Here is a 57,671-nt window from a genome sequence, read left to right on the forward strand (position 1 = left end):
TACATACAAAAGGGCATCCTTTCTGCCCTTTATTCTTAGCGTTGGATTTGGGTATAGATTACTTCTGCAAGACAAGCCAAATTTTGTCATAATAGACACTATTCCAGAGTTAAAAACAGAATCCTGAAGTTAAGAACTGAAAATCAGATGTCTAATAAAAACGATCAAAACATGTTAAGCGGACGCTTTCGTGGCTACTATCCTGTTGTCATTGATGTCGAAACCGGTGGCTTTAATGCGCGTACGGATGCTTTACTTGAAATTGCTGCAATCACGTTAAAAATGGATGAAGAAGGCTGGCTGACACCCGCTGATGCACTGCACTTCCATATCGACCCTTTTGAAGGTGCTAACCTTGATCCTGCTGCTCTGGCATTCACAGGCATAGACCCCCAAAATCCCTTGCGAGGCGCCGTCAGTGAATACACTGCATTACATGCCATTTTCAAAATGGTCCGCAAAGGAATGAAAGACACTAATTGTAACCGCGCAATCATGGTCGCCCACAATGCCAGTTTTGATCATAATTTTGTTATGGCTGCTGCGGAACGTTCTGGTTTGAAGCGTAACCCATTCCATCCTTTCGCTACGTTTGATACTGCCGCACTCAGTGGATTGGTTCTTGGTCAGACAATCCTCGCCAAAGCCTGTATCACTGCCGAAATACCCTTTGACAGTCATCAAGCCCACAGCGCACTTTATGATACCGACCGAACTGCCCTGCTTTTCTGCGAACTCGTTAATCGCTGGAAACGGCTCGGTGGCTGGCCGTTACCTTCCGCTGATCGCGAATCCTAATACATTAAGCCCCATATCCATCATAGATATGGGGCTACACAGTGACCATCCATCATGCCGATGGATTATTCACCGGCTTCTTGCTCACGGTACTTGTCAGCCGTTTCTTTGATCAATGTTTGTAATTCACCACGTTGGTACATTTCAACCAAAATATCACATCCGCCCACCAGCTCACCATCGATCCATAGCTGAGGAAATGTTGGCCAATGCGCATATTTAGGCAACTCAGCACGAATATCCGGATTTTGCAGAATATCCACATAGGCAAAACGCTCACCACAGGCAGATAAAACCTGAACTGCCTGGGCAGAGAAACCACAGCTCGGCAACTTAGGAGAACCTTTCATGTACAGCAGAATTGGGTTCTCACTAATCTGGCGTTTGATTTTTTCAATGATGTCTTCAGTTGTTGTATTCGTATTAATAGTCGTCATTTTTGCTTCCTTAAACTGCAAGCGCTATTTATCAGCATCAGAAAAGATTGATTCAGAATACCACTTTCCACGCTGATTTTTCTACCGAGAACTTTCTGTAGCAAATTTTTACCATGATTTACAGCAAGTTTTTATCAGGTATTTTTATCCCAACTGACTTTATTCACCCATGTTATAGTTCAGTTCTGCATCTGTTCGCAACTCAATAGTCTCTTTTCCTCTGTTATTTAGCGGAAAAGTTGTTAAGATAATTATCAAAACAGCAACATGATAATAAGTTCAAATTTGCTCTGCCCATGATAAGTCCCTTATAAATCATGGTTTACAGAGCCAAAAACCCGATATTAAAAAGGAGCATGCAATGTCTTTTGAATTACCAGCATTACCTTATGCCAAAGATGCCTTGGAACCACACATTTCTGCAGAAACTCTAGAATATCATTACGGCAAACATCACAACGCTTATGTTGTAAACCTGAACAATCTGATTAAAGATTCTGAGCTTGCCGAAAAATCACTGGAAGACATCATCAAAACGTCTGAAGGCGGTATTTTCAATAACGCAGCACAAGTCTGGAACCACACTTTCTACTGGCACAGTCTGTCACCAAATGGTGGTGGTGAACCCATTGGGAAAGTAGCAGATGCCATCAACAGCGCTTTCGGTTCTTTTGCTGAGTTCAAACAGCAGTTTACCGATTCCGCCCTGAAAAACTTCGGTTCCGGCTGGACTTGGCTGGTCAAGAAAACTGACGGCAGCCTTGCTATCGTTAACACTTCTAACGCAGCCACCCCGCTGACGGGTGAAGACAAACCTGTACTGACAGTTGATGTTTGGGAACACGCATATTACATCGATTACCGCAATGCCCGCCCGCAATATTTGGAGCACTTCTGGGCTTTGGTCAACTGGAAATTTGTTGAAGAAAATCTGGCTTAATAAGATTAATTCTCATCTCAGTTTAAAATAATCAGGGCAGGTTTTCCGCTATTCACTGTATTATGAATACCGGAGAACCTACCCTTAAAGCAAAGATGTTATCCTCAATGTTTTTTCAAATCTTGGTTAGATAAGGCACAGGCTTCCCAGAAAAACAATCATGATTAATGCACTGCCGGCAGCCAATAATCCCAGCTTCAGATCTGTATCCATAGAATATCCTCAATGTGAAAATTAAGACACCTCAACACCATAAGTGCTGAATGATTATTCATCGCATTACCTAAAAAACCATACCCATACCGTAATCCTTAGGCCATACTCTTTATAACATCGATTATTACTTTCACTTTTGAGCTAGATCAGACAAAATTCAAGGTTTATCGCTAACTTATTGCCAAGCATCATTCTATATATAAATATATTGGCAAACGATTAACAAATCTCTATGCCCGATAGATTTCAGGTTGCCGCATGGCAACCTGAAAAATGAAGGGTGTATAAATTAGACCATAAGGTCAGGAGTCTTTTTTATCATGGCAACGATTAAAGATGTGGCTAAACGCGCTGGTGTTTCGACCACAACCGTATCCCATGTTATCAATAAAACCCGTTTCGTCGCCGAAGATACCAAGGCCGCTGTTTGGGCTGCAATTAAAGAGCTAAATTATTCCCCCAGCGCTGTTGCCCGTAGCTTGAAAGTCAACCACACCAAATCCATTGGATTGCTGGCAACATCAAGTGAAGCGCCCTATTTTGCTGAAATCATAGAGTCTGTCGAAAATAGCTGCTATGGCAAAGGCTATACGCTGATTTTATGTAATTCCCATAACAATCTTGATAAGCAGAAAGCCTACCTCGCCATGTTGGCGCAAAAACGCGTAGACGGTTTACTGGTAATGTGTTCAGAATATCCTGAACAACTTTTGGGTATGCTGGAAGACTATCGCAATATCCCTATGGTGGTTATGGACTGGGGTGAATCCAGAGGGGATTTTACCGATGCCATTATTGATAACGCCTTTCATGGGGGTTATCTTGCAGGCCGTTACCTTATTGAGCGCGGTCATCGTGATATTGCATCTATTCCAGGACCATTGGCGAGAAACACCGGGGGCGGACGTCACCAAGGTTTTCTCAAGGCGCTGAAGGAAGCCAATATCGCCGTTCGGGATGAGTGGATTGTACAGGGTGATTTTGAGCCTGAATCCGGTTATCAGGCCATGTGTAAGATCCTGAATCAAAAACAACGCCCAACAGCGGTTTTCTGTGGTGGGGATGTCATGGCAATGGGAGCCATTTGTGCGGCTGATGAGTTGGGATTACGTGTTCCACAAGACATTTCTATTATTGGTTATGACAATATTCGCAATGCCCGTTACTTTACGCCAGCATTGACAACCATCCATCAACCCAAGGAACGTTTGGGGCAAATGGCCTTTTCAATGCTGCTGGACAGAATCGTCAATAAACGTGAGGATGCACAAACTATTGAAGTCCACCCGCGCCTCGTTGAACGCCGCTCTGTAGCGGATGGACCTTTCATCGATTATCGCCGTTGATAGCTAATTTTCCTGTAACCATTCAGCATTAAGCGTTTCACTATCACCAAGATAACCAAGCAACCAACTTAATGCTGGTGAATGGCATTTTTCTGACCATGTTAAACAACATGGGCTATCGGGTAGTGGTTGTTCAAGTTCCAGTGCTATTAATTTTCCTTTACGGATCAATGGTAGTGCACGATGCTTGGGCACCATTCCGACACACAACCCATCCATCAGGCAATTCAATCCGACATCCCAGTCAGGGACAACCAATCGCCGTTGATTATTTAAAGCCCATGTATCACGTTTAGGTAAACTGCGCGAAGTATCTTCAAGACACAAACTGGAATAAGCCCGCATTTGGTCATCGTTCAATTTTCCCGATATCGCAGCCAGTTCATGTTCAGGACTGGCTACACATAACCAAGGCATGAATCCCATATCCCTAAAACTATATCGTTCGCCGACAGGGGAGGCGCGTGTCGCCCCGATAGCAACATCCACTCTTCCATCCACAAGGGCATCCCACACCCCATTAAAAACCTCAGGATAAATAAATAATTCAATATCTGGAAAATGGCGGTAAAAATCCAAAATCAACCGGAGAGTTCGTTCAGGCTTGACGACTTGATCAACCGCAATACTGAATTGTCCCCGCCAACCATTGGCGACTTGCTGACATTGGTGCCGTGTGTGATTCATTTTTTTGATAACAGATCGGGCTTCTTTAACAAAAACAGCCCCGGCCTCAGTTAAATCCACATCACGGTGACGGCGTTCAAATAAAGGTACCGCCAGCCATTCTTCAAGCTGTTTTACCGTGTAGCTGATGGCAGAAGGCACACGATGAAGCTCTGATGCAGCAGCACTAAAACTTCCTGTTCTGGCAACAGCATCAACGACTTCCAGAGAGTATTCAGACCACATAGATATTCCTTTCAATTTTTTTCACAGCATGGTGCAAATATTACCGTTTCACAAGTAAAAATCATGCCATATAGAATAAGTCGGTATATTCTTATCAACTACCACTTCAAGTTATCAACACAATGGCAACAAATAAAAATTCAATTCCATTCATGTTTTATCTCGCCGGCCTGAGCATGCTCGGTTATTTGGCCATCGATATGTATCTGCCCGCTTTCGATGCAATGAAAGCAGAATTAGGTACATCAGAAAATGCCATCAGTGCGAGTCTGAGCCTTTTTCTTGCCGGTTTTGCCTTTGCCCAACTTTTATGGGGGCAATTGTCTGACCGCCTGGGCAGAAAACCTGTTCTTATTATCGGACTATCTCTGTTTTCCATTAGCTGTTTAGGTATGCTCTGGATCACGGATGCCACCCAATTGCTGGTGCTGAGGTTTATTCAAGCCGTTGGTGTTTGTTCCGCTGCGGTTTCCTGGCAGGCTTTGGTCGTCGATAGATATGATGCAGAACGTGCGAAACGTGTTTTTGCTATGATCATGCCTCTGGTCGCCCTTTCCCCTGCCCTAGCCCCTTTGTTAGGCGCTTGGTTATTGATTCATGATGGTTGGAGGATCATTTTCCTGGTATTAATGGCAGTCACACTCTTACTATTGATCCCCACCTTCCGCCTGAGCAATAAATGTAAGAATATCGAAGTATCCACCGATAAAAAGAAGGTTTCTTTCTTTACCTTACTGAATTCCCCTGTTTTTAGTGGAAATGTATTGATTTACGCTGCTTGCAGTGCGGGGTTCTTTGCTTGGTTAACGGGTTCACCAACGATTTTGAAGAATATGGGCTATGATCCTACCGACATTGGTCTGAGTTATATTCCTCAAACGTTGGCATTCATGGTGGGTGGCTATGGTTGCCGTATCTTATTGGAAAAAGTGAAAAGTGAAACGGTATTCCCATTTTTGTTAGTGGGTTATGCGGTAAGCATGATCAGCATTTATTTGATTTCCCTATTAAGTGAACCTTCATTTCTGGCCATTCTCATTCCTTTCTGTGTTATGGCTGCCATGAATGGTGCATCCTATCCCATTGCTGTGGCGAACGCCCTTTCTGTTTATCCTAAAGACAGTGGTAAGGCTGCTGCATTGCAAAATGCCCTTCAATTGGGCCTTTGTTTTATCGCGAGTATGGTTGTCTCGATATTTATGAAATATCCTCTCTTATCTACGACAACCGTTATGGCCCTTACCGTTGCTCCGATGGCGATAGGTTATTGGTTACAAAAGAAAAATACGGGAAATAATCCCTAAACCTAAGTTAAACAATTTCTTGAAAAAATAATAATTAAGAACATTATTATCTAAAGGTTACACTATTATGTGGCCTTTAGATGATTGTTTAAATACCATTTCACTCATATACTCCTACGTATCCATTATTCTAAAAAACTCGGAATTTGAGGTTTTCAGGACATTGAGGCCCTATTTAATTTCAGGATGGACAAGTAACATTATATTTTAATTTAATTTCTTTATCTTTTCCAAAATAAGATTCTATGGCTTTAACATAATAAAAATCAGCTACAAAAATAACACCTACAAATTCCATCACACAAATGTTGGAGAGTATATGAGTTCATCTTTCGTTGAAGGAAAAAAAACAATAACGGATTCTTGGCATAGGATCGCCTATGAATTGCTTCAGGAAGCTGATATTGACATCAATGGCAAGCGTCCTTTCGATATCCGCATTAAAAATCCCAATTTCTATAAGCGAGTATTGAAAGTAGGCTCCTTGGGGCTGGGTGAAAGTTATATGGATGGCTGGTGGGAGTGTGATCGCCTTGATATTTTCTTTTATAAAATATTACGGGCAGGTTTGGAACATCGGATCCCCAAAAACACTAAAGATATTTTGCAGATAATTACCTCTCGTATCTTTAATTTACAATCCCCTAAACGCGCTTGGATTGTCGGTGAAGAACATTATGATTTAGGTAATGACCTGTTTACCCGCATTCTTGATCCTCATATGCAATATTCTTGTGGTTACTGGAAAGATGCCAGTACTCTGGAGGAAGCTCAATCCCATAAACTCCGCCTGATTTGCGAAAAACTACAACTGTCTCCAGGCATGACTGTATTGGATATCGGCTGTGGGTGGGGAGGATTGGCTGCCTATGCAGCAGAAAATTACGGTGTTTCTGTCACTGGAGTGACAATCTCAGCCGAACAACAAAAATATGCTCAGGAGCGCTGTAAAGATCTGGATGTAAAAATCATCCTTGAAGATTACCGGAACCTTAACCTCCAGTTTGACCGCATTGTTTCCGTCGGCATGTTCGAGCATGTTGGTCCTAAAAATTATGATAACTATTTCCATATAGTGAAAAAGAACTTGAAGCCTGATGGCCTGTTCCTTCTCCATACCATCGGTTCTAATATTGATAAATCGGGTGCCGATGCCTGGATCTCCAAATATATCTTCCCCAATGGCTGCCTGCCATCGATTTCAAAGATTGCTAAAGCGACGAATGGAAAATTTGTCATGGAAGATTGGCACAACTTCGGGGCAGATTATGATCTGACACTGATGGAATGGTATAAGCGTTTTACTGCAAGCTGGCATGAAATAGAGCATAACTATAGTCCACGCTTCAAACGGATGTTCAGCTATTACTTAAATGCCTGTGCCGGCGCATTTCGTGCAAGAGATATTCAACTCTGGCAAATCGTATTTAGCCCGCAAGGCATTGAAAACGGATTGCGAGTACCAAGATAAGAAATACTTGATAGATAAGGTTCCAAAAGCTACAGAAGTTATATTCTGTAGCTTCCATGTTCTATTGAGGGATTTACTGTAAAAAGGGTTATCACAACTCAGTGATATATTTACTCTTCTTCAACCTGTGACAACAATCGTTCCTGCTCTTTCTGAGCCATCACCCGTTCTACGGTATCGACGATTGCCTGAGTTTGCGAGTCAATCTCAATATTGACCTTTTGACCAAGGCGTTTTTTACCCAAGGTTGTGCGTTCCAGTGTTTCTGGGATTAAATGAACACAGAAACGGTTATTCACAACGTCCCCTATGGTCAGGCTAATCCCATCAATGCCAATAAAACCTTTATGCAGGATATATTTCATCAATTGTTTATCGTGGAGCCGAAACCAGATTTCATGGTTATTTTCTGAAGTGAAGATCTTAGCAATCTCCGCTGTTGTAATAACATGACCAGACATCAGATGCCCACCGATTTCATCACCAAATTTAGCCGCCCTTTCCAGATTGACTAAATCGCCAATGTTAAGCTCACCAAGGTTGGTCAAGCGCAGTGTTTCTTTCATTAAATCAAAGCTAATTAAATCACCTTCGATCTTCGTTACAGTCAAACAACAGCCATTATGGGAAACAGAAGCTCCCGTTTCAATTCCGGGTAACAATTCAGCCGGGAACTGGACAACATGGGTCCGAAAATGTATTTTCTCATCAATGGCAACGACTGCCGCTTTTCCCTGAACGATACCTGTAAACATGGGAACCTCTTTAATCATCTTACATAGCAGATTAGTTTAACCTACTCATCATCTTTAAACACGAGTTCGGTTGAGTGTAGTTTTAGTTGAATATAGTTTCAATTATTGAGTATAAACTTAGTACAACGATTGGCTTTAATAAAATAAGTCCTATACAATAAACGGCTTATAAACGATATATTTTCCACTAACATCGTTTGCTCGCAGAAATATTCCGTGTTTTTCTACTTAATTTTCAATCAAAAAAGGTGTAGTACGTGCAGAAGTATTTAAATGAAGCGCGTAGTTTGCTCGCTCTGGGGATCCCCGTCATCATCGCACAGTTTTCACAAACGGCGATGGGTTTTGTCGATACAGTCATGGCAGGTAAAGCCGGGGCTATTGAAATGTCTGCGGTTGCCGTTGGCACATCAATTTGGCTGCCAACTATTCTGTTTGGTCAAGGCTTATTGCTCGCTTTAACCCCCATCGTGGCACACATGAATGGTTCCGGCCAAAGAAAAAATGTCGCGTCTCAGATCCAACAAGGATTCTGGCTTGCAACTTTCCTTTCTATCTTGATCATCGCGGTATTGTATAACAGCCAATATATTATAGCAGCGCAGCATAACGTCGATCCTGTCTTGGCACAAAAAGCCACGGATTTTATCCATGCCATTATGTGGGGAGCGCCTGGTTACTTGTTTTATCAGGTATTGCGTGGCCAATGTGAAGGATTGTCGAAGACCAAACCGGCAATGATAATCGGCATTGCCGGGTTATTGGTTAATATTCCCGTCAATTATATTTTCATTTACGGCAAATTTGGGGCACCAGAATTGGGCGGTGTGGGTTGTGGTGTCGCAACAGCAACGGTTTACTGGGTCATGTTTTTGCTACTGCTTGCCTATATAAAATATTCGCCTTCTCAAAAAGATATTCAGACATTTAGCCATTTTTCAGGCCCGCAATGGCATACCCAAAAACGGATTACCCTGCTTGGTTTACCCATTGCATTGGCAATGTTCTTTGAGGTGACACTTTTTGCCGTTGTTTCATTGCTGGTTTCCCCGCTTGGCGTCGTTGCCGTTGCCGGGCATCAGATATCCCTCAACTTCAGTTCCATGATGTTTATGTTTCCGCTGTCCCTTGGCATCGCCGCAACCATTCGCGTGGGTTATAACCTTGGACAGAAGTCAACTGAAGGCGCCAAAATAGCCGCTTATACCAGCCTTATTGTCGGCTTGATCACGGCCTGTCTGACCGCTACTTTCACGATACTGTTCAGCGAACGAATTGCATTCATGTACAACGATAACCCTGAAGTTGTCATGCTAGCCTCCCATTTGATGCTGTTTGCGGCCATTTATCAACTTTCCGATGCCGTGCAGGTCATTGGGTCAGGCGTACTGCGTGGGTATAAAGATACCCGTTCAATTTTCTTTATTACCTTTATTGCTTATTGGCTCTTAGGGCTGCCTAGCGGATATGTTCTGGCGCTGACTGATTATGTTACTGAACCGATGGGGCCACAGGGCTTCTGGATCGGGTTCATTATTGGTTTGACCGCAGCGGCACTTATGATGGGTTACCGAATTCTGTGGACACAAAAACAGTCTGCCCACGCTGTTCTGAAACGTTCTGCCCGTTAATTTAGCGCATTAACTTATCAACCCAAGGGAAAAGCTGCAAATTCACGCTAAAAGATGTAAATACGAGCGGTTGAACAAGAATTTGTGTTTTTTCCCTTGCCAGAAAGTTCTGTGCCCGTTAATATTCGTCCCCGTTGTCAGCCACGGTAATTTAGATTGCGTCCGTAGCTCAGTTGGTTAGAGCACCACCTTGACATGGTGGGGGTCGGTGGTTCGAGTCCACTCGGACGCACCAAATATCAGGCTAAGACAACAAAGAATTTTATGTGCGTCCGTAGCTCAGTTGGTTAGAGCACCACCTTGACATGGTGGGGGTCGGTGGTTCGAGTCCACTCGGACGCACCATATAGCATTCAATCTTTCGTTAAAGTCATTTCTTTTACCCCCTGTTTTTTTATTGGCTTTTCCCGCTGGATCTCCCTGTAAGCGCCATCTCAGTGGTCCAATTGTTCTCCAATCTGTCATAGCCACTAAAAATTCAATTGCACGCTGTTTGCGCAATAACTCTCTGATTTCTTTAACATGAGTCAGCTTATTTTTCCCCTTCCGTATATAAATCTATTCAAGAACCGTTTTTTTGATTCATTTCACAGAAATTAGTCTCTATAATACGCCTCTGTCATATGTTGAATGGTTTCAGCCAATTGATTTACCGAATTCAAAAAAAATTACCGATGATTAATCGAACCCAGTCCGCATGTCTGAGCGTGCCTGACTTCACACTAAAAAACCATTTGACGCTTTCTGCTATCCGTTTTCCATTGCTATCCGTTTTCCATTATGTTGCGCAACTTACAATACCGGATAATGTTGGCATCAATGTCAATGGTTGGCGATTCACTCTTTTAATCCATTAAAACCAGTAGATAGATTGTCATGAAAAAAACCAAAATTGTTTGTACTATCGGGCCGAAAACAGAATCCGAAGAAAAATTGACCGAACTGCTCAATGCAGGCATGAACGTAATGCGCCTGAATTTTTCTCACGGTGACTACGAAGAGCATGGTCAGCGTATTAAAAATATTCGCGCAGTTACCGCGAAAACTGGCAAAAAAGCAGCAATCCTACTGGATACTAAAGGTCCTGAAATTCGCACTATGAAACTGGAAGGAGGCAATGATGTTTCCCTCACCGCTGGTCAGACTTTCACCTTTACGACCGATCAATCCGTCATCGGTAATCAAGATCGTGTAGCGGTAACTTATGCTGGGCTGCCGGCAGATTTGAAACCGGGTAATACCGTATTGGTTGATGATGGTTTGATCGCCATGACCGTCAAAAGCGCCACTGAGACTGAAGTGACCTGTGAGGTATTGAACAACGGTGATCTGGGCGAAAACAAAGGCGTTAACCTGCCGAATGTTTCCATCAACCTCCCTGCCTTGGCAGAAAAAGATAAACAAGACCTCATATTTGGTTGTGAGCAAGGTGTGGATTTTGTCGCAGCTTCTTTTATCCGTAAGCGTTCCGATGTCCTGGAGATCCGTGAGCACCTGAAAGCCCACGGTGGCGAGCATATCCAAATCATTTCTAAAATTGAAAACCAAGAAGGTTTGAATAACTTCGATGAAATTCTCGCGGTTTCAGACGGTATCATGGTTGCTCGCGGTGATTTGGGTGTTGAGATCCCGGTAGAAGAAGTTATCTTCGCGCAAAAAATGATGATCGAAAAATGTAATACCGCCCGTAAAGTTGTTATCACCGCAACTCAAATGCTGGATTCCATGATCAAAAACCCACGCCCTACCCGCGCAGAAGCTGGCGACGTTGCCAACGCGATTCTGGATGGCACCGATGCCGTCATGCTTTCCGGTGAAAGTGCTAAAGGGAAATATCCGGTAGAGGCGGTGTCCATCATGGCAACTATCTGTGAACGCACAGACCGTGTCATGAGCAGCCGCATTGAAAATACCAAGACCCAGAAACTGCGCGTGACCGAAGCGGTCAGCCGTGGGGCTGTTGAAATTGCAGAGAAACTGGCAGCACCGTTGATCATCGTGGCTACCTACGGAGGTAAATCAGCAAGATCTATCCGCAAATATTTCCCTAATGCGCCGATCCTCGCTTTGACGACCAATGAAATCACCGCGCGTCAATTGCTGCTGGTCAAGGGTGTTTCCACTCAGATTGTAAAAGAGATCGCTTCTACTGATGATTTTTACCGTATTGGTAAAGAAGCGGCTTTGGCGACGGGTGTGGCACATGAAGGCGATATCGTCGTCATGGTATCCGGCGCGCTCGTCCCAAGTGGCACAACAAACACCTCCTCTGTTCACGTGCTTTAAGATTTAAGGGCGTTGAAGAACAGTCTTATTTTAAGATAAAGAACGTCGGTTTTTCTTCGTAGAAAAAATTTATTCTCTTTATAAAATAGTTTGTGTAATACTTAGATGGCTACTTGGAGATTAACTTAATCTAGAGGGTATTGTAATGAATCGTACTAAAGTTGTACTTGGTGCAGTAATTCTGGCTTCTACTCTGTTGGCAGGTTGTTCAAGCGCAACTAAGGTCGAGCAGCTCGCTTCTCAGGTTCAAACTCTCGGCTCTAAAGTTGACCAGTTGAGCAATGACCTTAGTTCTATTCGTTCTGATGTACAATCAGCTAAAGACGAAGCGGCTCGTGCGAATCAACGCCTTAATAACCAAGTTCGTTCATACAAGAAATAAGATTGTAACAAAATACCAAAATGGCGTACCACCGTGTACGCCATTTCTATTTCTGACCTTCCTACCGTTCACGTTGACTCAGGTCTCAGGCTGATAAATTGGCCCCGGTTGATGCAATGCAGGGAATTTAGCCGGTTTGAGTTCAGGAGTCGTTTCCCCACCCTTTTCAATCGGCCTTGACGTTACCAAATCTTCTTGACTATTTGGCACCTGACCCATATTCACCTGTACCGGCATTCCCGAACGACGGATTATCGCTTGGTTAACCAGCATTTCGTCTGTTTCACGATTAGCAATGAACTCCACCAATCCTTCAGAACGCAGAATGGGTAAAGTTTGTGGATCATCGGTCTCTTGCTTAGAAAGTGGCTGATGAACCTCCACATAACGTTTACCATCAGGCTCCACAGCATACTTTACCGGTTCATTAATGATCTGGACCCGTGTTCCCCGTGGAACAGTGTGAAATAAGTGTTCAATATCATCGGGTCTCAAGCGGATACATCCCGAACTGACGCGCATCCCAATACCAAAATTCGCATTTGTCCCGTGGATCAGATATTCGCCACGTCCGGCCGCCAACCGTAAGGCAAAATCCCCCATTGGATTGTCCGGGCCGGCAGGGACTACCGTAGGTAAAATAATCCCCCGGCTTGCATAGTCCTTGCGGATATTGGTGGTCGGTGTCCATGTCGGGTGTTTGATCAATTGACTGACTGATGTGGTCATGGTTGGCGTATTACGTCCAAGCTGGCCTATACCGATAGGATAGACGATGACATGGTTTGTTCCATCGGGGAAATAATAGAGCTTCAATTCAGCCAGATTGATGATAATACCTTGGCGAGATGTATCCGGAAGCAGCATCTGTGATGGAATGATAAGTTCAGTACCCGCTTTCGGTAGATACGGATCGACACCAGGATTCGCTTCCAGCATCGCCAGTAAACCGATTTGGTATTTGGCGGCAATGGATTCCAGTGGAAGACCATCATCGGATACAACATAAGTCGAATTTTCACCGATCAGACGACTATTAGCAGGAGGCAATGTGTATTCGATAGCATGGGCAATATTAGCCAGTCCACTCAACAATAACATGCCAATCAAGAACATGCCGATAAAAGTTAAGAATCTCTTCATACATGCTTCCTGAAATGATACTCGAATGTTTGTGGTTAATTAATAGACTATTTTGCAAAACAATTCTATCGCATTCACGGAAAAATCCATCGGAAGCTTCCCGCCAGTCAAGTACTGGCAGGAGCAAAAATGCAATAAAACGACTGAATAGGATGACTAAGGCAAAACGGCCGTTGTCAGGCGAGATGTACAGCACAGTTGTTCATCATCATTATAGATATCAATCTGCCAAACCTGATGTGAGCGACCAAGATGAATGGGTTTACAAATTCCTTTAACCACGCCTTCCCGAACAGATTTAAGATGATTGGCATTGATTTCTACCCCCACCACTTTCTGCTCACCTTCTGAACAGAGATAGCCGGCGAACGAACCCAGTGTTTCGGCCAATACCACCGATGCCCCACCATGCAGAATACCAAATGGTTGTTTGGTTCGTTGATCGACAGGCATTATCCCTTCAATAAAATCATCTCCAAGTTGGGTAAACTCGATCCCTACATGTCCTACCATGCACTCATCATTTAATTGATTAAGCATATTCACATCTATATTACGTTTCCAAATCACGTCATTATCTCCAATAAGGCTTGTAATGGATGTTTAAGTGGCTTTCCTTCTATGCGTTTCACCTGACTGCGACATGAATACCCTGTACTCAGACAGTGTTCCAAAGCCAGATTTTTCAGTGCCGGGGCCCATGAAAGTTGGTAGATGCCTATCGAGTTATCCAAGTTCTTCTTTTCATGGCCGTATGTCCCTGCCATACCACAACATCCCACACTGACATTATTTAATTGATGACCAAAATGACGGAAAATGTCTCCCCACTGCTTCCCACTATTTGGCAATGCCGTCATTTCTGTACAGTGCCCCAATAAATACCAATCATGGCTGGATATTGAACGAGCATCTTTGTCTTGTAATCTGTTTTCCGACAGGCGATCCATCAGCGACAGGCTATCCACCAGCCATTCATGAACTAATTTGACTTCAAAATGACCTCGTCGTTCACCGAGGATAGCTTGATATTCATCTCGATAACACAGTACTAAAGCCGGATCGACCCCCACCATAGGAATATTCAGACGCGCCACGCGATTAAGGAAATCAGCGGTTTTTTCCGCCGTCTTAGCAAACCGACTCAAAAACCCTTTGACATGCTGCGCTTTTCCATTCGGTGAGAATGGCAGCAACACGGGCTTATAGCCCAATTTCTCCACCAATTGCACAAAATCAGTGACCACTTTCGCATCGTGGTAACTCGTAAAAGGATCTTGAACAATCAACACATGCTGACTACGTTGGGATGGTGACAACGTTTCCAAATGTTCCAGCGTCGTTCTGGCAGCATAGTGGCCTGCAAGCTGTTGTTGCAACGTCGGGTAAGAAAGTAACGGTAGATCAACCATGCCGATAGTATGCTGACTGATTTTTTGTACCCACGGCTGTTTCAGAAAAAAGTTAAACATCCGGGGCGCCTTTGCCATCAATGGTGTACTGTGTTCAACATTCGCAACGATATGATCACGCAGAGGACGCAGGTAACGACCATGATAGAGTTCCAAAAAACGCGAACGAAACGAAGGGACATCAATCTTGATCGGGCATTGTGTCGAACAGGCTTTACAGGCTAAACAACCTGACATCGCCTCTTTCACTTCATGTGAGAAATCATATTCGCCCCGCCATGCCCTCCAGCTATGGCGTGTTTTTTCAATCAATCCCCGTAAACTGGGACGCGCCTGCTCAAACCCCTGCTCCAATAAATGAGGTTCCACACCCTGCTCCGTCAAAAGCCGTAACCATTCCCGGACAAGGGTTGCCCTGCCTTTGGGAGAATGTATTCGATGCTGGCTAATTTTCATTGAAGGACACATCGGGCTTTTGACATCGAAGTTGAAGCACAGGCCATTGCCATTACACTCCATCGCCCCACGAAATACAGTCCTGACATTAACCGGGATGGTACGGTCGTAAGTTCCCCGCTTGGCGGCATCCACTTTCATCATCGGGGCATCAATGCCAATGGGTGGGCAGATTTTTCCCGGATTCAGACGATTGAGAGGATCAAATGCCGCTTTGATCCGACGGAGTTCGTCATACAAGGTTTCACCAAAAAAAGCCGGGCTGTATTCTGCACGAAATCCCTTACCATGCTCACCCCATAGCAACCCCCCGTATTTGGCTGTTAGATGAACAATGTCATCGGAAATTTGCTTCATCAAAATTTCCTGCTGAGGATCACACATGTCCAGCGCGGGGCGCACATGCAAAACACCGGCATCGACATGTCCGAACATGCCGTAATTCAGTTTGTGGCTATCCAGCAGTTGACGGAATTCAACGATATACTCGGCAAGGTGTTCGGGTGGAACGCAGGTGTCTTCGACAAATGGAATCGGCTTGGCAGCGCCTTTACTGTTACCCAGCAATCCCACGGATTTTTTCCGCATGGCATAAATGCGCTCAATATCCATCAGGTCATGGCAAATTTGATAACCAATGATCCCCGCTTGATTCTCCGCCATTAACCCATCAAGGCGCAGGCAAAGATCATGAACCCGCCGATCGATTTGCGGTTCGTCATTACCACTGAATTCGACAATATTCAGCCCTTGCATCTCTTTATCAGGCACATCAGTAATCAATTCTTTCACTGAATGCCAGATAATATCTTCACGCGCCAGATTGAGTACTTTAGAATCAACGGTTTCAACTGAAAGTGCTTTGGCTTCCACCATAAAAGGAGCATTACGCAAGGCGGACTCGAAGGAGTCATATTTAACATTCACCAAGCGCCTGACTTTGGGCAGCGGAGTAATATCCAACGTAGCTTCTGTAATAAACGCCAGTGTTCCTTCAGAACCCGTCAAAATACGGGTAAGATCAAACGTCTGCATATCATCACTGAACACATGGCGTAGATCATATCCGGTCAAGAATCGATTGAGTTTAGGGAACTTCTCAATGATCAACTTCCTTTGTTCACGGCAACGCTCCAATACCGTTTTATAGACCCTTCCGATGATCGTTTCTTCCTGAGCAATCGATTCCGCCAATGTCGTGCTCATAGCACGGGTATCAAACATTTCCCCTCCCAATAAAACAGCACGGACACCCAGGACATGATCAGACGTTTTACCATAAACCAGTGATCCCTGGCCGGAAGCATCGGTATTGATCATGCCGCCCAGAGTGGCCCGATTACTGGTCGAGAGTTCAGGAGAGAAAAAATAACCAAACGGTTTCAGGTATTGATTGAGTTGATCTTTGATAACGCCAGCCTCGACCTTGACCCATCCCTGCTCCGGATTGATTTCCAGAATGCGGTTCATATAACGGGACATATCCACCACAATACCATGGTTAAGGGATTGTCCATTGGTGCCCGTTCCTCCACCGCGAGGGGTAAATGTCAGGGTTTGGAAGCGCTCTTCACCCGCTATTCTTGCCAGCAATACAACATCGGCGCTGGAGCGCGGGAACACAACAGCCTGTGGCAACAGTTGATAAATACTGTTATCTGTTGCCATCGTCAGCCTATCGGCATAACGACTGGCCGTGTCTCCCGTAAAGCCGGCTTCTTTCAGTGCAGTCAAATAGTCCTGTGCCAGTTCACTGACATGGGGGGCTTGTGATATACGTGGGATCATTGGCGAGTTGCCCCTTTTCTAATTAGTATTTAATATCCACATTGCTTTATTCATATACTATCCAGGATAGCGTAGCTCAGACAATTGACTGAGCAGGCAGGCCCTCAACCATATCACAATATTTATCAATTTTGAGCAATCTGCAAAATAACGTTATATTTAATTACCATTGTTACTGCCAACAGTATTTTCAATTGCTACGAGAAATGATTTTATGGAAAAATCTCAATCGCACCAAGATTTGCCCAAGCTATTATTCGCGCTATTTTTCATTTTATTGCTCATTACAACCAGTTTTTGGGTCTTGAGTCCGTTCGTTTTGGGATTCATTTGGTCAGGCATGGTCGTTATCGCAACTTGGCCATTATTGGAAAAATTACAACAACGATTATGGGGAAAACGTTGGATCGCCGTCTCCATCATGACACTACTATTAGTCTTATTGTTTGTTATTCCCATCGCGTTACTTGTCAACAGCTTGGTGGAAAACAGTGCACCATTGATTGCATGGGCAAAATCCCCCTCGGCTTTCCAGCTACCACAATTGGAGTGGCTCAACCGAATACCTGTCGTTGGTGATGATTTATACCTTAAATGGCAGGATCTCATTGCTGATGGCAGTAACATGCTGCTTAACAAAATTCCGCCTTATATCGGTAAAGCCGCAACTTGGTTTTTCACTCAGGCCGCGAGTGCCGGTCGCTTTCTTTTCCATCTGGCTCTGATGGTGATGTTCAGTATATTGCTGTACTGGAAAGGCGAGCACGTGATGCTCAGTATCCGCCATTTCGCCATCCGGCTGGCAGACAAACGTGGTGATGCGGTGGTGCTACTGGCAGCGCAATCGATTCGTGCCGTTGCCCTTGGTGTGGTTGTTACCGCATTGGTTCAGGCCATCGCGGGTGGCATTGGGTTGGCAATCGCCGGTATTCCCTACCCAACAATATTAACCGTGCTGATGTTTGTATGCTGTGTTGCCCAGCTTGGTCCCCTGCTCATCCTCATTCCATCTATCGCATGGCTTTATTGGACAGGAGAAACGACATGGGGAACCATTTTAGTCATCTGGAGCCTGATCCTAACGACAATGGATGGTGTGCTCCGTCCTTTCCTTATTCGCCTTGGCGCAGATTTACCCATGGTTTTAATTCTTACTGGTGTAATCGGCGGCATACTGTCACTGGGGGTGATCGGGCTCTTTATCGGCCCTGTGGTGCTGGCAGTCTCTTACCGCTTATTGCTGGCATGGATGGATGAAGTTCCTAAACCGGAAAGTAATACGGCAGATACGGAAAAATATTTCGACAAGAAGCACGTTAAATAATCAAATAACTGCGCGAGAATATTATTTTCTCGCGCAATGATTATTTCGGTGAATCTATAACCAAAATCCCATCTGAAAAATAAATCTATTCCCCAAAAGACAGCAAAATCACCAGAAAAAATTGTTGCAAAAAAGTTATTTTTCTAAATTTTTTTTCCAAACCCAATTTATTAAGAGGATTCTTAATGAATAAACTCATTTATTAAATTAGTATCTTTACATCGAAACAAATGTTTCCCAGCGAATTGCCACCTCAGCCTATAAACGCCATAGCCTGGGGTCAATCAAGTAATAAATATTGCTGTGTGTAGTCTTTGCCTGTCAGCCCATGATAGGCTTTTTTTTTTGCATTTTTTCAGGGTTTACTATTTTTATTAATCGTTATCGTTAAAAAAGATCATGTTACATAGAATATAAAAGCCTGCAAATATTCTAACAGGCTTTAAAGTGCAGAACTGAATTATATTGAGCTGGTTGTTTTTAACTCTGCTTGCTTTTAACTCTGATGGTTTTTAGCCAAAGAAACCCACGTTTTGACTACCGTATCCGGATTCAACGATAAACTGTCGATTCCCTCTTTCATCAACCATTCTGCAAAGTCTTCATGATCCGAAGGGCCTTGTCCGCAAATACCGACATATTTACCTTGACGTTTACCCGCCTGAATTGCCATGGAAAGCAATTGCTTAACGGCATCATTACGTTCGTCGAATAATTCAGATACCACACCAGAATCCCGATCCAGCCCCAGAGTCAACTGAGTCATGTCATTTGAGCCGATTGAAAAACCGTCAAAATGTGCAAGAAATTGGTCTGCCAATAACGCATTTGATGGAATTTCACACATCATAATCACTTTCAGGCCATTTTCACCACGTTTCAAGCCTTGGGATGCCAATTCAGCGACCACAGCTTCCGCCTGAGCGACTGTACGTACAAATGGAACCATGACTTCCACGTTAGTGAGTCCCATAATATTGCGTACTCGTTTGACCGCTTCACACTCCAAAGCGAAACATTGGCGGAAGCTGTCAGAAACGTAACGGCCTGCCCCACGGAACCCCAGCATCGGGTTTTCTTCGTGCGGCTCATACTTTTCGCCACCGACCAAATTCGCATATTCATTGGACTTGAAGTCTGATAAACGCACAATCACACGTTTGGGCCAAAATGCTGCCGCCAGTGTTGCAATACCTTCAGTTAATCGCCCTACATAAAACTCAATCGGGTCATCATAACCCAACATTAATGATTTAATTTGTTCCTGCAATTCAGGGGGTTGCCGGGAAAACTCAAGTAGTGCGCGGGGATGAACACCAATCATCCGGTTAATGATAAATTCCAAACGAGCCAGACCAACTCCCTCATTTGGCAAACAGGCGAAGTCAAAGGCACGATCAGGATTACCCACATTCATCATGATCTTAACATCCAATTTCGGCAATTCATCAACTTGGGAGCTTTGAATGCTGAAATCCAATTTATCCTGATAAACAAAACCGGTATCACCTTCCGAACAAGAAACGGTGACCTGCTGACCTTCTTTCAGTCGCTCAGTCGCATCTCCACAACCCACAACGGCGGGTATCCCCAATTCACGGGCAATAATAGCTGCATGGCAAGTGCGTCCACCACGATTGGTGACAATGGCCGCCGCTTTTTTCATGATGGGTTCCCAATCTGGATCGGTCATATCAGTGACCAGCACATCACCCACTTGAATGCGATCCATCTCACCAAGATTATGAATGACTTTGACCGTGCCAACACCAATGCGATGACCAATCGCCCGACCTTCCACCAGCACACTTCCCTGCTCATTGAGTTGGTAGCGTTCCATCACCTGCTGATTTGAACGAACGGTTTCAGGGCGAGCCTGCACAATATATAACCTGCCATTGTGGCCATCTTTTGCCCATTCGATGTCCATCGGGCGCCCATAGTGTTTTTCAATCAGTAGGGCTTGTCTTGCCAGCGCTTCTACTTCATTGTCAGCCAAAGAGAAACGATTGCGCAGCGCATCTGAAACATCTTCCGTGCGTACCTGTTTTCCGTGCTCCTGGCTATCCGCATAAACCATCCGTATTTTTTTAGAACCAAGATTGCGCCGCACTATCGCAGGACGATTATTTTTCAAAGTCGGTTTGTGAACATAAAATTCATCAGGATTCACCGCGCCCTGCACAACCATCTCACCAAGGCCATAGGCTGATGTAATGAACACCACCTGATCAAAGCCTGATTCAGTATCAATCGTGAACATCACGCCAGATGATGCCAGATCAGAACGCACCATGCGCTGTACGCCCGCCGAAAGTGCTACACCACGGTGGTCATACCCCTGATGGACACGATAAGAGATGGCCCGATCATTAAACAGTGACGCAAAAACATGTTTGATGGCAACCATCACCGCATCGATGCCTTGCACGTTCAAAAAAGTTTCTTGCTGTCCAGCAAAAGAGGCATCCGGCATATCTTCGGCAGTTGCGGAAGAACGCACAGCGAAAGAAGCATCCGGTTCGCCTTCAGACAATTGCAGATAAGCATCATGGATATCTTTTTCAAGCTGGGCCGTAAATGGCGTATCAATCACCCACTGACGAATCTGTGCGCCAGCCTTGGCTAATTGATTGACATCATCAACATGGGTTTCATCCAGTAATTGATAAATGCGCTGGTTCACACCACTTTGTTCCAGAAAATCATTAAATGCCTGTGCAGTCGTTGCAAAACCATTGGGAACGGATACACCAAGTTCGGCCAGATTAGTAATCATCTCGCCAAGAGAGGCGTTTTTACCACCGACCCGATTGACATCATTCATGCCTAATTGGTTATACCAGAGCACATTACTTGGGATGAGGCCACTATTGGACATTAGAAACTATCCTTTTTTTACATTCGGAAGTACAAATCGGAAAAATTAAGGCTGTTCTTCACAGCAGGAAATAGCCTAGCACATTGTTCTGTCAGAGATGGAAAGGTGAATCGATCAACCCAACAATATTATTTTTTTACAGGTATAATCGGAAAACCGGGCTGTATTGTTCCTGTTTAATAAAAACGATTCAGCCAAACAGGTCAATAAATCCGATAATGACTGGCTACCTAACAATAACCATTTAATAATAATCACTTAATAATAAAAGAAAGAAACGATGATAGAAACTCACATCCCGCAAACACCGGAAAATGGAAAACTGGAACGCTGCGTATTTTTTATTTCCGATGGAACCGCAATCACAGCAGAAGTATTAGGCCATGCTGTATTATCTCAATTTCCAATTACCATCACGTCCTATACCCTGCCTTTCGTGACCAGTAAAAACCGGGCTGAAGAAATCAGGGATCAAATAAATGCGATATATCAACAAACGCAAATCAGGCCATTAGTCTTTTATTCCATCATTTCAGATGAAGTCAAAAGTGTTATTACCCGCAGTGATGGATTCTGTCAGGATATTGTCCAGACATTGGTTGCACCATTACAGCAAGAAATTGGTTTGGAGCCAAAGCCTGAATTAAATAGAACCCATGGCTTATCCCAAAAAAATCTGGGTCAATACGATGCTCGCATTGCCGCCATAGATTATGCCCTTGCCCATGATGATGGTGTTTCATTGCGCAATCTTGATCAAGCCCAAGTGATCATTCTCGGCGTATCCCGTTGCGGAAAAACACCCACCAGCCTCTATCTTGCCATGCAATTTGGTATTCAGGCCGCAAATTATCCTTTCACCGCCGACGATATGGATAACTTACAATTACCTCCTGACTTAAAACCCTTTCAGCATAAATTATTTGGTCTGACCATCAGCCCAGAAAGGCTTGCGGCTATTCGGGGAGAACGCAGAGAAAATAGCCGCTATGCCTCATTACACCAATGCCGCATAGAAATTGCCGAAGTTGAAGCATTATTTCGTAAAAATAAGATTAGCTATTTAAATACCACCAATTATTCTGTCGAAGAGATTTCGGCCAAAATTATTGATGGCATGGGATTGAAACGCCGTATGTTCTGAGTTTGATATATCTGTCTGTTTCACAATATTGGCTCACGATACTGTTTATTTAAAGTACTGTTTATTTAAAGTACTGTTTATTTAAAGCACTGTTTATTTACGGTACTGTTTATTTGCGGAACGATTTGTTCACAGCACTTTCTCGCGCAAAATACGATTATTGTCTGTTGAATTTGCTGGAAGTTGAGTTATTGTGATTTCGGTCATTCCAGACAATGTCTCAATGTGAAGTAAAATTCGAGAAAGTATATGTACAAAACAGATGAATTAAGAACCCACCGCATTGATAGTCTTATCACACCTAAAATGCTTGCCGAACAATATCCTATATCAGAAAAGATCTTGCAAAATGTGACATTGTCACGAAAGCGTATTGAGTCCATTCTGACAGGAGATGATCAGCGTTTACTGGTCATTATTGGTCCCTGCTCCATTCATGATGTTGATGCCGCCCTTGATTATGCCTCCCGCCTATGCAAACTGCGTGAAAAATACCAGCACAGCCTGGAAATTGTCATGCGAACCTATTTCGAAAAACCAAGAACCGTGGTTGGCTGGAAAGGTTTAATTTCAGATCCGATGCTAGATGGCTCGTGTCAGGTCAATAACGGGATCACACTTGCCCGCAAGCTATTAATTGATATTAATGAACTGGGTATCCCCACGGCCACTGAATTTCTGGATATGGTGACGGGTCAGTACATCTCAGATTTAATCAGCTGGGGAGCCATTGGTGCCAGAACAACGGAAAGCCAAATTCACCGGGAAATGGCTTCTGCCCTATCATGCCCAGTCGGTTTTAAAAATGGGACCGATGGCAATACCCTGATTGCCATTGATGCCATTCGTGCGGCACGCTCTAAACATATGTTCCTGTCCCCGGATAAAAACGGCCAGATGACCATTTATCAAACCAGTGGCAATCCCTATGGGCATATTATTATGCGGGGCGGGAAAAAACCGAATTATGGGGCTGAAGATATTGCAACAACCTGCCATAAATTACGGGAGTTCCACTTACCTGAACGTTTAATTGTGGATTGCAGCCACGCTAATTGCCAAAAAATCCATCGTCGTCAGTTGGATATCGCAAAAAATATTGGCGAACAGATCCAATCTGGTTCAACCGCCATTGCAGGTGTCATGGCGGAAAGTTTTCTGGTGGAAGGTACACAAAAAGTGATTCAGGGAGAACCGTTGACCTACGGACAATCCATTACCGATCCCTGTCTTGGCTGGCAGGATACAGAACAATTTATTAGTATCCTAGCCAATGCTGTTGAAAATCTTTCCTGAACGCCTTCCTCTTTCTGGCTCCTGTTGACTGACGGAGCCAGTCACCACAAAAACGAAACACCTAACATTATGTAGTTAAGCATTAAAATTCGACATAAAAAAAATAGCTTGAAGTTAGCCCCTATTGAAACGATAATTATTCTCAATATTAGAATAATTATTGTTCAAATTTGGTTATGGGAAAATTAGCGTACTATCAACGTTACTACACTAATCCTCTGCAACAACAGACTCTTCCTGGGGTATACCACGGTTCTACGAAGGTCGATGGTATAGACGGTTTGCAGCCATTGGTGAAATTACATGCTATCAGGGTTTGCCATCAAAGCAGATCACCCCGACAAAACCAACCAAATACAGCAAATTTATTCTGAAATAATAAAAACTTAGCAAGTTCACCTGCTGGATATCAGCGAGGTGCCTAGTTGTTTGTGTTCATAAAAAAGCTATCTAAGTATGGAGATTGACCTGCATGACTCTAATTAAATCGTCAAAGCTGAAATTGTCTACGTTAAGCGTGGCGATATTCACGAGTTTATTTTCTGCAAATGCAGCCTCTTCCGAAAAAGATAAATCATCCAAAGAAACCTTGACCGTGTATGCCACAGGCAACCAGCGTGACAGTTTTGAAGCACCCATGATGGTTACGGTCATTGAGGGTAATTCCGCCAATAGCAACGTTGCCGGCAATGCAAATGATTTACTCCGCAAAGTTCCTGGCATTGAAATTTCCGGCTCCGGGCGTGCCAATGGGCAAGACATCAATATGAGGGGCTATACCCAAAAAGGGGTTCTTACCCTTGTGGATGGTATTCGGCAAGGAACCGATACAGGACATATTAACGGTGTGTTCCTTGACCCAGCACTGATTAAACAGGTTGAAATTGTTCGTGGCCCCTCCGCCCTGCTATATGGTAATGGTGCGTTGGGAGGCGTTATTGCTTATCAGACCGTCAATGCCTCTGATTTATTGGCGGAAGGTAAAAATACGGGTTTTCGCGTTTTTAACCGTGCCGGCACAGGAGATCACAGCCTGGGGTTCGGTGGTGCCGCATTCGGTAAAACAGAGCAACTTGATGGTTTATTGGCATTCAGTACCCGCGATGTGGGTAATCTCCGCTATGGAAACGGCGTAAAAAGCCGTAATGATGAAACCATCGGTAATATTCTGGCAAAAGGCACCTGGAAAATCACTGACAGCCAAACCCTCAGCGGAGATTTACGCTATTACCGCAATGAGGCTCATGAGCCGAAAGATCCACAAGCCCTGACTTATCATGACGAAAATCCATGGGCAAACCGCACTACGGCACAACGTGATGCCCAATTAACCTATCAACTCAATCCATCAGAATACAGTTGGTTAAATGCCAGAGCGGATGTCTATTATTCTGACATCAACATTAATGTGAAAACCAAAGAGAAAGGGTTTGAGGGTCGAACACAAGATACGTTCGGCGTAAAACTGGAGAACCGTTCACATCTGGGAACAAATGCCTTTGCCGCTCACCAACTTACCTACGGGGGTGAAGCCTATAAGCAAAGACAAAAACCAAGTAGCGGTGCTGTAGAGGGTTTCCCCAAGGCTGATATCCGTTTTGCCTCTGGCTGGGTTCAGGACGAAATCACTTTGCGTCATTTGCCTGTTTCTTTCATTGCAGGCACACGTTACGACAATTACAACGCCTCAAACAGCAAATATGACACCATCAGTGCCGACAAATGGTCGTCAAAAGGCGCCATTAGTATTACTCCCACCGATTGGTCGATGCTCTTTGCCTCCTATGCTCAGGCATTCCGTGCTCCAAGCATCGGCGAGATGTATAACGATTCGAAACATTTTGATATGTCTCCAATGAGAGGACGTCCGGGCTTTACCAACTATTGGAAGCCGAATCCAAACTTACGCCCTGAAAGCAATAAAACTCAGGAATATGGCTTCGGGCTGCGTTTCGATGATCTTTTCACCGACAATGATGGTCTGAAATTAAAGGCCAGCTATTTTGATACCAAGGCGAAAGATTACATCTCTTCTATTGTCATCATGCCTGATATGAGGTTTACAACCTCAATCAATACGCCAAAAGCCAAAATTTGGGGCTGGGATGTTTCACTGGGATATCACTCTGACTGGTTCTCGTGGGATATCGCTTACAACCGCACGACCGGCAAGAATGAAGAGACAGGCGAATCTATCAAGGCTCTCAGCCCAGATACCCTCACCAGCACAGTAGATATTCCATTGGCCAGCACCGGCTTTTCTATTGGCTGGATCGGAAAATTCGCACAGCACACCGATTTTAAAGAAAAAGCCGGGAAGAAAACCCCACCGCAATACGCAGGTTATGGTGTCAATGATTTCTACGTGAGCTATCACGGTGATGGATCATTAAAAGGGCTAACCACTTCTGTCGTACTGGGCAACGCTTTCGATAAAGCCTATTACTCATCACTGGGCGCGTCACAAAGTGGCCGCAACGCCAAACTGTTCGTCAGCTACCAGTGGTAAATAACACGATCATTCTATTAATCTCTACAATTAATTTTATATTTAAACGCAGTTTTTAAGGAGCCAGCAACTGTGAATCAACCACTTTATGAACGTTACCAACAAGCCAAAGCCAATAATAAAGCGAAATATGCGCGCGATCTGGCCGCTTACCTTAATGTCAGTGAAGGAGAGTTATTACATAGCCGTGTCGGTATTGACGCAAAGCGTTTAAATATTGATGCTGCGACTCTACTTCAGGAACTGGCAACGGTGGGTGAAACCAAGTCAATTACCCGTAATGATTTCGCCGTTCACGAACATGTTGGTCGTTATGAAAATATTAAATTCAGCCCACATGTTGGTTTGATCCTCAACCCACGTGAACTTGACCTGCGTCTATTCTTCGAACACTGGAATAGTATTTTCTCTTTGGTTGAGCAGGCTAAGAACGGTGTGCGCCACAGCATTCAATTCTTTGATCGTCAGGGTGACGCATTACATAAAGTCTATACCACCGATAATACCGATATGGCGGCATGGGATGCGCTGATCGAAAAATATCAGGCTAATGAAAACCCGGCGCTGGAGATTCAGCCAGAAGTCATCCCTGAACATGCAAAAATCACTGAACAACTGCGGGTACAGTTAGATCAAGAATGGCGGGCCATGACGGATGTCCATCAATTCTTTATTATGATGAAACGCCATAATCTGAATCGCCAACAAATTTTCAATGCGGTGGGTGATGATTTGGCATATCGTGTTGACAATTCAGCATTAACCCAGCTTGTTGAAACGGCCCATAAAGATCAAAACGAAATTATGATCTTTGTCGGAAACCGTGGCTGTGTTCAGATTTTCACTGGAAAATTAGAACGTTTGATGCCTTATCAGGAAGAAAACTCCCCGCAAAAATGGCTCAATATTTTCAACCACAATTTCACTCTTCACCTGATTGAAAGCGCCATCGCAGAAAGCTGGATCACCTGCAAGCCAACAGATACAGGTTTTGTCACCAGCCTTGAGTTGTTTGATGCCAATGGGAATCAAATCGCACAATTATACGGCCAACGCACCGAGGGCACGCCAGAACAAACTCAGTGGCGTGAACAAATTGCCGCCTTGCCTAAATTACAACCAGAACAGGAAACTTGCCTAGCATGAAAAAGTGGCTTCTAACCTTTATGCTTGCCATCTCTTTTAATGCGTTCTCTGCTGAACGTATTGTTACCATTGGTGGCGATGTGTCTGAAATTGTTTTTGCACTTGGCGAAGGACAGCGAGTTGTTGCAAGGGACAGTACCAGCCAAAATCCCAAGGCTCTGCTTGCTCTGCCCGATGTTGGGTATATGAGGATGCTGAATTCAGAAGGGATTTTATCTATGCGCCCATCATTGGTGATCGCGAGTGAATTGGCCCAACCTTCCTTGGCACTCAAGCAAGTCGAAGATTCCGGTGTAAAAGTCATTAAAGTGACCAGCGAAACCTCGTTAGAAGCCGTTCCTGAAAAAATCATGACCGTTGCCAAGGCGGTCAATCAAGAAAAACGGGGTGAAGCGTTAGTTGCCCAATATCGGCAGCAACTGGCAGATATCGCCACGTCAGATATTCCCGCTAAGGTCATTTTTGTTATGAGTCACGGCGGCACCATGCCGATGGCCGCAGGTCAACAAACCGCCGCAGATAAGATTATCCATGCCATTGGTGCAAAGAATGCCATGCAAGGCGTCCAAGGATACCGTCCTCTGTCCCAAGAAGGCGTTATCGCCAGCAAACCGGATTTGCTACTGATCAGCACAGAAGGACTGAAGACTTTAGGTGGTATCGATAAAGTCTGGCTGCTTCCTGGATTAAACTTCACGCCCGCAGGTCAGAAAAAACAGATCGTGATTGTTGATGAAATGGGTCTGCTTGGATTTGGCCTACAAACTCCTGCCGTTATGAAACAAGTCCGTGAGGCCGCGGAGAAAGTGCAATGAGTCGTTCTCAATCCCCCAGTCTCGGCTTAATGGTACTGGGTTTATTGCTGTTCTTCTTGGCTATCAGTTCAGCCAATATGGGGGCATTGCCACTTTCTTTCAAAACCCTGTGGGAATCATCGCTGGATGACCCACAGTGGCAAATTTGGTTGAACATTCGCTTACCACGCATTCTGTTGGCAATCCTCGTTGGCGGTGCGCTGGCCATATCTGGTGCCGTTATGCAGGGGTTATTCCGTAATCCCCTGGCCGATCCCGGATTATTAGGGATCAGTAATGGCGCGGCACTTGCCGTTGCGATAGTGATTGTTATACCTTTCGCCCTACCTGCCAGCATCGCGTTATACGGACATATTATTGCCGCTTTTGTCGGCAGTTTATTGGTATCCTCCCTGATATTTATTCTTAACAAATATAACCGCGGCAACCTCTCAAAATTACTGCTTGCTGGCATCGCCATCAGTGCACTCAGTGCAGCATTTATTGGTGTATTGAGCTATCTCAGCAACGATCAACAATTACGCCAGTTTACCATTTGGATGATGGGTTCACTCAGCCAAATAGAATGGCCAACCCTGGCTATTGCGGCATCACTGATTATTCCTGTTTGCATACTGATATTCAGCCAGTCACGGAAACTTAACTTGCTGCAACTGGGTGATGAGGAAGCGCACTATTTAGGTGTTAACGTCCGGCGCACCAAATATCAATTATTGCTGTTGAGCGCCTTATTGGTCGGGTGTGCAGTTGCATTGACCGGTGTTATTAGTTTTATTGGCTTAGTTATCCCGCACCTCGTCAGACTACGTTTTGGTGGTGATCATACTTGGTTGCTGCCAATATCCGCCTTAGGCGGAGCCTGCCTTTTATTAACCGCCGATACGCTGGCAAGGACACTGGTTTCCCCCGCAGAAATGCCCGTAGGCATTATCACCGGTTTGATCGGTGCTCCCTATTTCTTATGGCTCATCCTTAAGCCATCAGGTGGCCGCTTATAATGGAGCCGATCATGTCAGATAATTTGCTTGAAGCTAAAAATTTAAATTATTTTATCGGACAGCGCCAAATAATCAGAGATATTTCACTTTCTATTCGTCAAGGAGAAGTTGTTGCGATTATTGGCCCAAATGGCGCCGGTAAATCAACGCTATTACGGCTATTAACGGGTTATATCTCCCCAGATTCAGGAGAGTGCCGGTTAAAAGGCGTTCCCATTTCCCGCTGGCCGACTCAGCAACTGGCTCGCATTCGGGCAGTAATGCGGCAATACAGTTCCCTTTCCTTTCCTTTTAGTGTGGAAGAAGTCATTGCCATGGGGCGTGTTCCTCATGAAAATGCCCATAAGAAAGTCGCGATTGATGAAGCCATTGCATTGACCGAATGCGAAGCGCTGAGGAAAAGAAATTACCAGCAGCTATCCGGCGGCGAACAACAACGGGTCCAACTGGCAAGGGTTCTGGCCCAACTTTGGCACCCGGAACCGACTGAATCCTGTCTGTTTTTGGATGAACCCACTTCAGCGCTGGATCTTTATCATCAACAACATACGTTACGGCTGGTTCACCGCCTGACACGCCAACATCCGATGGCCGTCTGCTGTGTGCTGCATGATTTGAATCTGGCGGCGCTCTATGCTGACAAAATTATCCTGTTGCACAAAGGAAAGTTAGTCGCATCCGGGACTCCACAAGATGTATTGCGTGACGATATCCTCAAACAGTGGTATCAGGCTGATTTGGGCGTTATCCAACATCCTGAAACCCAGCAGCCACAAGTCTATCTCAGGAAATAAAGATTCATCCCTGTCGTCTTTCAAATTGCAACTTAAAAGTTATTGAATGGATGAGCCAATAAAGGCAAATTTTGCAAACTAAAGTGAAATTTGCCTTAACTTTTCATTATCTTCTGCAAATAAAGCCAAAGCAGATAAGCATTTGGAAGCCCCACCCTGTGGGAGGTAACCATGTTAGAAAATGTTATCAACGATATTGTCAGATGGTTAGAAAGCCAGCTTCAACGGACGGAAGGAATAAGGATAGATGCCATTGCCCATAAAAGTGGTTACTCAAAATGGCATTTACAACGAATTTTTAAGAGTTAAAAGGCTGTACACTGGGTCAATACGTGCGCCGACGCCGCCTCCATGAAGCAGCCAGGTCTTTGCGGGAAGATAATTTACCGATCCTTGATATTGCTCTGCAATATGGTTTTAGTTCTCAGGCTACATTTACCCGGATTTTTAAAAAACATTTTAATACTACACCGGCTAAATTCAGGGAGAACGGGCACCTGCCTGAATTCAAAAATTTCTTATATTGCGAAGAATAAACATTGATATAAGTGCCACTCTTTATGGTCAACTACCCTGTCGTTGACCATTTTTTTCATACTGCGCTGGATCTTAAAATGATTTCAGTTCATTAACGAACCAGTCATGCAATCAGGATCATATTCTACGCGCTTGCCAGAAAACACGACGCCAATACACATTGTCGAGAGAAGAACGGATTACCCCTTTGCTGGTGGATGCATGAATAAATTCATTGTTCGTATCATAAATACCGACATGCAAACCACTTTCACCACTGCCGGTCTTGAAAAAGACCAAGTCTCCCGGCATCAAATCATTTTTGTTAATCCGTGTGCCTAGCTGAGTTTGCCCACTTGTTGTGCGTGGAAGCAGGATATTAAAACGATCATAAAAAGTACGGTAAACAAAACCTGAACAATCAACACCCTGCCTGTCCATTCCACCGTAACGGTATGGCGTTCTATACCATTTTTCAAGCTGATCTTTTAGCTGGGCAATGACCATAATCGGGTCAGAAAGGGCTATTCTCAACGGAGGAGAAGTGGGTTTAGAGACAGGATGGGTACAACCTATAAGGAATAAACTGACTAACAAACACAGATGCCCTGCTCTTATCATCATCCACTTTTCTCCAACAATTATGCCGTTTCCGGTCGGCCAATGAGCCAAACTCCCCATAAGATAAAAATAATCCCTGCCGTTTTCAACAATGAAACCGTTTCATTAAACCAAGGCAACAAGGCCGCCATGAGATAAACAAACACATAGCTCAGACTAATAATGGGATACGCTTTATTCAATGGCAGATATTTTAGGGTAAAGAACCAACATAACATAGACAGCACATAACCTGACAATCCGGCCATAATCATCAGCAAAGGCGTATGATTTGCCCAAAGCCAGTGGATATCCAGCCAATGTGCTGATAACGAAAGCGCTGGCAAACGTGCAACGCCCCATTTTAATAGCAGTTGTGCCAGAGAGATCAATAAAGCACTCGCTACTCCCCAAAGATAACCGTTCATGAACTCAGGCTCATCAATAAAATTCCCAACATAATTGCAAAAACGCCTATCCAGTGTTTCAGCCCCACTTTTTCCTGATACAGGCATTGCCCGATCAGTGTTACTACAACAAAATTTATACTGAGCATAGGATATGCAATACTCAGCGGTAAAAATTGCAATAATCGCAGCCAGAATATCATTCCTATTCCCAACAGAAGAATAGCACTCGATAGCCATATCACCATCGATACCCCTTTATGGGGGGCATCTTTTTTCTGCCAACAAATCACCGCCTGCTTCTGACATAATTGCCCCGCACAGGTGAATAAACTGACCAGAAATAATAGTGCTATATAGCTGCTCATGGTTGTTTCTTATAAATTGCCAGGACAAAACGATGATTCCTGTGCACAACGTCCGGCTGAGGTAATTCAAGAAGATCATCTTTTGAAGATAACAGAAGAACAATCGCCACCTGACCCTGTCTACGCGCTTTCTCCAACCATTGAGGAAACGCTTCTTCTGTCACATATCTATATTGGCTGTCAGGGTATTCAAGTCCGTATTCCAATTCTCCCGGACGATCAAACAGATAGATATCACTACGTTTTAATTCCCATGCAATCGCGGCACCGACTCCAACGGACTGAGACAGAATATATTTGCTGTCTGCCAATTCATTTTTATTTTCTCTAATAAACTGCTGGGGAAGTTTGGAATTAATCGTTTTATTGGGCAGTGCACTTCCTATTGATAAACTTAATACAATTGAGCAGGATGCTGCCCATAACCAATATTTGCCATTACGGATAAAGCACAGATACCCAATCCCCGACCAGACACCAAAGGTAATAATTCCCATCATCCATTTCAGCCATTCATTCGGCTGATAAAGTGGCTGACTGATCAACGTTTCCATGACAAAGAGCGTCAAAATAGCAGCCAGTCCAATGAAAACATTCACCAACCCATTCATTCTCAAGGCTTTCATGTCACCATTTTTGACACAATCAACCGCGTATTTCGCCATCATCAGGGCCAACGGACCGATAAAGGGTAAAACATAGGTTGGCAGTTTTCCTTTTGCAATGCTGAAAAAAACAAAGGGAACAATAAACCAACAAAACAGGAAAAACATTTCTGGATGGCTTTTTTTCTCTTTCCAACTTTTTATTAAAGCGCCGGGGAGTAAACCTAACCACGGGATCACACCCAATAGCAGTATCGGTAAGTAATACCAAATGGGCGCAATATGCTGAGCGCTCTCAGAAGCAAAGCGTTGTATATGTTCTACCCAGAAGAAATAGTGCCAATAATCCGGCTCACGCAGAGCAATTGCAATCACCCACGGCAGACTCAGCAAAATAGCGGATATAACGGCAATAGGCCCAAAACGAACCATTTCCAGAAAACGTTTCTGATATAGGGTGATAGGTATCATGGCTATCACGGGCAATGCCAATGCCAGAAACCCTTTAGTCATAAAAGCCATGCCACAAGTCAGCCCCAGCACAGCCCATGCCAGAACTCGTTCTCGGGTACGGCTTGCCTTAAGTGCCCAGTAGCAACTGACAATGCCCGCGGTAATCCATAAAGAGAACATCGGATCAAGGACACTATAAGAACCAATGGCAAACACAATGAACATGGAGATGTAAATCAGGCTTGCAACAAAAGCTGTCTGACGGCATTGCCACATCATCATTGCCAGCCGGTAAAGGAGAAATGCACTGATTAAGATACTGAACACCGAGCCAAAACGAACAGCAAAGTTATTGTGACCAAAAATCCACTGGCTGATATTATTGATCCAATATCCAGCAACCGGCTTTTCAAAATAACGAATATCCAGGAAGTAGGGCACAATCCAATCCCCACGTTGCAACATTTCTCGGCTAATTTCAGCATACCGCGTTTCATCCGGCTGCCATAATAGACGACTATCCAGAGGCAATAGGTAAGTAAGAATAAAAAAAAGAGCCATCAGAGCGGCTCCAATTTTACTTGTCCGAGTATTCAACATAACTGTGTTATACCTCTTGTTGGCAACCTAACCAGCCTTCACGACCGGGAAAATCTGAACGCACAATTTTCCCAACAGGAAGCGCGTCTCTATTTTCAGGTAATAAATGACTTAATTTACAGAATTGAATACCTTGTTGATGAAGCATGTCCAATAATGTTTCAAATTGTAACGACTTCGACATACCTTCAACTTCGGTATGAATGGTGTAAACCGGAACACCACGATCATTTTTGATAGCCTCAAGGATAAAATGATTAAAGTCTGCATCATTGACTTGTGTGCCAACCACCTCATCATAAGTCGGTAATGTGACAGGAATTTGTACCGTGCCCAAATTTCCATCGGGCAAGCGTGGCCTGAATGGGTGTGTTCCACGACAATCGCTGTTGTAATCAAACTCAAAACGCTGTTTAACCGTCAGGACACGTTCATCTGCTCGCCAGCCAGCAACCGCTGAACAGGTAACAGGCTGCCCGGTCGCCCTTGCTAACGCATTAACACCCAACTGCACTTGCTCTGCTAGCTGGGCCTCCGACCAACGCCCCACCCTGGCCTGCCAGCCTTGATGATCCCAGGCATGTAAACCGACTTCATGACCCGCATCCATGGCTTGTTTCATCAAATACCCCAGATCTTTTGCGATCTTTTTTCCTGGCCATGCTGTACCCGCCAGCAAGATATCCAGACCGTAAAGGGATGCGGCATTTGATCTCAACATTTTCCAGAGAAATTTCGGCCGCAACAGGCGCCATAAATGGCGCCCCATGTTATCTGGCCCAACACTGAAGAAAAAGCTGGCCTGGATATTATGCTTCTGCAAAATCTCAAGCAATCGTGGTACACCTTCCTTTGTGCCCTGATAAGTATCCACATCGATTCTCAAACCAACCTGCTTCATCACTTGATTCCTGATCTCTTCCTAATTCCCGATGAATGCCTAGTCTTTTCTTTTCAATTCTTCAACAGCCCCACGCAAAAAGAAATCCAATGTTTCATCAATGGTGTGTTTCATATCGATAGTCGGTTTCCAGCTCAACAAACGCTCTGCGTTTTTAATGCTGGGTTTGCGATGCTCAACGTCCTGATAACCCTGACCATAATAGCTACTGCTTTCAATTTTCTTGAATCCGGCAAAGGGTGGGAAATGCCCCCGCAGCTCGTGTTTTTCAAAGCTATCCAGCAACATTTCCGCCAGTTGGCGAATGCTGGCTTCATTTGTCGGGTTACCAATATTGATAATTTGGCTATCACACGCATCATCCCGGTTCTCAATGATCCTGAACAGCGCTTCAATACCATCGTGAATATCCGTGAAACAACGTTTTTGCTCCCCACCATCCACCAGCTTAATCGGGGAACCTTCGACTAGGTTCAAAATCAATTGGGTAATGGCCCTTGAACTACCAATACGTGCTGAATTCAGGTTATCCAATCTTGGCCCCATCCAGTTAAATGGACGGAATAACGTGAATTTCAGACCTTCTTTTGCACCATATGCCCAAATAACCCGATCAAGTAGCTGCTTGGAAACCGAGTAGATCCAACGCTGTTTATTGATTGGCCCCACAATCAGGCGGGAAGTGTCTTCATCGAATTCCTTGTCATCACACATCCCATAAACTTCGGATGTTGAAGGGAAAATAATCCGTTTGTTATATTTCACACAGTAGCGAACAATTTTCAGGTTTTCTTCAAAATCCAATTCAAAGACCCGTAACGGGTTACGGGTATATTCAATAGGCGTGGCAATCGCGACTAAAGGAAGAATGACGTCACATTTTTTGATGTGATATTCAATCCATTCGGTATGAATACTGACATCCCCCTCAATGAAATGAAAACGGGGATTGCCAATAAATCGCTCAATGGCCGAAGACCCAATATCCATGCCGTAGATGTCATAGTTGCCATCATCCAACAACCGTTCGGTCAGATGATTACCAATAAATCCATTAACCCCCAAAATCAGGACACGTTTACGACGACTGATCTGTGTTGTCGCTTTCGGGCCAACATGACCCCCCGCCACAATTCCCATCTCAAGCGTGAGTCGATGACCCTGGACATACAGCCCGGACTCACTCTGCCCGCTCACAATTTCCAACGCACCTTGACCACAGGCAATCACAAAGGGTGCAGTAGAAATCACAGTTCCGGGACGTTGGCCATGAGTCTGATCGAGTGGTTTTGCACGCCAAATGATAATTTTGCGTTCACCCAAGAAAGTAAATGCGCCGGGATAGGGCTCAGTGACTGCCCTGACTAAGTTATTAATTTCTTTGGCCGATTTATTCCAATCTATTTCACCGTTTTCAGCCGTGCGACGACCAAAATAAGTTGCCTGACTTTCATCTTGAGGGATCGCTGGATAATGGCCTGATTTAATTTGGGGCAAGATGTGACTCAATAATCCCGCAGCGGCTTCGCGTATTTTTCTATGTACATCCAGTGAGGTATCAGTGTCACTGATCTGCACAGCCTGCTGCGCGACGATATCCCCGGCATCCGGTTTTGCCAGCATTTTATGCAGCGTAACGCCGGTTTCTGTCTCACCATTGAGCACAGCCCAGTTAACCGGAGCACGACCACGATATTTCGGCAATAATGAGCCATGAAGGTTAAATGTGCCTTTTTCAGCCAGTGACAAAATTTCCTGACTGAGCATATTACGATAGTAAAAAGAGAAAATGACGTCGGGTTTCATCTCACGGATGCGTTCAACCCAAAGCGGATGATTCACATTCTCCGGCGCAAATACAGGCAGTCCTAAATCTGCACCGCTACGTGAAACAGATGAGAAAAAGTGATTTTCATTCGGATCATCAGTATGTGTAAACACGGCCTGAATATCAAAACCTGCTTTTACTAACGCATCAAGTCCGATACAGCCAATATCATGATAGGCAAAGATAACTGCTTTCATTAACTTTCTTCCTGATTATCGTCGGTCTTTTTAACGCCGACCACTTTTTGAATAAAATAACGCGGGCGGGCACGAACATCGTTATAAATCCTGCCAACATATTCACCAAGTAATCCCATTGCGACAAACTGTGCACCAATGAACATAAAAAGGATCGCAAATAGCGTGAACACCCCTTCAGCAGCCCATATTGAACCAAAAATAAAACGTAGCGTAATCAGCAGTACCGCTAACAAGAAACCGGTTACGGCAATAATACTTCCCACCACACTCAATAACCGCAATGGGGCTGTCGTTAAGCAGGTCAGAAGGTCATACATCAGGTTTATCAGTTTCATGAAACTGTACTTGGAATCCCCAAACTCACGTTCTGCATGAGCCACATCTATTTCTGTCGTTTTACGTGCAAATGTATTGGCAAGTATGGGAATAAAGGTACTGCGTTCATGGCATTGCAACATCGCGCGGACAATATGACGACGATAGGCCCGCAACATACAGCCATAATCTCCCATTGAACGCCCCGTAGCCTTAGTGATCATCGCGTTGATGATTTTGGATGCACTTTTACGGAACCAGGAATCCTGACGGTTAGCACGACGTGTACCTACAACGTCATAGCCCTCTTCTGCTGTTTTAACCAGCCGGGGGATCTCTTCGGGTGGATTTTGTAAATCAGCATCAAGTGTGATAATCAGATCACCATCAGCCTGATGAAACCCCGCCATAATCGCCGAATGTTGCCCATAGTTGCGGTTAAGCAAAATGGCAATCACATGATTTTCAGGAAGTTCCGCTGCCTGAACTAACATATTGGCAGAGTTGTCACGGCTACCGTCATCAACCAAAATTAATTCATATTTCTGTTCAAGCTGTTGGCAGGCTGCGAGAGTTCTTTCTAACAATTGGGGTAAACTTTCTTCTTCGTTATAAACGGGAATAACGACCGAAACTTTTTTAATTTTCTCAAATGTCACTTAGTTATGCTCCAAAAGAATTTCTGTTATCGCATTCACAACACGATCGACATCATCATTGTTCATATCTGGAAAAAGTGGCAAAGAACACAGGGTTGACGAGTTCCACTCAGAGACAGGCAGGGAAAGCTGAGGATAACGTTCTCTGTAATATTTTTGCGTATGGGCGGCTTTAAAATGCAGACCCGTACCGATATTCCTCTCTTTCAGGCGTTCCATGAAAGTATCCCGATCAATACCACAACGGCTTTTGTCAACACGTACCATGAAAAGATGATGGGAGTGCAAATGCTCATATTCAGGCATACTCAGCATTTGCAAAGGTGAATCGATAAGCGCAGCCGAATATCGGGCTACCAGCTCACAACGACGTGCGTTCATTGATGCTAATTTGCCCAACTGTACAACCGCCATCGCTGCGTGAATATCTGATAGGTTATATTTAAAACCCGGTTCAACGACTTCTGCCTGTGGTTTCCTACCTTGGATCTGCCGGTCGAAAGCATCAACCGCCAATCCATGAAATTTTAAACAACGAACCCGCCGGGCAAGTTCATCATCATCGGTAACAAACATGCCACCTTCAGCACAGGTCATGTTTTTAATGGCATGAAAAGAAAAAAGAGCGGTTCCCTGTTCCCCTACCCACTCGTTTTTATAGCGGGTTCCGACGGCATGGGCTGCGTCTTCAATCAAGGGAATATTGGCTTCTTTGGCCACCGCTCGCAGGGCATCAAGATCGCAGGGTGCCCCGGCATAATGGACAGGAATGATCGCTTTGGTTTTTGGGGTAATGGCTTTTTTGATTGTATCCGCACTGACCATTAGCGTATCGCGGTCAACATCAACCATGACAGGCTCGGCACCCAGCAAACAGATCATATTGATGGTGGAAACCCAGGTTTGGGAAGGGGTAATGACTTCATCGCCAGGGCCTATACCTAACGCCAGTAGAACCAGATGCATTCCCGCAGTCGCCGAGCATAAAGCAACAGCATGTTTACATCCGAACATGCGAGAAAAATCTTGCTCTAATTGGTGGTTTTGTGGCCCTGTAGTAATCCAACCTGAACGTAAAACATTTTCTATTGCTTCTATCTCTTCACCGCCAATCGCCGGGCGGGAAAATGGCAAAAAACTATCCATAATCGCCTTATGCCTTGTGTAACCAATTTGTTTTATGTATTCAACGATTCTAAATGATGCTTGTTTAACGAAGCCTCAACAAAGAAACAAATTTTAGTCAGCCAAGACACCCCAAAAGGAGGCGCTAATGATTATGGTGGATTTTACTTACAGGAATTATTGATGGCTGACCCTCCATAATTTATAGCCTGTATTTTTGATATGTCTAATTTTTACTTCAAAAATTTCCGATAAATTTCGTTCCGTCATAACATTCTGTGGTACACCAGAAGCCAATAATTTTCCATGTGAAAGTAACCATACTCCATTAGCCTGTTCATAAGTGTGATTAAGATCATGACTACTCAACAGTACCGCTCCTCCCAATGTGCAAAACTTTTTGATCAACTTATCTAAGATGGCTTGTTGGGTAATATCAAGATTATTGGTAGGCTCATCAAGCAGAAGTAATCTCCCATTAGGATCCAACTCCGGCCATACCTGAAGAAAAGTTCCGGCTAACCTGACTCGCTGCCACTCTCCGCCTGATAACTGACCCATTGGGGACGAAAGTAATGGGAGGAGCTTCATTTGCTGGCAGAGTTCATATAATACGTTCTCACTCTGAGCCAATGGCGCCGATTCGGGACGGAACATGTCCAGATATTGGAAAACCGGCATGATAGGCGTCGATGATGATTGGGAGAACCAGGCCCGACATCTTGCCAGTTCGTGTTGGCGATAATTTCCTAAGTCCCTGCCAATGAGATGAATGTGTCCACTATAGGATAAAATTCCGGCAGCCGCAGAAAGCAAGGTGCTTTTTCCTGAACCATTCAAGCCAACCAGATGAATTTGTTCTCCAGCCATTACTGCCCCAGACAGCGCTTTCAGTCGGTTACTGACGGTAACATTATCCAGTACTAAAATCGGCGGGTTAGTCATGTTATTCCCTCATTTTATTCTTTTAAATTTTAACCCATTACCCTAACCGACGGGGAAATCGCTATTTGTCCTTACTTAATTTGTCCTTACTTAATAGTGATATGCCCTTAATAGCGATGTGTTCTTAATAAAAGCCATATAAAAACGGGGGCGCCCAAGGTGACAGTAACAACGCCAATCGGCACTTCTGCGTGAGAGAGTGACAGGCGGGAAAATAAATCCGCCAACAGTAAACCACAACCGCCAGCCAATGCACTGGCTGGCAGCAACGCTTTATGATCTGTCAGGCCGGTAAGCCTTAGAATATGGGGAATAACTAAGCCGATAAAACTTATCGCTCCCGCCAGGGCAACACTTAATCCAACCAGCAATCCAACCACTGATACAAATAAATTACGCCATTTATGATGAGATATACCCAGTTGCCGAGCCTGCAATTCCCCGAGTGAGAGGTAATTCAGAATGTTTCCTTTGCGACTTAGCCACAAGATAACAGGAAGCAACGCAATCACTAGCCATTTCTGGCGCCAGTCAATGCCACTGAAACTTCCCATCATCCAATACATCAACTGTCGCAGATCCAAACTGGTGCTGAAATAAACCATCCATGTCATCATGGCGCCAAATATGACGCCGAAAGCAACACCGATCAATAATAGGCGAGTATTGGTAACTTGATGTCTTCGGGAAAAAGTCAGCAAAATGGCCGTCATGAAAAGCGCGCCAAATACCGCTCCGACGCTCAATAACCACAAAGGCGCCATGCCATGAAAAGCAAGTATCAAACATACCACGACAACACCCGCACCATTGCTGATCCCAAGCAATCCCGGTTCTGCCAACGGGTTCTCAAATAATGCCTGCATGATGGCACCGGAGACCGCCAAACTTGCCCCGACCGCCATCACTGCAAGCGCCCTGGGTAACCTTAATTGCCAAATAAACAACCGGGCAGAATCAGATAGCCATTGATCAGGCCAAAACCAAATTTCGCCGGCGCATAATGACAAAACAAACAGAGTAATGAACAAAACAGATAAAATCACTATCACTTGATGGTTACGTTTTCTCTGATAAGTGATCAACGCATAGACTGAGTGCATGGTGATATGGAGCCATTAAGGAAACAAAATACCTATCCCATTGCATACAACGGGATATGAATAATAAAAAGACCGCACAAGGGCGGCCTTTTTATGGATTTATTCTTTGGGTAATGCTTTTTCTACCCGATTTTTCAGCTTTTGGCCTGGGCGAAAAGTGACAACACGGCGAGCCGTAATCGGAATATCCTCTCCTGTTTTTGGATTGCGGCCCGGACGTTGATTCTTGTCTCGCAAATCAAAGTTGCCAAATCCAGATAACTTAACTTGCTCCCCGTTCTCCAAAGAGCGACGCACTTCTTCAAAGAACATCTCTACTAGATCTTTAGCATCACGCTTGCTAATACCCAGTTTTTCAAAAAGATTTTCTGACATTTCAGCTTTAGTAAGCGCCATAAGTTCAGTCCCTCAAGGATGCTTGGAATCGCTGTTCTAGTGCAGCAACGCATTTATTAACGGTCGCAGCAATTTCTTCTTCTTCCAGTGTACGCCTGGTATCCTGCAAGATTAAGCTAATAGCAAGGCTCTTGTAGCCTTCCGCGACACCTTTACCACAATACACGTCAAATAAGTTTATGCCAACTATATGATTTACGCCAACTTTCTTGCATTCAGCCAGAACATCTTCTGCGGCTACATTTTCAGGCACAACAATGGCGATATCACGGCGGTTAGATGGGAAACGAGAAACTTCTGCCATCTCAGGTATCACGCGGTCTACCAGACTGGACCATAATAACTCGAATACCACGGTACGGCCGTTTAAGTCAAGTTTACGCTCCAGCTCTGGATGAACAACACCGATATAACCAATGTAACTATTTCCCAAATAAATCCCTGCACTTTGTCCAGGATGCAGGGCAGAATGTTTCTCTGCCCTAAAGGAAATTCCAGATAGTTTACCAGTCAATTCTAAAACAGATTCTAAATCACCCTTCAAATCAAAGAAATCAATTGGTTGTTTTTCAACCATCCAGTGTTCTTCGAAACGATTTCCTGCGATAACGCCAGCAAGCATCAATTCCTGACGAATGCCGTGCTCCGCTTTCTCATCCGGCACGAAACGCAGACCTGTTTCAAATAAACGAACCCGGTTCTGTTGGCGATTCTGGTTATACGCAACTGTCGTTAATAACCCGGTCAACAAAGATAAGCGCATTGCAGACATATCTGCCGAAATCGGATTAGGCAGGATCAACGCTTCTTCCTGTGGATGCAGGTGTTGCTGAATTTTAGGATCAACAAAGCTATAGGTAATTGCTTCTTGATAACCTCGGTCCACCAACATGGTTTTAACCCGTTTTAGCGGCAAATCAGCTTCACGGTGTGAAGTCATGATCAGATCAGCACGTACTGGCACATCAGGAATATTGTTATAACCGTAAATACGGGCAACTTCCTCAACCAAGTCTTCTTCGATCTGCATATCAAAACGCCAGCTAGGTGCAACAGCTTGCCAGATATCATTCTGGACGGTGACCTGACAACCTAAACGGGTCAGAATATCTGTGACCTGTTCATCAGCGATATGATGACCAATCAAGCGATCCAGTTTCTTGCGGCTCAACGTAATCGTGGCAGGTTTTGGCAAATGGGATTCACTGGTGACATCCACGATCTCCCCCGCTTCTCCACCACAAATAGTCAGCAACAACTGAGTGGCATATTCCATCGCTTTATGTTGAAGCTGTGGATCGACCCCACGCTCAAAACGATGGGAGGCATCAGTATGCAGACCATAACGGCGGGCACGACCAACAATGGCCAACGGTGCGAAGAATGCACTTTCTAGCATAATATGCTGTGTTTCCGCATTCACACCAGAATATTCTCCACCAAAAACGCCTGCTATAGCAAGTGCTTGCTTTTCATCAGAAATCACCAGCGTTTCAGCAGAAAGTTCGGTTTTATTGCCATCCAGCAGGGTGAGTTTTTCCCCCTGCTCAGCCATGCGCACAATAATTGAGCCATTCAGACGTTCCAGATCGAATGCGTGCAATGGCTGACCCAGCTCAAGCAAAACATAGTTGGTGACATCAACGACCGGATCAATGGAACGGATCCCACCACGACGCAGTTTCTCACGCATCCATAATGGAGTAATAGCCTTAACGTTCACATTTTTAATCACTCGCCCCAAATAACGCGGACAAGCGTCAGGTGCGTCAACACGAATAGGGAATTTCGCGTCGATGGTTGATTCAACCGCTTCAATTTTTGGTTCGGTCAGGGACAACTTATTAACGACCGCAACATCACGGGCAACTCCCATGATACTCAGGCAATCAGCACGATTGGGTGTAATGCTGATCTCAATCGCATTATCATCCAATTTCATATAGTCGCGCAGATCTGCACCAATCGGAGCATCGGCCGGCAGTTCAATGATGCCATCCTGATCGTCAGCAATGCCGAGTTCAGAAAATGAACACAGCATCCCTTCTGACGGTTCTCCACGCAATTTAGCGGGTTTAATTTTGAAATCGCCCGGTAACACCGCACCGATTGTAGCAACCGCGACACGAAGTCCCTGACGGCAATTGGGTGCACCACAAACGATATCCAGCAAGCGGTCGCCACCAACATTAACTTTTGTAACACGTAATTTATCTGCATTTGGATGTTGACCACATTCGACAACTTCACCTACAAATACACCGTGGAATTGACCTGCCACCTTTTCAACACCATCAACTTCCAAACCCGCCATGGTGATTTGATCAGACAATGCTTCACTACTAATGGCCGGGTTTGCCCACTCGCGTAACCAGAGTTCACTGAATTTCATGAGATATACCCGCCTTATTTAAACTGTTTGAGGAAACGTAAATCATTTTCGAAGAATGCACGCAAATCTGTCACACCATAACGAAGCATGGTCAGACGTTCCATTCCCATGCCAAAGGCAAAGCCAGAATAGACTTCAGGATCAATACCGACATTACGCAATACGTTCGGATGTACCATACCGCAACCCAACACTTCCAACCATTTGCCATTCTTGCCCATCACATCAACTTCTGCGGAAGGCTCCGTGAATGGAAAATAGGAAGGACGGAAGCGAACCTGCATGTCTTCTTCAAAGAAGTTGTTCAAAAAGTCATGCAGTGTGCCTTTCAGGTTGGTAAAGCTGATATTTTTATCAACAATTAATCCCTCTACCTGATGGAACATTGGGGTATGAGTTTGATCGTAATCATTGCGGTATACACGCCCAGGGGCAATGATACGGATTGGGGGCTGACTACCTTGCATGGTACGAATTTGTACCCCAGAAGTCTGGGTACGCAACAGACGTGTTGCATCAAACCAGAATGTATCATGATCAGCACGTGCAGGATGGTGCGCAGGAATATTCAGGGCATCGAAGTTATGATAGTCATCTTCGATTTCCGGGCCAGATTCAACCGAAAAACCCAACTCGCCAAAGAAAGTTTCAATACGTTCAATCGTGCGGGTAACAGGATGTAATCCACCATTTTCCATACGGCGGCCAGGCAATGAAACATCAACTTTTTCTGCTGCCAAGCGTGCATTCAGGACATCTGATTCCAGCTTTGCTTTACGCACATTCAATGATTCTTGAACTTCCTGTTTCGCCTGATTAATAACAGCCCCTGCCGCTGGACGTTCTTCAGCGGATAAGTCACGCAGCGATGACATCTGGAGGGTTAAATGGCCTTTTTTTCCCAGGTATTCAACTCGCACCAAATCCAACGCGGCAACATCCTGGGCTTCTTCGACGGCTGCTTTTGCTTTTGCAACCAGCTCAGTAAGATGTGACATCGTTTTCCTCTTCCTTTGGCCAGATGGCCCTTTAGTTGTTATCGACTATGTCCTCAAATGATCTATTGATGAGGCCATAAAAATAAAAAAGCCTCCACACTGGAGGCTCAAGCGCTGTTTTTCGTTTCTTTTCTTACGCGCAAAGCCCCCTATTTTCAGGCGCTAAAGTAAAAAAAGAAACGAAAAAAGGCTAATTTCATCATTTTGCTTTTCTCTCCTGTCATCTTTTTGAATTTGGCTAATCGTAATCTGCCGGTTGCCATTCAGGTCTAAGCAACAGACTGTTCAACCGTAGACTGAACACATAATAAGCCATGTTTGGGGAAAAAGTAAAAGAGGGAGCAAGCTCCCTCTTCTAACCTGACTTATGCCAGAGCGCCCTTCGCTTTTTCAACCAGAGCAGCAAATGCTACTTTGTCGAATACAGCGATGTCAGCCAGAATCTTACGGTCGATTTCAATCGAAGCCTTTTTCAGGCCGTTGATGAAACGGCTGTAAGACATGCCGTTCTGACGTGCAGCAGCGTTGATACGAGCAATCCACAATTGACGGAATTGACGTTTACGCTGACGGCGGTCACGGTAAGCGTACTGACCAGCTTTGATAACAGCCTGGAAAGCAACACGATAAACGCGCGAACGAGCACCGTAGTAGCCTTTCGCTTGTTTTAAAATTTTCTTGTGACGTGCACGGGCAATAACACCACGTTTTACGCGAGCCATATACTTCTCCTATCGTCTCTGAGTTCTAATCTAAAAAATTTGCTTATGCGTATGGCAGGCAAGCAACAACCAGGCCCAGATCCCCTTTGGAGACCATGCCTTTCGGACGTAAATGACGCTTACGCTTAGTTGATTTTTTAGTCAGAATGTGACGAAGGTTAGCGTGCTTACGCTTGAAACCGCCACTCGCGGTTTTTTTGAAGCGTTTAGCTGCGCCGCGTACTGTTTTAATCTTTGGCATTTTAATTTCCACTTCGCATTGTTAATTACAACGAACTAGTAAGGCGAATAGACCCCAACCGGAATTAGCCGGAGTCGATTACTTGTTTGCCTGACTATTTCTTCTTAGGAGCGAGCACCATGATCATTTGGCGGCCTTCAACCTTCGAGGGGAAGGATTCAACTGCTGCCAGTTCACTCAGATCATCACGGATGCGGGTAAGCATCTCGATACCAATCTGCTGGTGCGCCATTTCACGCCCACGAAAACGCAGGGTGATTTTGGCTTTATCGCCATCTTCCAGAAAACGAATCAGGTTGCGTAGTTTGACCTGATAGTCGCCTTCATCTGTACCAGGACGGAATTTAATTTCCTTAACCTGAATAACCTTTTGTTTCTTTTTCTGTTCTTTGACTGACTTACTCTTCTCATAGAGGAACTTGCCGTAATCCATAATACGACAAACCGGCGGTTCGGCATTTGGGCTAATTTCCACCAAATCAACACCAGATTCCTCAGCTTTCTCAAGAGCTTCTCTCAGACTGACAATGCCAATCTGCTCGCCATCTAATCCAGTTAAACGAACTTCAGAGGCGCGAATCTCTTCATTAATGCGATTTGGGCGCGCCGGTTGAATTCTTTTTCCGCCTTTAATACCTTATTCCTCCAATTGATGAAGATTACGACTGCGTATTTCTGTCAGCAGTTTTTCTGTAAACTCATTGACGTCAATGCTACCTAAGTCCTTGCCACGGCGAGTGCGGACAGATACTTTTCCTGACTCGACTTCTTTATCACCACAAACAAGCATGTAAGGTACACGACGCAGAGTGTGTTCACGGATTTTAAAACCAATCTTCTCGTTTCTCAAGTCTGCTTTTGCACGAATGCCTGCATCTTGAAGTTTTTTAACCAATTCTTGTACATAATCTGCCTGACCGTCAGTAATATTCATGACGACGACTTGCTGAGGAGCCAACCATGTTGGGAAAAAACCAGCATATTCTTCTGTCAGGATACCGATGAACCGCTCCAGAGAACCCAGAACCGCACGGTGAATCATTACAGGAACCTTACGTTCGTTATTTTCACCTACATATGACGCACTCAAACGCGCAGGCAGTGAAAAATCGAGTTGCACAGTACCACATTGCCACGCACGATCCAAACAATCATATAGGGTAAATTCAATTTTAGGGCCATAAAATGCCCCCTCACCCGGCTGATATTCAAATTCAATACCGTTTTGGTTCAAGGCTTCAGCAAGATCGGCTTCTGCTTCATCCCATTGTTTTTCCGTACCAATACGTTTTTCTGGGCGAGTTGATAACTTAACAACAATCTTCTCAAAACCAAAGGTATTGTAAACATCATAAATCATTTTGATACAGCTACTGACTTCCTGATGGATCTGCTCTTCGGTACAGAAAATATGAGCATCGTCCTGAGTAAAGCCACGCACACGCATCAATCCGTGCAATGCCCCTGATGGTTCATTACGATGACAGCTACCAAATTCTGCCATACGCAACGGTAAGTCACGATAGGATTTCAAGCCCTGATTAAAAATCTGGACATGCCCTGGGCAGTTCATGGGTTTTACACAGTATTCACGGTTTTCTGATGAAGTCGTAAACATGTGCTCATTGTAGTTTTCCCAGTGACCGGTTTTTTCCCACAGAATACGGTCCATCATGAATGGGCCTTTCACTTCCTGATACTGGTATTCTTTTAATTTAACCCGCGAAAATGTTTCCAATTCACGGAAAATTGTCCAGCCATCGTTATGCCAAAACGCCATGCCAGGCGCTTCTTCTTGCATGTGGTATAAATCAAGCTGTTTGCCGATTTTACGGTGATCGCGTTTTCCGGCTTCTTCCAGACGCTGTAAATAGGCATTAAGCTGCTTCTTATCCGCCCATGCAGTACCGTAAACACGCTGCAACATTTTGTTGTCGCTATTGCCGCGCCAATATGCCCCTGCCACTTTTTGCAGTTTGAAATGGTGGCAGAAACGCATGTTCGGAACATGCGGCCCACGGCACATATCAACATATTCTTCATGGTGATACAGACCCGGACGATCATCATGGCTGATATTTTCATCCAAAATCTGAATCTTATATTCTTCGCCACGAGCCGCAAATGTGTCGCGTGCTTCCTGCCAACTCACTTTTTTCTTAATGACATCGTAGTCTTTTTTGGCAAGTTCAAGCATCCGCTTCTCAAGCAACTCGATATCTTCCTGCGTCAAAGAGCGGTCCAAATCGACATCGTAATAGAAACCATTATCAATCACAGGACCAATCGCCATTTTCACGCCAGGCCACAATTGTTTAATTGCATGACCCAATAAATGTGCACATGAATGACGAATGATTTCCAGACCTTCTTCATTCTTACTGGTGATAATCGCAAGATTGGCATCGGTTTCAATTAATTCACAAGCATCAACCAACTCACCATTAACCCGGCCAGCAATACACGCTTTTGCCAAGCCAGCACCGATATCACGAGCCACATCCATGACGGAAACAGCATGCTCAAATTGACGTTGACTACCGTCAGGAAGAGTAATTACAGGCATTTAAAATCCTTATATACAGTGGTGATCCGCACGAAAGATCACTTGCATCAAATCAAATTTATTATTAATCAGCACGTTAGAAACAAACTCTTGCTTCACTCCGCAAGATGTGTACATGTTTAAGAACACACGTTCAAAAGTATCCCGTACATTTGCCCTAACTCGCCCGACATACTATCACATAGAGTCGGTGTTAAAATAGTTTATCTTGGTATTAAATCAGGTTGATCAATTGCTTAATAATTTTCAGTTACTGAATAGCTGCCAAGGCACGGTAGGCATTCTTTACTTTCCATAAATAACGTGGCGCCTGTGATGCAGGGTGATTATTTTGAACATATTGGTAAAACTCATTTGGGGTCATTCGATTGATTTTACTAATTGCCAAAGTCCGGTTTGAATCAAATGTACGCAACAATGCCCCCGCACCATTTACATAAGCGACTATTGTTGCATAGTACAACGTTTCTGGATTCGAGATACCTTCCAGGTGCTGTTTTTTCAAGATGCTGATATAAGCGGTGCCAAGGTCAATGTTAGTTTCAGGATCTTTCAATTCACGCACCGTTGGCTGCCCTGATTTGCCTTTCATTCTATAGGCATCCCGCCCCGCCGTGGTTGCCTTAATTTGCATTAGTCCAACAGCATTTGATTTACTGACCACTTCTGGACGAAAGCCGGATTCCACTTGAATAATCGCTTTGATAAGGGTTTCATCAACACCATAACGCTTTGCCGCTTTCTCAATAAAGGCATCAAATAGAGTGGGTTCAGATTTATTTACCAATTTACGTGAACCAGAGATAACGTTATTGCCATCCAACATGCGCCCTGTTGCTGGTTGCCTGTTGATATCTGCCTGATGTGCTTTTTGACCCGTGCATCCTGTCAACAATAGTGCCAACACAATATAACGAAACCTTAATTTCACGCTGCTTTCCCCAAATAAAATTAATCCTGTAAAGGATATATAATTTTATCGATAAGCCAAAAGTATTTTTCTGTTGCTTATCCGAATGAATTAATCCATTAATCTTAGATGACCCTGGATAAGATGCTGATTTTTTGTTCACATATGGCTCGCTACTGGCATACTAATCAACAAAGTAAAGGAAAGTCTGATAAATCTATTATTAATTTCGCTGATATCACCTTGACTTCACTCAAACGATACTGATAATCATTATCAAGATTATAGATATAACCAATAAGGCTTGCCATAATGAACAAAAAACGTTCTCTCTCTGCTTTACCGATACTTAATATAGTCATTGCCCTATTCACAATGATTGTCTTCAGTCAACAAGCCCATGCAGATAAGACGTTCAGAGTTGTTACGACATTTACTATCATTCAAGATATGGCGCAAAATATCGCGGGTGATGCCGCCATTGTCGAATCCATCACGAAACCTGGCGCAGAAATCCACGATTACCAACCAACACCTAAAGATATTATTAAAGCACAGCGTGCAGACCTCATTCTTTGGAATGGCTTAAATTTAGAGCGCTGGTTCGAACGTTTCTTTGAAAATATGAAAGACATACCTACCGCTGTCATTACCGAAGGTATTACTCCTTTGCCCATTCGTGAAGGGCCTTACAGCAAAAATCCCAACCCTCACGCTTGGATGTCACCTAAAAATGCACTGATTTATATTGAAAATATTCGCAGTGCCCTTGTTAAACACGATCCGGCCAATGCTGAAATTTACAATCGCAATGCCAAAGTTTATGCAGGAAAAATTGCTCAATTAGATGCCCCGCTCAGGGAACGTCTCTCCCGCATTCCTGAAGAACAGCGTTGGTTAGTTACCAGTGAAGGAGCCTTCAGCTACCTCACACAAGATTATGGTTTCAAGGAAGTGTATTTATGGCCGATCAACGCCGAAGCGCAAGGTTCTCCTCAACAAGTTCGCCATGTCATTGATACAGTAAGAGCCAACAAGATCCCCGTTGTTTTCAGTGAAAGTACGGTTTCAGATAAACCGGCAAAACAAGTCAGCAAAGAAACAGGAGCCCGCTACGGCGGTGTGCTTTATGTAGATTCACTTTCTACCCAGAAGGGGCCTGTGCCTACTTATATTGATCTGCTGAATACCACCGTAGACACCATCGCAAAAGGATTTAATCAATGAATCATACCTTGTTAAAACGCCAGCCATTATTTGAGCAGCCCCATTTAGTTGTTGATAATGCCACCGTCACTTATAACAATGGGCATACCGCCATTTATGATGCCAGTTTCAATATTGCTGGCGGAACGATTTGTGCGCTGGTCGGTATGAATGGCAGTGGCAAATCCACCCTATTTAAAACGATCATGGGGCTAGTGACTCCTTCTCAGGGAAAAGTAACCCTCAATGCACAGCCTATAAAAACCGCGCTAAAGCAAAATATCATCGCCTATGTCCCGCAGACTGAAGATGTAGACTGGAATTTTCCGGTTTTAGTTTCCGATGTTGTCATGATGGGGCGTTATGGAAAAATGGGATTTTTACGCCACCCCAGCAAACGTGATCATCAAATCGTGAATGAAGCGCTTGAACGTGTTGGACTCACGGAGCTTCGTGATCGACAAATTGGCGAGCTTTCAGGAGGACAGAAAAAACGCGCATTTTTAGCCCGGGCTCTTGCCCAAGAAGGCAAAGTTTTACTGTTGGATGAGCCTTTTACAGGGGTAGACGTTAAAACAGAAAATGCCATTGTTGATTTACTTCGTGAATTACGGGATGAAGGGCATTTGGTTTTGGTTTCGACCCATAACCTCGGCAGTGTCCCTGAATTTTGTGATCATGTTATTTTGATCAACCGCACGGTGTTAGCCAGTGGTCGCACTGAAACTACGTTTACCCAAAAAAATCTGGAAATCACCTTTGGCGGGGTCTTGCGCCATATTAATCTTTCCGGTTCTGAACTGCATGAAGATGATGATCCACGTTCATTGACCGTCATTACTGATGATGAACGTGCCGCCGTTTTCTATGGACATAATCACCATGTTCCACCTCGGCAAAGTCCAAAACAAAAGGAAAACCAACCATGATGGAACTGCTTTTACAGCCATTCAATTATAATTACATGGTAAAAGCCATATGGGTAAGTGCCATCGTCGGGGCTGTTTGTGCTTTTTTATCGGCTTATCTGATGCTGAAAGGTTGGTCACTGATGGGCGATGCCCTCTCCCACTCCGTTGTGCCCGGTGTCGCAGGCGCGTATGCTCTCGGCTTGCCATATGCGGGGGGCGCTTTTTTTACCGGTATGCTGGCGGCATTATCAATGACACTAGTGCGTCATATTACCCGATTGCGTGAAGATGCCGTGATCGGGTTTATATTTTCCACTTTTTTTGCTGTCGGATTGCTGATCGTTTCTCTCAATCCTACATCCGTAAATGTACAAACTATTATTCTGGGTAATATCTTGGGGATTGCTGATGAAGATGTTTTACAAGTCGAAATCATTATCGCCGTTTCTTTTATTATCTTGATGCTGATCTGGAAAGACTTACTGGTTGTTTTCTTTGATGAAACCCACGCACGTTCCATTGGGTTATCACCATTACGCTTAAAAATCATTTTCTTTACTTTATTAAGTGCCTGTACTGTTGCTGCATTACAGACGGTAGGCGCCATCTTGGTTATCGCGATGGTGGTGACGCCCGGAGCAACTGCTTATCTATTGACAGATAAATTTAAACACCTGCTGATCATTGCAGTTGCTATCGGTTCACTTACCAGTGGTATCGGTGCATATATAAGCTATTTCCTTAATGGTGCCACTGGCGGCGTGATTGTCACACTGCAAACAGTGATTTTCCTGCTAGCTTTTTTCTTTGCTCCCAAACATGGCACACTAGCTGCTCGCAAACGAGCCAGAAAGGAATCTCTGGCGTTGACTCAGGAAAGACGTCCATGAATACATTGATTGAATTAATTACTGAACCCTTCATGCACGAATTTATGCGGCGGGCTATCTTTGCTGCCATCATGGTGGGTGCGGTTTGTGCTGTACTTTCCTGTTATTTGGTCTTAAAAGGCTGGTCTCTGATGGGAGATGCTATATCCCATGCCGTCCTGCCTGGCATCGTGCTGGCTTTCGTCGCAGGCATCCCCCTTGCAGTAGGCGCTTTTCTTTCAGGTATATTTTGTGCATTTGCCACCGGATATCTGAAAGAACACAGCAGGATCAAAGAAGATACAGTCATGGGAATTGTTTTTTCGGGTATGTTTGCGTTTGGCTTAGTCTTGTTTACTCGTATAGATACCGATCAACACCTGACACATATTCTATTCGGCAGCATACTTGGCATTACCCAAGATGAATTGATCCAAACATTATGTATTGCCGGGATCACGCTGGCTATTGTGTTATTGAAACGAAAAGATTTTATGCTTTACTGCTTCGACCCCAATCAGGCACGGGTAGTTGGCCTTCCAGTGAAAGTGCTTCATTACGGCTTATTATCTTTGTTAGCCCTAACGATTGTTGCATCCCTGCAAGCCGTCGGTATTATCCTCGTTATAGCCATGCTGATCTCGCCTGGCATTATTGCTTTTGTCCTCTGCCGGAGTTTTGATCGCATGCTCATTGTTGCAACGATTGCTTCAGTGTCATCCAGTGTGCTCGGTACGATTGTCAGTTTCCATATTGATGGTGAGACAGGGCCTTGTATCGTCATCATTCAAGCCATCTTTTTCGCTATCGCACTTATTTATAACCAAATAAAATTAGCTCGCAAGAAAGTGAACAAAGAAGAGTCAGAAGAAACACCCTCGCAAACATTGTCAATTTCCGAAGAATCCAATTAACCCATTCCAATTAACCCATCAGAGTGCCAAGTGCCATATCCAATTTGAGATATGGCCTTATTAATTGCTATTAAAATCCTTTTTAGCCTGTTCAAATGTTGCATCTGTCTGTAATATGAACATAGCAATTGTCAACTTAATGAGGTGAATCATGTGGCAAACTGTGAACCGTCTATTAAGTGAGCATTTTGATGACGCCGAAATTCACGATAAAACGGAATTATCAGGAGGCGACATTCACCGTTCCTGGAGCATCAAATATGCTGAACAGCATATTTTTATCAAATCCAACGTGAAAGAAATGCTGCCAGTTTTTGCAGCAGAAGCAGAACAGTTGGAATTACTGGCTCGTAGCAAAACAACCCGCGTGCCCGCAGTTTATGGTGTAGGGCACGATCGTGACTCTAGTTTTCTTTTACTCGAGTTTTTGCCTATAAAACCATTTAATGCTCATAGTGCCTATTGTTTTGGTCAACATCTTGCGAAGCTGCATCAATGGAGCGAGCAGCCTAAATTTGGTTTTGATTTTGATAATATGCTGGCAACTACCATACAGCCTAATGGGTGGCAAAAGCGTTGGAATCAGTTTTATGCAGAAAAGCGCATAGGATGGCAATTGCAGCTTGCCGCTGATAAGGGAATGATGTTTGGCGATATCAACCTGATTGTCCAAACAATCAATGACAAATTACATTCCCATCACCCCCAGCCTTCTCTCCTTCATGGCGACCTATGGCCCACAAACTGTGCATCGCTGAATGGTGATGGTGCAGTCATATTTGATCCCGCCTGCTATTGGGGAGATCGTGAATGTGATCTGGCAATGCTGCCATTTTACTCAGACCTTCCCTTACAAATTTTTGATGGTTACCAGAGTATATGGCCCTTGCCACAAGACTTCACTGAGCGCCAACCCATTTACCAACTCTATTACTTATTGAATCGATGCAACCTGTTTGGAGGCGATAACTTTATCATAGTGCAAAATATGATAGATAAACTCCTGTCCGAATAATTATGAGCAAACCTTATCAATCTGGCATTGACAAATAAACATCATCATTGTTAACTCTGAACGGCCAATCACGATAAAAATCAGAGTTAACATTTTGATTTAAAAATAAAAAAGCAAGGAAGAATTTATATATTAAAGATGGTTTTTTTGTTGCATTACCAACCCAATAATTTAGCCAAAAAATAAGCAATCGCACCAATAATCATGGGGGAGATATAAAGGGTAAAAATCTGGCTGAATAAAGAATGGCGGGGAAATTTAATTTTCGCTTCCAATTGCTCCTTAGTAATTCCACTTTCCTTAGCCTGTTCTAAAACCATTTGATCTTCAATATGTTCTTTGATGAATTTAAACTGGCGATACATTCTCAATCCAGATGCACTCATCGCCAAACCAACAAACATTAAAATATAGATAATAAAGAAACTGACATTTGCCCCTGTAATTCCAACGATCTGATCAGGAGTTGGGGAGTGCTTCCAAAAAAAATCCAAAAATGGTGTATTAAGTTTAATCATTTCTACCATCATTTTGAGAAAATCGTTCAATACCGCACTAATACCATCACCTTTGACACCATTCTGCCATACCAGATTGATCACAGAAGTCAAAGTTGACAAAAAAGCCGGTACAAAAATAATCCAGCCCAAGATCCGTTTAGTAATAGCAACATATCCAGCTTGTTTGTATGTCATTAATTTTCCCCATTAACATATATCCGTCGTCTTTCAAGATGCAGCTAACAAAGCTGCATCTTGAAATTCATTGGGTATAGATCATTTTATTTTTAATCAATGATAGCTGATAGCTCATAAGGAACCAACTTTAACCCTATTTATAGCGTCGTTTTCTGTTTTGCCTAAAAACCTATTTTTTCTTTGTTATCAATCTACAACGAGATTTAAATCACAGGGATTGTTACAATCAAATCTTATCAGTCACTATCATTACCGCGGAGAAATATGAGATGTCATTTTGTTTACCCATAAAAGCAGTCATTTTCGATATGGATGGTTTGCTCATTGATTCCGAACCCTATTGGGAACAAGGCGAAAAGAGTGTATTCAGTGCATTGGGGCTGGATTTGGCTTTAGCAGAAAAACTGCCTGATACACTGGGATTACGAATCGATAAGGTTGTTGAGTTATGGTATCAGGCATCACCTTGGCAAGGCCACTCAAAAAATGAAGTTGCACAACGTATCATCAATCACGTAGTGCAATTAGTCAAAGAAAACCGCCCCTTGCTACCTGGCGTAGAATATGCGCTTAACCTCTGCCGCGAGAATGGATTGAAAGTTGGCCTGGCTTCTGCATCCCCCTACGAAATGCTTGAACAAGTGCTTGAACTGTTCAACTTGAGGCACTATTTTGATGTCGTCGTTTCTGCTGCCGACTTACCTTACAGCAAGCCACACCCTGACGTTTATTTGCAGGCCGCCAGTCAACTTGGTGTTGAACCCATTCATTGCATTACGCTGGAAGACTCATTTAACGGCATGATAGCAACCAAAGCCGCAAGAATGCGCTCCATTGTCATTCCGGCAGCTCACCATTTCGATGATCTCCGGTGGTCATTGGCTGATATCAAGTTGAATTCACTGGAAAAGTTGACTATAGCAAATATTACCTAATCACCATTATCTAATCGCTATCCTGATAACTACTGCGTTGCCAGATCCTCTCCCATCTGGCAACGCAGGCTATTTTTTAGCTGATATAGGCAAAAATAGATTAAATAAAAGTGTTATATACTAATAAATAAAGATTTTTCTTATTTACCCTCTACCATCTCTATGCAAAACCCTCTATACTGTCAACTGTATGTATAAACAGCAATTAACATAAATAAATTAGTAAATAAGTATAAATAGTTATGACAGCAGAAGGGCATCTTCTTTTTTCCGTTGCCAGCCTTGTATTGGCTCACCAGCTAGAAATCACACCAGAAATAGCACAGGGAGATTGGCTACATATGCTTCCTGGCGTACTTCTGGCTTCATTATTACCTGATATTGATCACCCAAGCTCAACTTTAGGCAGATTATTCCGCTTTATATCCATTCCAATTTCGCGACTATGTGGTCACCGTGGGTTCACGCACAGTCTATTAGCTCTGATGGTAGGCATTATTCTATTTCAGACTGAAATACCTGCGGATTGGCCTATTCCAACTGATTTTGTTCATGCCATGGTTGTGGGCTATATCAGCCATTTGATCGCCGATATGCTGACTCCTGCCGGTATCCCGCTTTTATGGCCACTGAAGACACGTTTCTGTATCCCTATTATTAGAGGTAAGGATAAGCCACGTAAAAAAGCCGAACGGTTCATTTCGGTTCTGGTCGTCGTCATCGCCATTATTCTTCCACAGCACATTACTTCTTCACTTACTGACTACTTTGAACGATTTCAGTTCGACAAATTGCCGTTTGATAAATTGCAAATTGATAAGCTACAGAATCTCTATAAGTAGTTAACTGATTGTATCTTCACAAAATAATAACCCTATTTGAAAAAATAGGGTTATCTAAAAACATAAAAAATTCTTTTAAATTGTCTTTTGCCGCTTCACAGATAAATCTTTAAAATCAATAGACTACATCTCATGTCAGCCAAAACAGAAAAAACAAGATATCAATGGATTAGGGAATATAACTAATCGAGCTAATTAGTGAAAAACAATTATATTAAATTCCATTTAATTATAAGAAAGAGAATTCTTATACTGATACTATTCTTCTTTACACATTTCATGGCATGTTTCCGGTAAAGTTCAAACCACAAAACAGCGGCTTGAAAAATAAAAGGGTTTATCTATCCCCACAGAATGCGGTTACATGCCATACAGAAAAATCATATAACTATATTTATATCCAATAGATTGCAAGTTACAGCGCAGCCAAAAACGCCGCAACTTGGAAATAAAGGATATAAAAATTTTGGAGACTAGGGATGAATTTACCACTCATCATCAACGGGTTCGTTTTTGTGGTACTACTTATTTTATTAGCAAAAACGAGTTCAAATAAATGGAGTTTGTCCAAGAAAGTGCTTGTGGCTCTGGTCGTAGGTGTCCTTTTTGGGCTGGCATTGAACATCATTTATGGCACAAACAATCCTACTGTGAAGGAGTCGATTAAGTGGTTCAATATCGTCGGTAATGGTTATGTACAGCTATTACAAATGGTTATCATGCCATTGGTTTTCGCTTCTATCCTAAGTGCCGTCGCACGTCTGCACAAAGCATCTTCTTTAGGGAAAATTAGTTTCCTGACTATAGGCACTTTGCTATTCACTACTGCGATTTCCGCTTTAATCGGCATCATAATCGCCAATTTGTTCGGACTGAGTGCAGCAGGATTAATTCAAGGCACGCAAGAAACAGCTCGTTTATCAGCCATTGAAACCAATTATATTGGTAAAGTTTCAGATATGAGTGTACCTCAGCTCATTCTCTCTTTTATCCCTAAAAATCCCTTTGCTGACCTAACCGGGGCGAACCCGACTTCCATTATCAGTGTTGTGATTTTTGCAGCATTTTTAGGCGTTGCTGCATTACAAATGCTTAAAGATGATCATGAGCGCGGTGAACGGGCCCTTGTTGCCATTGATACGATGCAAGCATGGGCAATGAAACTGGTTAGATTAGTGATGCGCCTGACCCCATATGGCGTCATGGCTTTGATGACTAAAGTTGTCGCCAGTTCCAATATTCACGAT

Annotated in this window: 51 protein-coding genes, 2 tRNA genes, 1 pseudogene and 1 other annotated feature (1 of these 55 only partly in view); of the genes and pseudogenes, 27 read left to right on the top strand and 27 right to left on the bottom strand. The window is 43.9% G+C overall.

Annotation, left to right across the window (positions count from 1 at the left end):
- Positions 1 to 147 precede the first annotated feature (147 nt).
- Entirely contained in the window at positions 148 to 798 is a 651-nt protein-coding gene (gene rnt / locus Xbed_RS05985; RefSeq protein WP_086112016.1) for a ribonuclease T, read from the top strand.
- Positions 799 to 863: 65 nt separating this feature from the next.
- Here rnt and Xbed_RS05990 read toward each other — a convergent pair whose 3' ends face one another.
- Positions 864 to 1,235 carry a Grx4 family monothiol glutaredoxin gene (locus tag Xbed_RS05990; protein WP_086112017.1) on the bottom strand — a complete coding sequence of 124 codons (372 nt, stop codon included), beginning with the start codon at positions 1,233 to 1,235 and terminating at the stop codon, positions 864 to 866.
- A gap of 361 nt (positions 1,236 to 1,596) precedes the next feature.
- Here Xbed_RS05990 and sodB point away from each other — a divergent pair, with 361 nt between their 5' ends.
- Both sodB and purR read left to right on the top strand, forming a co-directional pair.
- Entirely contained in the window at positions 1,597 to 2,175 is a 579-nt protein-coding gene (gene sodB, locus Xbed_RS05995) for a superoxide dismutase [Fe] (RefSeq protein WP_086112018.1), read from the top strand.
- 536 nt (positions 2,176 to 2,711) lie between these two features.
- The gene (gene purR, locus Xbed_RS06000; RefSeq protein WP_086112019.1) at positions 2,712 to 3,737 is read left to right on the top strand and encodes an HTH-type transcriptional repressor PurR; all 1,026 of its coding nucleotides are present in this window, start codon (positions 2,712 to 2,714) and stop codon (positions 3,735 to 3,737) included.
- Positions 3,738 to 3,740: 3 nt separating this feature from the next.
- On the opposite strand, the gene punR is transcribed toward purR, so the two are convergent.
- The gene (punR, locus tag Xbed_RS06005; RefSeq protein WP_086112020.1) at positions 3,741 to 4,649 is read right to left on the bottom strand and encodes a DNA-binding transcriptional activator PunR; all 909 of its coding nucleotides are present in this window, start codon (positions 4,647 to 4,649) and stop codon (positions 3,741 to 3,743) included.
- A 122-nt stretch (positions 4,650 to 4,771) separates the two neighbouring features.
- Between punR and punC the strand changes: the two genes are divergently transcribed.
- Both punC and cfa read left to right on the top strand, forming a co-directional pair.
- Positions 4,772 to 5,953 carry a purine nucleoside transporter PunC gene (gene punC / locus Xbed_RS06010; protein WP_086112021.1) on the top strand — a complete coding sequence of 394 codons (1,182 nt, stop codon included), beginning with the start codon at positions 4,772 to 4,774 and terminating at the stop codon, positions 5,951 to 5,953.
- A 319-nt stretch (positions 5,954 to 6,272) separates the two neighbouring features.
- The gene (gene cfa, locus Xbed_RS06015; protein ID WP_086112022.1) at positions 6,273 to 7,424 is read left to right on the top strand and encodes a cyclopropane fatty acyl phospholipid synthase; all 1,152 of its coding nucleotides are present in this window, start codon (positions 6,273 to 6,275) and stop codon (positions 7,422 to 7,424) included.
- A gap of 110 nt (positions 7,425 to 7,534) precedes the next feature.
- Here the strand turns inward: cfa and Xbed_RS06020 are convergent, their stop codons facing one another.
- Positions 7,535 to 8,179, bottom strand: a complete 645-nt coding sequence (locus Xbed_RS06020) for a riboflavin synthase subunit alpha (RefSeq protein ID WP_086112023.1) — start codon at positions 8,177 to 8,179, stop codon at positions 7,535 to 7,537.
- A 257-nt stretch (positions 8,180 to 8,436) separates the two neighbouring features.
- On the opposite strand from Xbed_RS06020, the gene Xbed_RS06025 reads away from it, so the two are divergent.
- The 5 genes from Xbed_RS06025 to Xbed_RS06050 all read left to right on the top strand — a co-directional run bounded on the left by Xbed_RS06025 (position 8,437) and on the right by Xbed_RS06050 (position 12,478).
- A complete protein-coding gene (locus Xbed_RS06025) occupies positions 8,437 to 9,810 on the top strand; it encodes an MATE family efflux transporter (protein WP_086112024.1) in 1,374 nt (457 codons plus the stop codon).
- 158 nt (positions 9,811 to 9,968) lie between these two features.
- A tRNA-Val gene (locus tag Xbed_RS06030) sits at positions 9,969 to 10,045 on the top strand.
- Between the two features lie 33 nt (positions 10,046 to 10,078).
- Positions 10,079 to 10,155, top strand: a tRNA-Val gene (locus Xbed_RS06035).
- Positions 10,156 to 10,686: 531 nt separating this feature from the next.
- Positions 10,687 to 12,096: a pyruvate kinase PykF gene (gene pykF, locus Xbed_RS06045; protein ID WP_086112025.1), complete on the top strand. Its 1,410-nt coding sequence runs from the start codon at positions 10,687 to 10,689 to the stop codon at positions 12,094 to 12,096.
- Positions 12,097 to 12,241: 145 nt separating this feature from the next.
- The gene (locus Xbed_RS06050) at positions 12,242 to 12,478 is read left to right on the top strand and encodes a major outer membrane lipoprotein (protein ID WP_047964342.1); all 237 of its coding nucleotides are present in this window, start codon (positions 12,242 to 12,244) and stop codon (positions 12,476 to 12,478) included.
- A 78-nt stretch (positions 12,479 to 12,556) separates the two neighbouring features.
- On the opposite strand, the gene Xbed_RS06055 is transcribed toward Xbed_RS06050, so the two are convergent.
- From Xbed_RS06055 to ydiJ, 3 genes are all read right to left on the bottom strand, one after another.
- Positions 12,557 to 13,621 carry a L,D-transpeptidase family protein gene (locus Xbed_RS06055; protein WP_086112026.1) on the bottom strand — a complete coding sequence of 355 codons (1,065 nt, stop codon included), beginning with the start codon at positions 13,619 to 13,621 and terminating at the stop codon, positions 12,557 to 12,559.
- Between the two features lie 156 nt (positions 13,622 to 13,777).
- Positions 13,778 to 14,191: a hotdog fold thioesterase gene (locus Xbed_RS06060; protein ID WP_086112027.1), complete on the bottom strand. Its 414-nt coding sequence runs from the start codon at positions 14,189 to 14,191 to the stop codon at positions 13,778 to 13,780.
- The gene (ydiJ, locus tag Xbed_RS06065) at positions 14,188 to 17,277 is read right to left on the bottom strand and encodes a D-2-hydroxyglutarate dehydrogenase YdiJ (RefSeq protein ID WP_086112028.1); all 3,090 of its coding nucleotides are present in this window, start codon (positions 17,275 to 17,277) and stop codon (positions 14,188 to 14,190) included. Before ydiJ ends, Xbed_RS06060 begins: the two co-directional genes overlap by 4 nt.
- A gap of 214 nt (positions 17,278 to 17,491) precedes the next feature.
- Here ydiJ and ydiK point away from each other — a divergent pair, with 214 nt between their 5' ends.
- On the top strand, positions 17,492 to 18,601 hold the full coding sequence (gene ydiK / locus Xbed_RS06070; protein WP_086112029.1) for an AI-2E family transporter YdiK: 1,110 nt from the start codon (positions 17,492 to 17,494) through the stop codon (positions 18,599 to 18,601).
- A 496-nt stretch (positions 18,602 to 19,097) separates the two neighbouring features.
- Here ydiK and ppsA read toward each other — a convergent pair whose 3' ends face one another.
- A complete protein-coding gene (gene ppsA, locus Xbed_RS06075; RefSeq protein WP_086112030.1) occupies positions 19,098 to 21,482 on the bottom strand; it encodes a phosphoenolpyruvate synthase in 2,385 nt (794 codons plus the stop codon).
- Between the two features lie 280 nt (positions 21,483 to 21,762).
- On the opposite strand from ppsA, the gene ppsR reads away from it, so the two are divergent.
- From ppsR to Xbed_RS06115, 8 genes and pseudogenes are all read left to right on the top strand, one after another.
- Positions 21,763 to 22,626 carry a posphoenolpyruvate synthetase regulatory kinase/phosphorylase PpsR gene (ppsR, locus tag Xbed_RS06080; protein WP_167371877.1) on the top strand — a complete coding sequence of 288 codons (864 nt, stop codon included), beginning with the start codon at positions 21,763 to 21,765 and terminating at the stop codon, positions 22,624 to 22,626.
- A 249-nt stretch (positions 22,627 to 22,875) separates the two neighbouring features.
- Complete coding sequence (locus Xbed_RS06085) at positions 22,876 to 23,922, top strand: 3-deoxy-7-phosphoheptulonate synthase (protein WP_086112031.1); 1,047 nt, start codon at positions 22,876 to 22,878, stop codon at positions 23,920 to 23,922.
- 472 nt (positions 23,923 to 24,394) lie between these two features.
- Positions 24,395 to 26,431, top strand: coding sequence for a TonB-dependent hemoglobin/transferrin/lactoferrin family receptor (locus Xbed_RS06090; protein ID WP_086112032.1), 2,037 nt, complete (start codon positions 24,395 to 24,397; stop codon positions 26,429 to 26,431).
- A gap of 72 nt (positions 26,432 to 26,503) precedes the next feature.
- A complete protein-coding gene (locus tag Xbed_RS06095; protein WP_086112033.1) occupies positions 26,504 to 27,577 on the top strand; it encodes a hemin-degrading factor in 1,074 nt (357 codons plus the stop codon).
- Positions 27,574 to 28,392, top strand: coding sequence for a heme/hemin ABC transporter substrate-binding protein (locus Xbed_RS06100; RefSeq protein ID WP_086112034.1), 819 nt, complete (start codon positions 27,574 to 27,576; stop codon positions 28,390 to 28,392). The genes Xbed_RS06095 and Xbed_RS06100 overlap by 4 nt, the downstream gene beginning before the upstream one ends.
- Positions 28,389 to 29,390 (top strand): FecCD family ABC transporter permease, encoded by a 1,002-nt coding sequence (locus Xbed_RS06105; protein WP_086112035.1) that lies wholly within the window; start codon positions 28,389 to 28,391, stop codon positions 29,388 to 29,390. Before Xbed_RS06100 ends, Xbed_RS06105 begins: the two co-directional genes overlap by 4 nt.
- Positions 29,391 to 29,401: 11 nt before the next feature.
- Positions 29,402 to 30,184: a heme ABC transporter ATP-binding protein gene (locus tag Xbed_RS06110; RefSeq protein ID WP_422641378.1), complete on the top strand. Its 783-nt coding sequence runs from the start codon at positions 29,402 to 29,404 to the stop codon at positions 30,182 to 30,184.
- A 171-nt stretch (positions 30,185 to 30,355) separates the two neighbouring features.
- Positions 30,356 to 30,720 (top strand): annotated as a pseudogene (locus Xbed_RS06115) (helix-turn-helix domain-containing protein).
- A 118-nt stretch (positions 30,721 to 30,838) separates the two neighbouring features.
- Here Xbed_RS06115 and Xbed_RS06120 read toward each other — a convergent pair.
- From Xbed_RS06120 to Xbed_RS06205, 19 genes are all read right to left on the bottom strand, one after another.
- The gene (locus tag Xbed_RS06120) at positions 30,839 to 31,324 is read right to left on the bottom strand and encodes a C40 family peptidase (RefSeq protein ID WP_086112037.1); all 486 of its coding nucleotides are present in this window, start codon (positions 31,322 to 31,324) and stop codon (positions 30,839 to 30,841) included.
- 17 nt (positions 31,325 to 31,341) lie between these two features.
- Positions 31,342 to 31,728 carry a 4-amino-4-deoxy-L-arabinose-phosphoundecaprenol flippase subunit ArnF gene (gene arnF / locus Xbed_RS06125; protein WP_086112038.1) on the bottom strand — a complete coding sequence of 129 codons (387 nt, stop codon included), beginning with the start codon at positions 31,726 to 31,728 and terminating at the stop codon, positions 31,342 to 31,344.
- Positions 31,725 to 32,075: a 4-amino-4-deoxy-L-arabinose-phosphoundecaprenol flippase subunit ArnE gene (gene arnE / locus Xbed_RS06130; protein ID WP_086112039.1), complete on the bottom strand. Its 351-nt coding sequence runs from the start codon at positions 32,073 to 32,075 to the stop codon at positions 31,725 to 31,727. Before arnE ends, arnF begins: the two co-directional genes overlap by 4 nt.
- Positions 32,072 to 33,733 (bottom strand): lipid IV(A) 4-amino-4-deoxy-L-arabinosyltransferase, encoded by a 1,662-nt coding sequence (gene arnT / locus Xbed_RS06135; RefSeq protein ID WP_086112040.1) that lies wholly within the window; start codon positions 33,731 to 33,733, stop codon positions 32,072 to 32,074. The genes arnE and arnT overlap by 4 nt, the downstream gene beginning before the upstream one ends.
- 7 nt (positions 33,734 to 33,740) lie before the next feature.
- Positions 33,741 to 34,634, bottom strand: a complete 894-nt coding sequence (gene arnD, locus Xbed_RS06140) for a 4-deoxy-4-formamido-L-arabinose-phosphoundecaprenol deformylase (RefSeq protein ID WP_086112041.1) — start codon at positions 34,632 to 34,634, stop codon at positions 33,741 to 33,743.
- A 39-nt stretch (positions 34,635 to 34,673) separates the two neighbouring features.
- Entirely contained in the window at positions 34,674 to 36,659 is a 1,986-nt protein-coding gene (arnA, locus tag Xbed_RS06145) for a bifunctional UDP-4-amino-4-deoxy-L-arabinose formyltransferase/UDP-glucuronic acid oxidase ArnA (protein WP_086112042.1), read from the bottom strand.
- Positions 36,659 to 37,636 (bottom strand): undecaprenyl-phosphate 4-deoxy-4-formamido-L-arabinose transferase, encoded by a 978-nt coding sequence (arnC, locus tag Xbed_RS06150; protein ID WP_086112043.1) that lies wholly within the window; start codon positions 37,634 to 37,636, stop codon positions 36,659 to 36,661. Before arnC ends, arnA begins: the two co-directional genes overlap by 1 nt.
- Positions 37,637 to 38,782: a UDP-4-amino-4-deoxy-L-arabinose aminotransferase gene (arnB, locus tag Xbed_RS06155; RefSeq protein ID WP_086112044.1), complete on the bottom strand. Its 1,146-nt coding sequence runs from the start codon at positions 38,780 to 38,782 to the stop codon at positions 37,637 to 37,639.
- Positions 38,783 to 38,938: 156 nt separating this feature from the next.
- Positions 38,939 to 39,706 (bottom strand): vitamin B12 ABC transporter ATP-binding protein BtuD, encoded by a 768-nt coding sequence (gene btuD, locus Xbed_RS06160; protein ID WP_086112045.1) that lies wholly within the window; start codon positions 39,704 to 39,706, stop codon positions 38,939 to 38,941.
- Between the two features lie 107 nt (positions 39,707 to 39,813).
- Positions 39,814 to 40,809 (bottom strand): vitamin B12 ABC transporter permease BtuC, encoded by a 996-nt coding sequence (gene btuC / locus Xbed_RS06165; RefSeq protein WP_086112046.1) that lies wholly within the window; start codon positions 40,807 to 40,809, stop codon positions 39,814 to 39,816.
- Between the two features lie 99 nt (positions 40,810 to 40,908).
- Positions 40,909 to 41,205, bottom strand: a complete 297-nt coding sequence (gene ihfA, locus Xbed_RS06170; RefSeq protein WP_038233943.1) for an integration host factor subunit alpha — start codon at positions 41,203 to 41,205, stop codon at positions 40,909 to 40,911.
- Between the two features lie 4 nt (positions 41,206 to 41,209).
- Positions 41,210 to 43,597, bottom strand: a complete 2,388-nt coding sequence (gene pheT, locus Xbed_RS06175; protein ID WP_086112047.1) for a phenylalanine--tRNA ligase subunit beta — start codon at positions 43,595 to 43,597, stop codon at positions 41,210 to 41,212.
- Between the two features lie 14 nt (positions 43,598 to 43,611).
- On the bottom strand, positions 43,612 to 44,595 hold the full coding sequence (gene pheS, locus Xbed_RS06180; RefSeq protein WP_086112048.1) for a phenylalanine--tRNA ligase subunit alpha: 984 nt from the start codon (positions 44,593 to 44,595) through the stop codon (positions 43,612 to 43,614).
- An 81-nt stretch (positions 44,596 to 44,676) separates the two neighbouring features.
- Positions 44,677 to 44,801 (bottom strand) — a sequence feature (Phe leader region).
- On the bottom strand, positions 44,751 to 44,858 hold the full coding sequence (pheM, locus tag Xbed_RS20660) for a pheST operon leader peptide PheM (RefSeq protein WP_139837460.1): 108 nt from the start codon (positions 44,856 to 44,858) through the stop codon (positions 44,751 to 44,753). It overlaps the preceding feature by 51 nt.
- A gap of 102 nt (positions 44,859 to 44,960) precedes the next feature.
- Positions 44,961 to 45,317 (bottom strand): 50S ribosomal protein L20, encoded by a 357-nt coding sequence (gene rplT / locus Xbed_RS06185; protein ID WP_010847342.1) that lies wholly within the window; start codon positions 45,315 to 45,317, stop codon positions 44,961 to 44,963.
- Positions 45,318 to 45,360: 43 nt separating this feature from the next.
- A complete protein-coding gene (rpmI, locus tag Xbed_RS06190) occupies positions 45,361 to 45,558 on the bottom strand; it encodes a 50S ribosomal protein L35 (RefSeq protein WP_006118955.1) in 198 nt (65 codons plus the stop codon).
- Between the two features lie 94 nt (positions 45,559 to 45,652).
- Positions 45,653 to 46,192 carry a translation initiation factor IF-3 gene (gene infC, locus Xbed_RS06195; protein ID WP_086112049.1) on the bottom strand — a complete coding sequence of 180 codons (540 nt, stop codon included), beginning with the start codon at positions 46,190 to 46,192 and terminating at the stop codon, positions 45,653 to 45,655.
- A gap of 3 nt (positions 46,193 to 46,195) precedes the next feature.
- Positions 46,196 to 48,124: a threonine--tRNA ligase gene (gene thrS / locus Xbed_RS06200; RefSeq protein WP_086112050.1), complete on the bottom strand. Its 1,929-nt coding sequence runs from the start codon at positions 48,122 to 48,124 to the stop codon at positions 46,196 to 46,198.
- A 250-nt stretch (positions 48,125 to 48,374) separates the two neighbouring features.
- A complete protein-coding gene (locus Xbed_RS06205; RefSeq protein WP_244182415.1) occupies positions 48,375 to 49,055 on the bottom strand; it encodes a transglycosylase SLT domain-containing protein in 681 nt (226 codons plus the stop codon).
- A gap of 291 nt (positions 49,056 to 49,346) precedes the next feature.
- On the opposite strand from Xbed_RS06205, the gene Xbed_RS06210 reads away from it, so the two are divergent.
- The 5 genes from Xbed_RS06210 (at position 49,347) to Xbed_RS06230 (ending at position 53,949) form a co-directional block, all read left to right on the top strand.
- Positions 49,347 to 50,261, top strand: a complete 915-nt coding sequence (locus Xbed_RS06210; RefSeq protein WP_086112051.1) for a metal ABC transporter substrate-binding protein — start codon at positions 49,347 to 49,349, stop codon at positions 50,259 to 50,261.
- The gene (locus tag Xbed_RS06215; RefSeq protein ID WP_086112052.1) at positions 50,258 to 51,169 is read left to right on the top strand and encodes a manganese/iron ABC transporter ATP-binding protein; all 912 of its coding nucleotides are present in this window, start codon (positions 50,258 to 50,260) and stop codon (positions 51,167 to 51,169) included. The genes Xbed_RS06210 and Xbed_RS06215 overlap by 4 nt, the downstream gene beginning before the upstream one ends.
- Positions 51,166 to 52,041 carry a metal ABC transporter permease gene (locus Xbed_RS06220; protein ID WP_086112053.1) on the top strand — a complete coding sequence of 292 codons (876 nt, stop codon included), beginning with the start codon at positions 51,166 to 51,168 and terminating at the stop codon, positions 52,039 to 52,041. Before Xbed_RS06215 ends, Xbed_RS06220 begins: the two co-directional genes overlap by 4 nt.
- Positions 52,038 to 52,934 (top strand): metal ABC transporter permease, encoded by an 897-nt coding sequence (locus Xbed_RS06225; RefSeq protein WP_086112054.1) that lies wholly within the window; start codon positions 52,038 to 52,040, stop codon positions 52,932 to 52,934. Before Xbed_RS06220 ends, Xbed_RS06225 begins: the two co-directional genes overlap by 4 nt.
- A gap of 151 nt (positions 52,935 to 53,085) precedes the next feature.
- Positions 53,086 to 53,949 carry a fructosamine kinase family protein gene (locus Xbed_RS06230; RefSeq protein ID WP_086112055.1) on the top strand — a complete coding sequence of 288 codons (864 nt, stop codon included), beginning with the start codon at positions 53,086 to 53,088 and terminating at the stop codon, positions 53,947 to 53,949.
- A 155-nt stretch (positions 53,950 to 54,104) separates the two neighbouring features.
- On the opposite strand, the gene Xbed_RS06235 is transcribed toward Xbed_RS06230, so the two are convergent.
- The gene (locus Xbed_RS06235; RefSeq protein ID WP_086112056.1) at positions 54,105 to 54,644 is read right to left on the bottom strand and encodes a YniB family protein; all 540 of its coding nucleotides are present in this window, start codon (positions 54,642 to 54,644) and stop codon (positions 54,105 to 54,107) included.
- Positions 54,645 to 54,916: 272 nt separating this feature from the next.
- Here Xbed_RS06235 and hxpB point away from each other — a divergent pair, with 272 nt between their 5' ends.
- The 3 genes from hxpB to Xbed_RS06250 all read left to right on the top strand — a co-directional run.
- Positions 54,917 to 55,582 (top strand): hexitol phosphatase HxpB, encoded by a 666-nt coding sequence (gene hxpB, locus Xbed_RS06240; RefSeq protein ID WP_086112057.1) that lies wholly within the window; start codon positions 54,917 to 54,919, stop codon positions 55,580 to 55,582.
- A gap of 242 nt (positions 55,583 to 55,824) precedes the next feature.
- Positions 55,825 to 56,424, top strand: a complete 600-nt coding sequence (locus Xbed_RS06245) for a metal-dependent hydrolase (RefSeq protein WP_086112058.1) — start codon at positions 55,825 to 55,827, stop codon at positions 56,422 to 56,424.
- A gap of 479 nt (positions 56,425 to 56,903) precedes the next feature.
- On the top strand, positions 56,904 to 57,671 hold the 5' portion of the coding sequence (locus tag Xbed_RS06250) for an L-cystine transporter (protein ID WP_086112059.1). 624 nt of this gene lie beyond the right edge of the window; 768 of the gene's 1,392 nt are visible here — the first part of the coding sequence; it begins with the start codon at positions 56,904 to 56,906; its stop codon lies beyond the right edge, outside the window.

The organism is Xenorhabdus beddingii, from assembly GCF_002127545.1.
GTDB classification, from domain to species: Bacteria; Pseudomonadota; Gammaproteobacteria; order Enterobacterales; family Enterobacteriaceae; genus Xenorhabdus; species Xenorhabdus beddingii.

What these genes read in the sequence shown, in the direction of transcription:
- Xbed_RS06215 (WP_086112052.1), top strand. Translation starts at nt 50,258, where the DNA reads ATGAATCATACCTTGTTAAAACGCCAGCCATTATTTGAGCAGCCCCAT.
- rplT (WP_010847342.1), bottom strand. Translation starts at nt 45,317, where the DNA reads ATGGCTCGCGTAAAACGTGGTGTTATTGCCCGTGCACGTCACAAGAAA.
- pheT (WP_086112047.1), bottom strand. Translation starts at nt 43,597, where the DNA reads ATGAAATTCAGTGAACTCTGGTTACGCGAGTGGGCAAACCCGGCCATT.
- hxpB (WP_086112057.1), top strand. Translation starts at nt 54,917, where the DNA reads ATGTCATTTTGTTTACCCATAAAAGCAGTCATTTTCGATATGGATGGT.
- Xbed_RS05990 (WP_086112017.1), bottom strand. Translation starts at nt 1,235, where the DNA reads ATGACGACTATTAATACGAATACAACAACTGAAGACATCATTGAAAAA.
- rpmI (WP_006118955.1), bottom strand. Translation starts at nt 45,558, where the DNA reads ATGCCAAAGATTAAAACAGTACGCGGCGCAGCTAAACGCTTCAAAAAA.
- cfa (WP_086112022.1), top strand. Translation starts at nt 6,273, where the DNA reads ATGAGTTCATCTTTCGTTGAAGGAAAAAAAACAATAACGGATTCTTGG.
- rnt (WP_086112016.1), top strand. Translation starts at nt 148, where the DNA reads ATGTCTAATAAAAACGATCAAAACATGTTAAGCGGACGCTTTCGTGGC.
- pheM (WP_139837460.1), bottom strand. Translation starts at nt 44,858, where the DNA reads ATGGCAACCGGCAGATTACGATTAGCCAAATTCAAAAAGATGACAGGA.
- ihfA (WP_038233943.1), bottom strand. Translation starts at nt 41,205, where the DNA reads ATGGCGCTTACTAAAGCTGAAATGTCAGAAAATCTTTTTGAAAAACTG.
- Xbed_RS06090 (WP_086112032.1), top strand. Translation starts at nt 24,395, where the DNA reads ATGACTCTAATTAAATCGTCAAAGCTGAAATTGTCTACGTTAAGCGTG.
- Xbed_RS06225 (WP_086112054.1), top strand. Translation starts at nt 52,038, where the DNA reads ATGAATACATTGATTGAATTAATTACTGAACCCTTCATGCACGAATTT.
- Xbed_RS06230 (WP_086112055.1), top strand. Translation starts at nt 53,086, where the DNA reads ATGTGGCAAACTGTGAACCGTCTATTAAGTGAGCATTTTGATGACGCC.
- arnA (WP_086112042.1), bottom strand. Translation starts at nt 36,659, where the DNA reads ATGAAAGCAGTTATCTTTGCCTATCATGATATTGGCTGTATCGGACTT.
- arnE (WP_086112039.1), bottom strand. Translation starts at nt 32,075, where the DNA reads ATGAGCAGCTATATAGCACTATTATTTCTGGTCAGTTTATTCACCTGT.
- Xbed_RS06220 (WP_086112053.1), top strand. Translation starts at nt 51,166, where the DNA reads ATGATGGAACTGCTTTTACAGCCATTCAATTATAATTACATGGTAAAA.
- thrS (WP_086112050.1), bottom strand. Translation starts at nt 48,124, where the DNA reads ATGCCTGTAATTACTCTTCCTGACGGTAGTCAACGTCAATTTGAGCAT.
- Xbed_RS06100 (WP_086112034.1), top strand. Translation starts at nt 27,574, where the DNA reads ATGAAAAAGTGGCTTCTAACCTTTATGCTTGCCATCTCTTTTAATGCG.
- Xbed_RS06050 (WP_047964342.1), top strand. Translation starts at nt 12,242, where the DNA reads ATGAATCGTACTAAAGTTGTACTTGGTGCAGTAATTCTGGCTTCTACT.
- btuD (WP_086112045.1), bottom strand. Translation starts at nt 39,706, where the DNA reads ATGACTAACCCGCCGATTTTAGTACTGGATAATGTTACCGTCAGTAAC.
- pheS (WP_086112048.1), bottom strand. Translation starts at nt 44,595, where the DNA reads ATGTCACATCTTACTGAGCTGGTTGCAAAAGCAAAAGCAGCCGTCGAA.
- arnT (WP_086112040.1), bottom strand. Translation starts at nt 33,733, where the DNA reads ATGTTGAATACTCGGACAAGTAAAATTGGAGCCGCTCTGATGGCTCTT.
- Xbed_RS06055 (WP_086112026.1), bottom strand. Translation starts at nt 13,621, where the DNA reads ATGAAGAGATTCTTAACTTTTATCGGCATGTTCTTGATTGGCATGTTA.
- arnD (WP_086112041.1), bottom strand. Translation starts at nt 34,634, where the DNA reads ATGAAGCAGGTTGGTTTGAGAATCGATGTGGATACTTATCAGGGCACA.
- ppsA (WP_086112030.1), bottom strand. Translation starts at nt 21,482, where the DNA reads ATGTCCAATAGTGGCCTCATCCCAAGTAATGTGCTCTGGTATAACCAA.
- btuC (WP_086112046.1), bottom strand. Translation starts at nt 40,809, where the DNA reads ATGCACTCAGTCTATGCGTTGATCACTTATCAGAGAAAACGTAACCAT.
- Xbed_RS06110 (WP_422641378.1), top strand. Translation starts at nt 29,402, where the DNA reads ATGTCAGATAATTTGCTTGAAGCTAAAAATTTAAATTATTTTATCGGA.
- Xbed_RS06235 (WP_086112056.1), bottom strand. Translation starts at nt 54,644, where the DNA reads ATGACATACAAACAAGCTGGATATGTTGCTATTACTAAACGGATCTTG.
- arnF (WP_086112038.1), bottom strand. Translation starts at nt 31,728, where the DNA reads ATGAACGGTTATCTTTGGGGAGTAGCGAGTGCTTTATTGATCTCTCTG.
- ydiJ (WP_086112028.1), bottom strand. Translation starts at nt 17,277, where the DNA reads ATGATCCCACGTATATCACAAGCCCCCCATGTCAGTGAACTGGCACAG.
- Xbed_RS06245 (WP_086112058.1), top strand. Translation starts at nt 55,825, where the DNA reads ATGACAGCAGAAGGGCATCTTCTTTTTTCCGTTGCCAGCCTTGTATTG.
- Xbed_RS06105 (WP_086112035.1), top strand. Translation starts at nt 28,389, where the DNA reads ATGAGTCGTTCTCAATCCCCCAGTCTCGGCTTAATGGTACTGGGTTTA.
- arnB (WP_086112044.1), bottom strand. Translation starts at nt 38,782, where the DNA reads ATGGATAGTTTTTTGCCATTTTCCCGCCCGGCGATTGGCGGTGAAGAG.
- ppsR (WP_167371877.1), top strand. Translation starts at nt 21,763, where the DNA reads ATGATAGAAACTCACATCCCGCAAACACCGGAAAATGGAAAACTGGAA.
- Xbed_RS06210 (WP_086112051.1), top strand. Translation starts at nt 49,347, where the DNA reads ATGAACAAAAAACGTTCTCTCTCTGCTTTACCGATACTTAATATAGTC.
- ydiK (WP_086112029.1), top strand. Translation starts at nt 17,492, where the DNA reads ATGGAAAAATCTCAATCGCACCAAGATTTGCCCAAGCTATTATTCGCG.
- sodB (WP_086112018.1), top strand. Translation starts at nt 1,597, where the DNA reads ATGTCTTTTGAATTACCAGCATTACCTTATGCCAAAGATGCCTTGGAA.
- punR (WP_086112020.1), bottom strand. Translation starts at nt 4,649, where the DNA reads ATGTGGTCTGAATACTCTCTGGAAGTCGTTGATGCTGTTGCCAGAACA.
- Xbed_RS06120 (WP_086112037.1), bottom strand. Translation starts at nt 31,324, where the DNA reads ATGATGATAAGAGCAGGGCATCTGTGTTTGTTAGTCAGTTTATTCCTT.
- punC (WP_086112021.1), top strand. Translation starts at nt 4,772, where the DNA reads ATGGCAACAAATAAAAATTCAATTCCATTCATGTTTTATCTCGCCGGC.
- purR (WP_086112019.1), top strand. Translation starts at nt 2,712, where the DNA reads ATGGCAACGATTAAAGATGTGGCTAAACGCGCTGGTGTTTCGACCACA.
- pykF (WP_086112025.1), top strand. Translation starts at nt 10,687, where the DNA reads ATGAAAAAAACCAAAATTGTTTGTACTATCGGGCCGAAAACAGAATCC.
- Xbed_RS06085 (WP_086112031.1), top strand. Translation starts at nt 22,876, where the DNA reads ATGTACAAAACAGATGAATTAAGAACCCACCGCATTGATAGTCTTATC.
- Xbed_RS06020 (WP_086112023.1), bottom strand. Translation starts at nt 8,179, where the DNA reads ATGTTTACAGGTATCGTTCAGGGAAAAGCGGCAGTCGTTGCCATTGAT.